General features: G+C 72.7%; 53 protein-coding genes (1 of these 53 running past the window's edge). 32 read left to right on the forward strand and 21 right to left on the reverse strand.

The genetic code is table 11. The features are described from left to right. The 10 genes from E9998_RS05595 to E9998_RS05640 all read left to right on the forward strand — a co-directional run. A protein-coding gene (locus tag E9998_RS05595; RefSeq protein WP_136528714.1) for a signal peptidase I crosses the window boundary here: on the forward strand, positions 1-488 show its final stretch. The gene continues 616 nt to the left of window position 1, outside the view; only the last 488 of its 1,104 coding nucleotides appear in the window; its start codon lies off the left edge, out of view; the stop codon is at positions 486-488. Positions 489-554: 66 nt separating this feature from the next. Next, positions 555-1,508, forward strand: a complete 954-nt coding sequence (locus E9998_RS05600; RefSeq protein WP_136528715.1) for a formylglycine-generating enzyme family protein — start codon at positions 555-557, stop codon at positions 1,506-1,508. Further along, positions 1,505-3,136: a SulP family inorganic anion transporter gene (locus E9998_RS05605; protein ID WP_136528716.1), complete on the forward strand. Its 1,632-nt coding sequence runs from the start codon at positions 1,505-1,507 to the stop codon at positions 3,134-3,136. Before E9998_RS05600 ends, E9998_RS05605 begins: the two co-directional genes overlap by 4 nt. Positions 3,137-3,250: 114 nt before the next feature. Continuing rightward, a complete protein-coding gene (locus E9998_RS05610) occupies positions 3,251-4,708 on the forward strand; it encodes a glycoside hydrolase (RefSeq protein ID WP_136528717.1) in 1,458 nt (485 codons plus the stop codon). A 91-nt stretch (positions 4,709-4,799) separates the two neighbouring features. Further along, positions 4,800-5,240, forward strand: coding sequence for an Asp23/Gls24 family envelope stress response protein (locus E9998_RS05615; protein ID WP_136528718.1), 441 nt, complete (start codon positions 4,800-4,802; stop codon positions 5,238-5,240). Between the two features lie 5 nt (positions 5,241-5,245). Next, entirely contained in the window at positions 5,246-5,548 is a 303-nt protein-coding gene (locus E9998_RS05620) for a hypothetical protein (RefSeq protein ID WP_204745263.1), read from the forward strand. Further along, positions 5,545-5,721, forward strand: a complete 177-nt coding sequence (locus E9998_RS05625) for a DUF2273 domain-containing protein (RefSeq protein ID WP_136528720.1) — start codon at positions 5,545-5,547, stop codon at positions 5,719-5,721. The genes E9998_RS05620 and E9998_RS05625 overlap by 4 nt, the downstream gene beginning before the upstream one ends. Beyond that, complete coding sequence (locus E9998_RS05630) at positions 5,714-6,097, forward strand: hypothetical protein (protein WP_136528721.1); 384 nt, start codon at positions 5,714-5,716, stop codon at positions 6,095-6,097. Before E9998_RS05625 ends, E9998_RS05630 begins: the two co-directional genes overlap by 8 nt. Then, entirely contained in the window at positions 6,094-6,615 is a 522-nt protein-coding gene (locus tag E9998_RS05635; RefSeq protein WP_136528722.1) for a DUF6286 domain-containing protein, read from the forward strand. The genes E9998_RS05630 and E9998_RS05635 overlap by 4 nt, the downstream gene beginning before the upstream one ends. Beyond that, entirely contained in the window at positions 6,612-7,175 is a 564-nt protein-coding gene (locus tag E9998_RS05640) for a hypothetical protein (RefSeq protein WP_136528723.1), read from the forward strand. The genes E9998_RS05635 and E9998_RS05640 overlap by 4 nt, the downstream gene beginning before the upstream one ends. A gap of 19 nt (positions 7,176-7,194) precedes the next feature. Here E9998_RS05640 and E9998_RS05645 read toward each other — a convergent pair whose 3' ends face one another. Next, positions 7,195-7,551, reverse strand: coding sequence for a VOC family protein (locus tag E9998_RS05645; RefSeq protein ID WP_136528724.1), 357 nt, complete (start codon positions 7,549-7,551; stop codon positions 7,195-7,197). A gap of 119 nt (positions 7,552-7,670) precedes the next feature. Here E9998_RS05645 and E9998_RS05650 point away from each other — a divergent pair, with 119 nt between their 5' ends. Further along, entirely contained in the window at positions 7,671-8,480 is an 810-nt protein-coding gene (locus E9998_RS05650; protein WP_136528725.1) for an AraC family transcriptional regulator, read from the forward strand. 4 nt (positions 8,481-8,484) lie between these two features. Here the strand turns inward: E9998_RS05650 and E9998_RS05655 are convergent, their stop codons facing one another. Then, positions 8,485-9,123 (reverse strand): hypothetical protein, encoded by a 639-nt coding sequence (locus tag E9998_RS05655; protein WP_136528726.1) that lies wholly within the window; start codon positions 9,121-9,123, stop codon positions 8,485-8,487. Between the two features lie 82 nt (positions 9,124-9,205). Between E9998_RS05655 and E9998_RS05660 the strand changes: the two genes are divergently transcribed. Together E9998_RS05660 and E9998_RS05665 are read left to right on the forward strand one after the other, a co-directional pair. Further along, a complete protein-coding gene (locus E9998_RS05660) occupies positions 9,206-9,412 on the forward strand; it encodes a hypothetical protein (protein ID WP_204745264.1) in 207 nt (68 codons plus the stop codon). 90 nt (positions 9,413-9,502) lie between these two features. Next, positions 9,503-10,504, forward strand: coding sequence for an SDR family oxidoreductase (locus E9998_RS05665; RefSeq protein WP_136528727.1), 1,002 nt, complete (start codon positions 9,503-9,505; stop codon positions 10,502-10,504). A gap of 21 nt (positions 10,505-10,525) precedes the next feature. On the opposite strand, the gene E9998_RS05670 is transcribed toward E9998_RS05665, so the two are convergent. From E9998_RS05670 to E9998_RS05725, 12 genes are all read right to left on the reverse strand, one after another. Then, positions 10,526-12,034, reverse strand: coding sequence for a serine hydrolase domain-containing protein (locus E9998_RS05670; protein WP_158299700.1), 1,509 nt, complete (start codon positions 12,032-12,034; stop codon positions 10,526-10,528). 263 nt (positions 12,035-12,297) lie between these two features. After that, positions 12,298-13,548 (reverse strand): exo-beta-N-acetylmuramidase NamZ family protein, encoded by a 1,251-nt coding sequence (locus tag E9998_RS05675; protein ID WP_136528729.1) that lies wholly within the window; start codon positions 13,546-13,548, stop codon positions 12,298-12,300. A gap of 8 nt (positions 13,549-13,556) precedes the next feature. Next, positions 13,557-15,332, reverse strand: a complete 1,776-nt coding sequence (locus E9998_RS05680; protein WP_136528730.1) for a glycoside hydrolase family 3 protein — start codon at positions 15,330-15,332, stop codon at positions 13,557-13,559. A 238-nt stretch (positions 15,333-15,570) separates the two neighbouring features. Beyond that, positions 15,571-16,503, reverse strand: a complete 933-nt coding sequence (locus E9998_RS05685) for a S66 peptidase family protein (protein WP_240037513.1) — start codon at positions 16,501-16,503, stop codon at positions 15,571-15,573. Then, a complete protein-coding gene (locus E9998_RS05690) occupies positions 16,500-18,434 on the reverse strand; it encodes a prolyl oligopeptidase family serine peptidase (protein ID WP_136528825.1) in 1,935 nt (644 codons plus the stop codon). Before E9998_RS05690 ends, E9998_RS05685 begins: the two co-directional genes overlap by 4 nt. 62 nt (positions 18,435-18,496) lie before the next feature. Further along, on the reverse strand, positions 18,497-19,789 hold the full coding sequence (locus tag E9998_RS05695) for a M20/M25/M40 family metallo-hydrolase (protein ID WP_136528731.1): 1,293 nt from the start codon (positions 19,787-19,789) through the stop codon (positions 18,497-18,499). Then, positions 19,782-20,624 carry a M55 family metallopeptidase gene (locus E9998_RS05700; protein ID WP_136528732.1) on the reverse strand — a complete coding sequence of 281 codons (843 nt, stop codon included), beginning with the start codon at positions 20,622-20,624 and terminating at the stop codon, positions 19,782-19,784. The genes E9998_RS05695 and E9998_RS05700 overlap by 8 nt, the downstream gene beginning before the upstream one ends. Further along, a complete protein-coding gene (locus E9998_RS05705; protein WP_136528733.1) occupies positions 20,621-21,613 on the reverse strand; it encodes an ABC transporter ATP-binding protein in 993 nt (330 codons plus the stop codon). Before E9998_RS05705 ends, E9998_RS05700 begins: the two co-directional genes overlap by 4 nt. Next, positions 21,603-22,583, reverse strand: a complete 981-nt coding sequence (locus E9998_RS05710) for an ABC transporter ATP-binding protein (protein ID WP_136528734.1) — start codon at positions 22,581-22,583, stop codon at positions 21,603-21,605. Before E9998_RS05710 ends, E9998_RS05705 begins: the two co-directional genes overlap by 11 nt. Continuing rightward, entirely contained in the window at positions 22,580-23,494 is a 915-nt protein-coding gene (locus E9998_RS05715) for an ABC transporter permease (RefSeq protein WP_420842413.1), read from the reverse strand. Before E9998_RS05715 ends, E9998_RS05710 begins: the two co-directional genes overlap by 4 nt. Further along, a complete protein-coding gene (locus E9998_RS05720; RefSeq protein ID WP_136528735.1) occupies positions 23,491-24,588 on the reverse strand; it encodes an ABC transporter permease in 1,098 nt (365 codons plus the stop codon). Before E9998_RS05720 ends, E9998_RS05715 begins: the two co-directional genes overlap by 4 nt. Next, the gene (locus tag E9998_RS05725) at positions 24,585-26,417 is read right to left on the reverse strand and encodes an ABC transporter substrate-binding protein (RefSeq protein WP_158299701.1); all 1,833 of its coding nucleotides are present in this window, start codon (positions 26,415-26,417) and stop codon (positions 24,585-24,587) included. Before E9998_RS05725 ends, E9998_RS05720 begins: the two co-directional genes overlap by 4 nt. A gap of 222 nt (positions 26,418-26,639) precedes the next feature. Here E9998_RS05725 and aspT (E9998_RS05730) point away from each other — a divergent pair, with 222 nt between their 5' ends. The 11 genes from aspT (E9998_RS05730) to E9998_RS26675 all read left to right on the forward strand — a co-directional run bounded on the left by aspT (E9998_RS05730) (position 26,640) and on the right by E9998_RS26675 (position 39,872). Continuing rightward, positions 26,640-28,349: an aspartate-alanine antiporter gene (aspT, locus tag E9998_RS05730; RefSeq protein ID WP_192907043.1), complete on the forward strand. Its 1,710-nt coding sequence runs from the start codon at positions 26,640-26,642 to the stop codon at positions 28,347-28,349. 24 nt (positions 28,350-28,373) lie between these two features. Continuing rightward, positions 28,374-29,990, forward strand: a complete 1,617-nt coding sequence (aspD, locus tag E9998_RS05735) for an aspartate 4-decarboxylase (RefSeq protein ID WP_136528737.1) — start codon at positions 28,374-28,376, stop codon at positions 29,988-29,990. 24 nt (positions 29,991-30,014) lie between these two features. Beyond that, positions 30,015-31,700, forward strand: coding sequence for an aspartate-alanine antiporter (aspT, locus tag E9998_RS05740; protein WP_136528738.1), 1,686 nt, complete (start codon positions 30,015-30,017; stop codon positions 31,698-31,700). Positions 31,701-31,849: 149 nt separating this feature from the next. After that, a complete protein-coding gene (locus E9998_RS05745) occupies positions 31,850-32,605 on the forward strand; it encodes an IclR family transcriptional regulator (RefSeq protein WP_136528739.1) in 756 nt (251 codons plus the stop codon). A 101-nt stretch (positions 32,606-32,706) separates the two neighbouring features. Beyond that, positions 32,707-33,321, forward strand: coding sequence for an AfsA-related hotdog domain-containing protein (locus tag E9998_RS05750; protein ID WP_136528740.1), 615 nt, complete (start codon positions 32,707-32,709; stop codon positions 33,319-33,321). Then, complete coding sequence (locus E9998_RS05755; protein WP_136528741.1) at positions 33,318-34,130, forward strand: SDR family NAD(P)-dependent oxidoreductase; 813 nt, start codon at positions 33,318-33,320, stop codon at positions 34,128-34,130. The genes E9998_RS05750 and E9998_RS05755 overlap by 4 nt, the downstream gene beginning before the upstream one ends. 625 nt (positions 34,131-34,755) lie before the next feature. Next, positions 34,756-35,034, forward strand: coding sequence for an acyl carrier protein (locus E9998_RS05760; RefSeq protein ID WP_136528742.1), 279 nt, complete (start codon positions 34,756-34,758; stop codon positions 35,032-35,034). Continuing rightward, positions 35,031-36,239 carry a beta-ketoacyl-[acyl-carrier-protein] synthase family protein gene (locus tag E9998_RS05765; RefSeq protein WP_136528743.1) on the forward strand — a complete coding sequence of 403 codons (1,209 nt, stop codon included), beginning with the start codon at positions 35,031-35,033 and terminating at the stop codon, positions 36,237-36,239. The genes E9998_RS05760 and E9998_RS05765 overlap by 4 nt, the downstream gene beginning before the upstream one ends. Beyond that, positions 36,230-37,198, forward strand: a complete 969-nt coding sequence (locus tag E9998_RS05770; RefSeq protein WP_158299702.1) for a beta-ketoacyl synthase chain length factor — start codon at positions 36,230-36,232, stop codon at positions 37,196-37,198. Before E9998_RS05765 ends, E9998_RS05770 begins: the two co-directional genes overlap by 10 nt. After that, a complete protein-coding gene (locus tag E9998_RS05775; protein ID WP_136528745.1) occupies positions 37,195-38,184 on the forward strand; it encodes a 3-oxoacyl-ACP synthase III family protein in 990 nt (329 codons plus the stop codon). Before E9998_RS05770 ends, E9998_RS05775 begins: the two co-directional genes overlap by 4 nt. After that, positions 38,181-39,872 (forward strand): acyl-CoA dehydrogenase family protein, encoded by a 1,692-nt coding sequence (locus E9998_RS26675; protein ID WP_136528746.1) that lies wholly within the window; start codon positions 38,181-38,183, stop codon positions 39,870-39,872. Before E9998_RS05775 ends, E9998_RS26675 begins: the two co-directional genes overlap by 4 nt. On the opposite strand, the gene E9998_RS05785 is transcribed toward E9998_RS26675, so the two are convergent. Beyond that, the gene (locus E9998_RS05785) at positions 39,869-40,756 is read right to left on the reverse strand and encodes an SMP-30/gluconolactonase/LRE family protein (RefSeq protein ID WP_136528747.1); all 888 of its coding nucleotides are present in this window, start codon (positions 40,754-40,756) and stop codon (positions 39,869-39,871) included. The genes E9998_RS26675 and E9998_RS05785 overlap by 4 nt on opposite strands. 225 nt (positions 40,757-40,981) lie before the next feature. On the opposite strand from E9998_RS05785, the gene E9998_RS05790 reads away from it, so the two are divergent. After that, positions 40,982-42,259, forward strand: coding sequence for a cellulose-binding domain-containing protein (locus tag E9998_RS05790; RefSeq protein WP_136528748.1), 1,278 nt, complete (start codon positions 40,982-40,984; stop codon positions 42,257-42,259). Between the two features lie 112 nt (positions 42,260-42,371). Here the strand turns inward: E9998_RS05790 and E9998_RS05795 are convergent, their stop codons facing one another. Beyond that, positions 42,372-43,229, reverse strand: a complete 858-nt coding sequence (locus tag E9998_RS05795) for an alpha/beta fold hydrolase (RefSeq protein WP_136528749.1) — start codon at positions 43,227-43,229, stop codon at positions 42,372-42,374. A 266-nt stretch (positions 43,230-43,495) separates the two neighbouring features. Here E9998_RS05795 and glpK point away from each other — a divergent pair, with 266 nt between their 5' ends. Beyond that, positions 43,496-45,025, forward strand: coding sequence for a glycerol kinase GlpK (gene glpK, locus E9998_RS05800; protein WP_136528750.1), 1,530 nt, complete (start codon positions 43,496-43,498; stop codon positions 45,023-45,025). Positions 45,026-45,051: 26 nt separating this feature from the next. After that, on the forward strand, positions 45,052-46,665 hold the full coding sequence (locus tag E9998_RS05805; protein WP_136528751.1) for a glycerol-3-phosphate dehydrogenase/oxidase: 1,614 nt from the start codon (positions 45,052-45,054) through the stop codon (positions 46,663-46,665). Between the two features lie 128 nt (positions 46,666-46,793). Here E9998_RS05805 and E9998_RS05810 read toward each other — a convergent pair whose 3' ends face one another. Continuing rightward, positions 46,794-47,339, reverse strand: a complete 546-nt coding sequence (locus E9998_RS05810) for an ArsR/SmtB family transcription factor (RefSeq protein ID WP_204745266.1) — start codon at positions 47,337-47,339, stop codon at positions 46,794-46,796. A gap of 91 nt (positions 47,340-47,430) precedes the next feature. Here E9998_RS05810 and E9998_RS05815 point away from each other — a divergent pair, with 91 nt between their 5' ends. Next, complete coding sequence (locus tag E9998_RS05815) at positions 47,431-48,729, forward strand: MFS transporter (RefSeq protein ID WP_136528752.1); 1,299 nt, start codon at positions 47,431-47,433, stop codon at positions 48,727-48,729. Positions 48,730-48,805: 76 nt separating this feature from the next. Here E9998_RS05815 and E9998_RS05820 read toward each other — a convergent pair whose 3' ends face one another. Further along, the gene (locus E9998_RS05820; protein WP_192907044.1) at positions 48,806-49,210 is read right to left on the reverse strand and encodes a DUF4267 domain-containing protein; all 405 of its coding nucleotides are present in this window, start codon (positions 49,208-49,210) and stop codon (positions 48,806-48,808) included. A gap of 102 nt (positions 49,211-49,312) precedes the next feature. Here E9998_RS05820 and E9998_RS05825 point away from each other — a divergent pair, with 102 nt between their 5' ends. Further along, complete coding sequence (locus E9998_RS05825; RefSeq protein ID WP_136528754.1) at positions 49,313-49,882, forward strand: TetR/AcrR family transcriptional regulator; 570 nt, start codon at positions 49,313-49,315, stop codon at positions 49,880-49,882. Between the two features lie 61 nt (positions 49,883-49,943). Continuing rightward, positions 49,944-50,801, forward strand: a complete 858-nt coding sequence (locus E9998_RS05830; protein ID WP_136528755.1) for a sigma-70 family RNA polymerase sigma factor — start codon at positions 49,944-49,946, stop codon at positions 50,799-50,801. A gap of 19 nt (positions 50,802-50,820) precedes the next feature. Here the strand turns inward: E9998_RS05830 and E9998_RS05835 are convergent, their stop codons facing one another. Then, positions 50,821-51,156: a hypothetical protein gene (locus E9998_RS05835; protein WP_136528756.1), complete on the reverse strand. Its 336-nt coding sequence runs from the start codon at positions 51,154-51,156 to the stop codon at positions 50,821-50,823. A 105-nt stretch (positions 51,157-51,261) separates the two neighbouring features. On the opposite strand from E9998_RS05835, the gene E9998_RS05840 reads away from it, so the two are divergent. Continuing rightward, positions 51,262-51,888: a GNAT family N-acetyltransferase gene (locus tag E9998_RS05840; RefSeq protein ID WP_136528757.1), complete on the forward strand. Its 627-nt coding sequence runs from the start codon at positions 51,262-51,264 to the stop codon at positions 51,886-51,888. A 30-nt stretch (positions 51,889-51,918) separates the two neighbouring features. After that, positions 51,919-52,362 carry a hypothetical protein gene (locus E9998_RS05845; RefSeq protein WP_136528758.1) on the forward strand — a complete coding sequence of 148 codons (444 nt, stop codon included), beginning with the start codon at positions 51,919-51,921 and terminating at the stop codon, positions 52,360-52,362. Between the two features lie 252 nt (positions 52,363-52,614). On the opposite strand, the gene E9998_RS05850 is transcribed toward E9998_RS05845, so the two are convergent. Both E9998_RS05850 and E9998_RS05855 read right to left on the reverse strand, forming a co-directional pair. Further along, positions 52,615-53,367, reverse strand: coding sequence for a GNAT family N-acetyltransferase (locus tag E9998_RS05850; protein WP_136528759.1), 753 nt, complete (start codon positions 53,365-53,367; stop codon positions 52,615-52,617). Further along, positions 53,364-55,280: an elongation factor G gene (locus E9998_RS05855; RefSeq protein WP_136528760.1), complete on the reverse strand. Its 1,917-nt coding sequence runs from the start codon at positions 55,278-55,280 to the stop codon at positions 53,364-53,366. Before E9998_RS05855 ends, E9998_RS05850 begins: the two co-directional genes overlap by 4 nt. Positions 55,281-55,418 lie beyond the last annotated feature (138 nt).

Raw genomic sequence — 55,418 nt, forward strand, 5'->3', positions numbered from 1 at the left:
TCCTCGTCGGCGGCTACCTCGTGTTCTTCCGCGGTACCGGCTCGGGCAACGCCGACTTCACCGCCGCCACCGACACCGGCGCCGAGTTCGCCGCGGGCACCTGGGACGACGGCGACGACGGCGCTTGCCGCGTCCACTGGAGCATGTGGGGTCCCACGCAGGCGGGCGGCACCATCACCGTCTACAACGACGGCGAAGCGGCCGTCGAACCGCTCTGGGAGGTCGACTGGACCTTCAACGAGGACCAGACGGTGACCGTGAGCCCCAACGGCGGCCTCGTGTCACAGAGCGGCCAGGACGTGCACTACGCGGCCGCCGACTGGATGGGCGGCATCAACCCCGGCGCCTCCAACACCATCCAGACGATCACGGTCCGCTCCGTCGGCGGCTTCGCCGCCGAACCGCCCGGCGCCTTCTCCCTCAACGGCACGCCCTGCGACTTCGTTTTACCGCCATGTTTTACAGGTTCATGCAACCGGCTCGCGTAGCCGGAAATCCCCGGGCGCGGTCCGGATCGCGCCTACATTGAGGACGGCGCGAGCGGAGGACGGGCGATGACGGACACGGAGACGGCCACGGACGGCATGGCGGCCCTGGCGGGCGGGACGTTCACGATGGGCTCGGACCGCCACTACCCCGAGGAGGCCCCCGCGCACCGCGTCGAGGTCGGCCCCTTCCAGATCGACCTGCGGCCCGTCACCAACGACGACTACGCGGCCTTCTGCGCCGCCACCGGGCACGTCACCGCCGCCGAGACCGCCCCCGACCCCGCCGACTACCCCGGCGCCGACCCCGACCTGCTCGTCCCCGCCTCCGCGGTGTTCACCCCGCCCGACCGGCCCGTGCCCCTCGACGACGCCTACCGCTGGTGGTCCCACTTGCCCGGCGCCGACTGGCGCCACCCGCAAGGCCCCGGCTCCGACCTCGACGGCCTCGGCGACCACCCCGTGGTCCACCTCGCCTTCGCCGACGCCGAGGCGTACGCCGCCTGGGCCGGGAAGCGCCTGCCCACCGAGGCCGAATGGGAGTTCGCCGCCCGCGGCGGCCGCGACGGCGCCGAGTACGCCTGGGGCGCCGAACTCGTCCCCGGCGGCGAGCACCGCGCCAACGTCTGGCAGGGCGACTTCCCGCTCCGCAACGACGAAGCCGACGGCTGGTACTGGACCTCACCCGCAGACACTTACGCCCCCAACGACTTCGGCCTCCACGACATGATCGGCAACGTGTGGGAGTGGACCGCCGACTGGTGGTCCGCCCACCGTCCTGACCCCCCCCCCGCCTGCTGCGCGCCCGCACCACGCCGCGACCCGACCGGCGGGAAGCGCCTGCTCAGCGTCGATCCCGCCGCGCCGCTCGCCGAACGGCGCCCGCGCAAGGTCATGAAGGGCGGCTCCTACCTGTGCGCCCCGAACTACTGCCGCCGCTACCGGCCCGCCGCGCGCCTGCCGCAGACCGTCGACACCTCCACCGGGCACCTCGGCTTCCGCTGCGCCCGCTCGGCGCCGTGACCCTCTTCCCGACCCTCCGCGGCTACCGCGCGCGGTGGCTGCGCGCCGACCTCCTCGCCGGGCTCGCCGCCGGCGCCGTCGTCGTCCCCCAGGCCATGGCCTACGCGACCGTCGCCGGGATGCCCGTCCAGGTCGGCCTGTACACCTGCATGGTCCCGATGCTCGTCTACGCCGCCCTCGGCGGCGCGAAGGCCATGAGCACCAGCACCACCTCCACGGTCGCCACCCTCACCGCCTCGACCCTCCTGGCCGCCGGGGTCGCGGCCGGATCGCTCGGCGCCCTCGCCGCGCTCACCCTCGAAGTCGGCCTCATCCTCGTCGCCCTGCGCCTGCTGCGCCTCGGCTCCCTCGTGGAGAACCTCAACACGCCCGTGCTCGTCGGCGTCAAGACCGGCGTCGGCCTCGTCGTCGCGATCGGCCAGGTCCCGGCCCTCCTCGGCTACGACGCCGGGACCGGCGGGTTCTTCGCCCAGGCCGCCACGGCGATCGAGCGACTGCCGCAGACCGTCCCGGCCACCGCCGTCCTCGCCGCCGCGCTGCTCACCGTCCTCGTCGTCCTGCCCCGCCTCCTCCCGGCCGTGCCCGCGCCGCTCGTCGCCGTCGCGCTCGCGATCGGCGCGACCGCCCTCCTCGGCCTGGACGACCACGGCGTCGCCCTCATCGACCCCGTCCCCACCGGCCTGCCCGAACTCCGCCTCCCCGATCTCGAAGCGGCCGCCGGTCTCCTGCCCGGCGCCCTCGCCATCGCCTTCATGGTCTTCATGGAGTCCCTCGCCGTCGCCCGCGCCATGCGCCGCCCCTCCGACCCCGCCCTCGACAACGACCGCGAACTCGTCGCCGCCGGGGCCGCGAACCTCGCCGGCGCCTGGTTCGGCGCCCTGCCCTCCGCCGGGGGCTTCTCCCAGACGGCCGTCAACGACCGCGCCGGGGCCCGCACCCAGGCCGCCCAGCTCGTCACCGTCGGCCTCGCCGTCGCCGTCGCGCTGTGGATCGCACCCGTCCTCGACCTGTTGCCGCGCGCGGCCCTCGCCGCCGTCGTCGTGACCGCCGTCCTCGGACTCGTCACGCCGGGGGAGTTCCGGCGCCTCGCCCGCATCGACCGGGTCGACTGCGCGCTGGCGGTCGCGACCGCCGCGGTCGGCTTGACCGCCGGGCTCCTCGCCGCCGTCGCCGTCGGCGTGGGCACCACGCTGATCCTGGTGCTGCGCGAGGCGAACCACGTGGGCGTGGCCGAGGTGCGCCGCGCCCCGGACGGGAGCCTGCGCGCTGCCCTCCCGGGCGACGCGCCCGCGCCCGGGGTCCTCGTGCTCATCCCCACCGCGGGCGTGTACACCGCCAGCGTCCGGTCTGTTCAGAACCGCGTCCTCGACCTCGTTTCGGCGCAGGACCCGCTGCCGCGCATCGTGGTCCTCGACCTCGCCCCGCAGGCCACGATGTCGGTGACCGTGCTCGACGCGGTCGCCGAGCTCGACCGGCAGCTGGCCCGCGACGGGATCGAACTCCAGCTCGCACGCCTTCCCCAGCGCGCCTTGACGATCGCGCGCCGCGCCTCCTGGTGGCCGGACTGGGAGGCGGCCGGGCGGGTCCACCCGGACGTCGAGCACGCCCTCGACGCGGCGCGGGGCTGACCGCCGCTCCACAGGGGCCACTGCCGTCACTTCGTACAGCCCTTTATCGAAGCATTTGACTTTGTCTCTCGGGAGTGCCAGGATGATATCGATCATCATCGATAGGAGGCTCCCATGCGACGCCGTACACTCCTCACCGCCGCCGGAGCGGGCACCGTGGGCGCCACCCTGGCGCCCGCCGCCGCCCAAGCCGACTACACGACCACACCGAACCCCGCATCCGCCTGGGGCACATGGGAAGGCTGGGGCACCTCCCTGTGCTGGTGGGGCAAGCGCTGGGGCGACCGCGACGACCTCGCCGACCTCATGTTCACCCGCAACAACGTCTCCCTCGGCGGCGCCTCCCGCCCCGGCCTGGGCCTCAACATCGTCCGCTACAACGCCGGCGCCTGCTCCTGGAACTCGATCAACGGCGAGAGCATGGTCGTCTCGCCCAACATGATGCCCTCGCGGCAGATGGAGGGCTACTGGCTCGACTGGAACTCCTCCGACCCCTCCTCCTCCAGCTGGAACTGGTACGTCGACAGCGCCCAGCGCAACCTCATGTGGAAGGCCCGCGACCGCGGCGCGAACCTCTTCGAGCTGTTCTCCAACTCGCCCATGTGGTGGATGTGCGCCAACCACAACCCCTCCGGCGGCGCCGACGGCAACGCCGACAACCTCCAGTCCTGGAACCGGCAGCAGCACGCCGTCTACATGGCCACGGTCGCCAAGTACTCCCATGACCACTGGGGCGTCGACTTCGACTACGTCGACCCGTTCAACGAGCCGATCGCGAACTGGTGGACCGCCACCGGCACCCAGGAGGGCTGCCACTTCAACGTCGCCACCCAGTCAACCGTCATCGACCACCTCCGCACCGAGCTCGACGCCCGCGGCCTCAACTCCACCCCCATCACCGCCTCCGACGAGTCCCTCTACGACCAGGCCGTGAGCACCTGGAACGGCCTCACCTCCAGCGCCAAGGGCAAGGTCGCCAAGGTCAACGTCCACGGCTACCAGTACGAGGGCGGGCGCCGCGACTCCGTCTACAGCGCCGTCCACGCCGCCGGGAAGACCCTCTGGAACTCCGAGTACGGCGAGAACGACGGCAGCGGCCTGCGCCTGGCCCGCAACCTCAACCTCGACTTCCGCTGGCTCCACCCCACCGCCTGGTGCTACTGGCAGGTCCTCGACGGCGGCGGCTGGGGCCTCGTCCAGGCGCACAACGAGGCCGGGACCCTCGGCGCCGTCAACCCCAAGTACTACGTGTTCGCCCAGTACGCCAGGCACATCAGGCCCGGCATGACCATCATCGACGGCGGCGAGGGCAACACGATCGCCGCCTACGACGCCGCCGCCCGCAAGCTCGTCCTCGTCACCACCAACTACGGCACCGCCCAGACCGTCACCTACGACCTGTCCGCCTTCGGCACCGTCCCCAACGGGACCGTCGCGCGCTGGTCGACGAGGACCGACGGCTCCGAGCTCTACCGCTCCTACACCGACACCTCCGTCGCGAACAAGCGCTTCTCCCGCGCCTTCCCCGCCAACACCGTCCAGACGTTCGAGATCAGCGGCGTCCAGCGCTGAGGCGCCGGCCCTTCCGCCCCTTTCCCCGGCGCGGGGCCCGCATCTGTGTGATCGTGGAACCCCGTGACCGGCGAGGCAGAGGGGACCTGCGATGACGGAGAAGACCACCGCGGCCAAAGCGCAGAGCGACAGCGCGCTCGCGAGCGACCAGGGCAAGACCACGATCGCCGACCAGGTGGTCGCCAAGATCGCCGGGATCGCCACCCGCGAGGTCGCGGGCGTCTACAGCCTCGGCGGCGGCGTCAGCCGCACCGTCGGCGCGCTCCGCGAGCGCATACCCGGCTCGCGCACCAACTTCGGCCAGGGCGTCTCCGTCGAGGTCGGCGAACGCCAGGCCGCCGTCGACCTCGACCTGGTCGCCGACTACGGCATCGCCATCGCCGACCTCGCCGCGGGCGTGCGCCGCAACGTCGTCGACGCCGTCGAGCGCATGACCGGGCTGGAGGTCACCGAGGTCAACATCGTCGTCCACGACGTCCACCTCGAAGGGGACTCCGAGGACGAGGGCGACGCCGACCCGCGGGTCGAGTGACCGCCGTGGCCGCCGACTTCGCCGCCACCGCCGACGCGATCGCCGCGGCGGCCCTGGCGGTCCCGGGCGTCGAGGGCCTGCACGGCGGACCCGGCGACGCGATCGCCACCGCCCTGCCCGGACGGCGCATACCCGGACTGCGCATCGACGCCGACACCTGCGCCGTCCACGTGGCCGTCGCCTGGGACGCCGACATGCGCGCCACCGCCGAGGCCCTCCGGGCCGCGCTGCTCCCGCTGACCGGCGCCCGCACCGTCGCCGTCACCGTCGAGGACGTCGGCGAACCCAGAGACGAGGACCGAACATGAAAGCATCCTTCGCCGGCCTCGCGGTCGGCCTGCTCCTGGCGATCGCCGTCATCACCGGCGGCTTCACCGGGTTCCTGCTCGCCGTCGTCCTCGGCGCGGTCGGCTTCGCCGTCGCCGGCAGGATCAGCGGCGAGTTCGACGTCTTCGACCGGTTCCGAGGCCGCCGTGACTGAGGAGGCCTTCGCGATAGCCGACCTCCCCGGCGGACCCGAGCGGGCCGCCGAGGAGCGCGGCTCCCTGCGCGTCACCGGCACCGCCGTGACCCGCGTGTTCGAAGGCGCCGCCCGCGGGGCGCCCGGCTCGGCCGAGCGGTCGGGCCTGCTCGTGCGCGGCTACCCTCGCGCCCGCGCCACCGTCAAGCACGGCCGCGTGTGGGCCAGCCTCGACGTCGGCGTCCGCTGGCCCGGCCCGACGGCCGCCACCGCGCGGGGCCTCGCCGCCCGCGTCCGCGAGGAGGCCACCAGGATCACCGGCCTCGACGTGGTCGCCCTCGACGTCACCGTGCACCTCGTGGACGCCGCCGACGGCGCGGAACGGAGGGTCCAGTGAAGGCCCGCGACCCGCGGCGACTGCCCGCCGCCACCTGGTTCGGCCTCGTCGGCGCCCTGCTCCTGGCCGCCCTCGCGCTCGTGCTCGGCCAGCACGCCGCCGCCGCGCGCGGCTGGACCGGCGCCGACTCCTGGCTCAGCGCGGCCGTCGCCGCGCTCGACGACCCGGCCCCCTCCGCCCTCGTGCTCGCCTGCGGCATCGCCGCGGCCCTCCTCGGCCTGTGGCTGCTCGTCGCCGCGTGCCTGCCCGCCCGCCGCAGCCATGCGCGCGCGACGGGCCGCTCCGACCTGTGGATCGCGCCGCGCGCGATCGAGGCGCTGGCCGCCGACGCCGCCGAGCGGGCCCCGGGCGTGCTCCACGGCAGCGGCGAGGTCCGGCGCCGGCGCCTGCGGGTGGAGGCGCTGCTGTCGCCGGGCACTGAGGCGGGCGTCGCCGGGATCGTGGACCGCGTGGGGGACCGGCTCTCCGGGCTCGCCGACCTCGAAGTGTCGGTGCAGGCGAAGGAGGCGAGCCGATGAGGAGGCTCGCGGTCGACCGCCCGGCGGTGATCATGCTGGGACTGCTCCTCGTGGTCCTCGGCGGCGCGGTCCTGGAGTGGCGCTTCGACTTCTTCGGCGGCTGGGACCGCCTGGAGACCGACCGGATCGCCGACGCGGTCGGCGCCGACTGGTTCGCCTGGGCCGCCGCCGGCGCCGCGCTGGTGCTCGCCGTCCTGGCCGTGTGGTGGCTGCTCGCGCGCATCCCGCGCGGTGTCGAGGGCCGGGTGCCGCTCGCCGCGGACGGCGCCGACCGCATCGAGGTCGACGTGCGCTCGATCGTGCCGAAGCTGCGGGCCGACTTCGAGCGCGCCGCGCCGGTCGACCACGTCACCGGCAGGCGCCGCCGCACCGGGTCAGGTCAGCTCATAGAACTGCGCGCGAACGTCGACCCGCGCGCCGACGGCGCCTCGCTGCTCAGGGCCGCCGAATCGCTCACCGACTCGGTCGCCGAGGCCTTCCCGGACGGCGAGGTGGCCGTGCGCCTCCTCATCGACCCGCCACGCAGGCCGGGCGCCCGCAAGACGCCCCGCGTGCACTGAGCGCCCTGCGGGCGGACCGCTATGCGGCGCTGAGGCAGAGCAGGTGGCCCTCGGGGTCGGCGAGGACGGTCCAGTCCCCACCGCCGGGCTGGAACTCCGGCCGGGTCGCCCCGGCCGCCAGCAGCGACTCGACGGCCTGCCCGACGTCGGCGACGGCGAAGTCGAGGTGGCAGTGCTTGGCGTCGTCGGGCCAGCCGGGGCCCCGGTACCCTGCGACGCGCTGGAAGCCCAGGCTCAGGGCCCCGCCACCGAGCTGTACGGTGTCCTCGTCGCGGTAGGCGACCGGCCAGCCGGTGACCTTCCCGTAGAACGCGGCGAGGGCCTCGGGGTCGGCGGCGTCGAGGACGACGGTGGTGAGTGCGGCGATCGCGGGCATGATTCGGTACTCCTGTGACTCGGTGGTCGTTGACGACGACGAGTCTGCACGCAGCGCCCGGGTCCCGGCTTGAACATCCTTGCGGCCCGCTGTCGGACCCGGCAGGTAGCGTGCGCCCCATGCTCACCGCACGCACCCTGGCCCGACGGTCGGACTTCGACGTCTCGGCCGTGACCTGCGTCGACGAGCACCGCGGTTGGACCGAGGAGTCGGAGCAGGACGGCCACCGGATCGTGTTGGTTCGCAGGGGCCGGTTCCGCAGGCGCGCCGACGGCGTCGCCTCCTACGTGGACCCGGCGACGGGCTACATAGGCGCACCGGGGGAGTGCGAGGAGTTCGCGCATCCCTGCGGCGGCGACCGGTGCACCTCGATCAGGATCGGCGAAGCGCTCTGGGCGGACGCGGCCGGTGAAGGGCCAGCGCCCGTACGCGGCGCCTTCTACGTGGACGCCGCGGTCGACCTCGCCCACCGGCGCGTGCTCGCCTCCGGCGCCGACGTCGACTTCGCCCTGACCGAACACCTGCTCGCCCTGCTGACCGGCGCGCTGCGGCAGCTCGCGGACGGACCGCCGCCCTGGCGCGGCGGCGCGGGCGCCGACCGCGGGCTCGTCGCCGTCGCCTGCGAGGCCATCGGTGCCGACCACCCGCGCTCGGCCGACCTGATGTCCCTCGCGTCCCTGCTCGACGTCTCGCCCTTCCGGCTCAGCCGGGCGTTCAGCCGCCGTCTCGGCGTCTCACTCACCCACTACCGCAACCGGGTCCGCGTCGGCCGGGCCCTCGACCTGATCGAAGAGGGCGCAACCGGCCTGGCCGAGATCGCGGCCGAACTGGGCTTCGCCGACCAGGCCCACCTGGGGCGCACGGTGAAGCGCCACTACGGGCACACGCCGACGGCCCTGCGGCGCCTCCTGGGCGACCGGCCCCGCTGAGCCGTCAGCCTTCGGCGAGGTACTCCTCGCGTTCGCCGCGCCAGTTCTCCAGGTACCGGTACGACGTGTCGTGCGCGTGGGCGCCGCGCACCGCGCGGGCGCCTTCGGCCAGTGCCGCCGCGTCGGCGGGGTCGACGCGCCAGCCGTACGGATAGGAGAAGCGGCTGGAGTAGTCCTCCGCCCACAGGAGCACCAGGTCGCGGTCGTGTTCGAGGTCCTGGTAGCTCTTGGAGCCGCGCTCGTGCCGCTCGATCGTCCAGCCGCCGCCCTCGCGCGGGGTCGCGGTGAAGTCCGGGTCGAAGCCCCAGCCCCAGCGTCCGTCCGGGAGCTCCCGGGGCGCGTCGCGGCCTCCGCCGAGGGCGTCCGCGAGCGCGGCCGGGGTCCACGGGGCGGGGAACCCGGTCGCGAGGGCGGTGTGCAGTTCGAGGTCGGTGAGCCGCTCGGACCGGGGCCCGCGCGGATCGAGCGCCGAGCCGAGGGTCTTCGCCGCCAGCGACGGCCCGCCGTCGTCCACGAGCGCCACGTGCAGTTGCAGGAGCCGCGTGAACCGGTCGTGGTCGGCCGGGCTCGCGAACGGCGGCAGCGGGACGGTGTCGGCGGCGGGAGAGCCCCACGGCACGCCCGAGGGGAGGAAGTTGCGCATGGCGCCATTGTGCCGGGCCGGGTCCACCGATCCGGTCCCGGCGCGGTTGGCGCAGGCCCGAAGGGGTACCCATAGTGGAGCAATGTTCGCCTCACGGATCGGAGTCGCCATGCGCGCCTCGCACATCGGACTGATCGCCGGGCTGCTGCTCGCCCTGGCCTTCCTCGCCGGAGGAGCGGAGGGCCTCGTGATCGCCGCGCTGTTCGGCCTCATAGGGCTCGTCCTCGGCGCCCTGCTCGGCGGCGAGACCCGCTCGTTCCGCCGCTTCACGCGCCGCCGCAGGCGCTGACGGCCGGCTCCGGCGACCCGCTCGGCAAGCGCCTCCCGGCGAGTAGGGTGGGCCTGTCTCCGGGAACGAAAAACTGAAAGTAGGTCGCTCATGAGTGTCAGCGTGCTGTTCATCGGCGGTACCGGCCGGATCTCCACCTCGTGCGTCCACGAGGCCGTCCGCCAGGGCATGGAGGTCACCGTCCTCAACCGCGGCCGCACCGGCGAGCGCCTGCTCCCGCCCGAGGTCGCCCTCCTGACCGCCGACGCGAACGACGCGGACTCCGTGCGCGAGGCGCTCGGTGACCGGACCTTCGACGCGGTCGTCAACTGGGTCAACTTCACCCCCGAGCAGGTTCGGCGCGACATCGAGCTGTTCACCGGCCGCTGCGGCCAGTACCTGTTCATCAGCTCCGCCTCGGCCTACCAGACCCCGCCCACCCACATGCCGGTCACCGAGTCGACGCCGCTGAAGAACCCCTTCTGGCAGTACTCGCGCGACAAGATCGCCTGCGAGGAGCTCCTCACCGCCGCCTACCGCGACGACGACTTCCCGATGACGATCATCCGGCCCTCGCACACCTACGACGAGACCCTCCTGCCCTTCGACGGCGGCTGGACCGTCGTGGAGCGGATGCGCGCCGGTAAGCCCGTCATCGTCCACGGCGACGGCACCTCGCTGTGGACCATCACCCACAGCCGCGACTTCGCGGTCGGTTTCGTGGGGCTCCTCGCCAAGGAGGCCGCGATCGGCGAGGCCTTCCACATCACCGGCGACGAGGCCCCCACCTGGAACCAGATCTTCGGTCACATCGCCGAGGCCGCCGGCGTGGAGCCGCACCTGGTGCACGTCGCCTCCGACGCCATCGCCGCCGCCGACCCGAACTGGGGCGCCGGTCTCCTCGGCGACAAGTCCAACACGATGGTCTTCGACAACACGAAGGTCAAGCGCCTCGTGCCCGAGTTCGGCATCGACGCGACCCCGTACAGGCTCGGCGCCCGCGAGGTCGTTGCCTGGCATGACGCGAACCCCGCGTTCCAGACCGTCGACCCGAAGACCGACGCCCTCATGGACTGGCTCGCCGACCGCTACGCCCCCCGCCCGATGGACTAGGAACGCCCGCCGGCGTTCCCCTCAGTCCCGCACCCGCTCCCAGCCGTCCGCCTCGAGCCCGCCGCCGTCGCACAGCACGGTCCGGCCCGAGCGGACCTCGATCGCGTCGACGTACACGCCGCGGCCCTGGTACAGCGGATCGCTCGTGTAGACCCAGCGCAGCGTGGTCGTGCCGTCCGGCACGTCCGCGCGCGCGGCGATCCACCGCCGCCCCGAGTAGCCCGAGAACGCGCCCTCGGTGCGCCAGTGGTGGTCCTCGGTGCGCAGGTCCAGCGGCAGCGCCGTCCACGTGACGCCGTCGGCGCTCGCCTCGAACGCGCCCGCGTCGGTCGTCTCGGTGTCGTACCAGAGCGCGAACTCGGCCTTCGCCCGCGCGGCCGGCTTCGCCAGCGCCGCAGTGAGCGTCGCCCGGGTCGCGTCCGCCTGCCCGGCGAACCAGGCCCGCCCGCCCGAGCGCGGCTCGACCGGCACCGCCCGGCCCAACGGTCGGCTCGCCGCGCGCCGGTACGCCGAGGCCGTGCCCCGCTCCCGCGTCGGGTGCACGCGGTTGGTGAGCAGCACCAGCAGCGTCCCGGCCAGCGGGTCGAGCACGATCGAGGTGCCGGTGTACCCGGTGTGGCCCACCGTGACCGGTGAGCTCATCGCGTCCATGTACCAGCGCTGGCCGAGCTGCCAGCCGAGGCCGCGCGCGGCGCTCTCGCCGAGCCCGGCGTTCTGGTCGGTGAAGATCAGCCGCGCGGTGGCCTCGGAGAGGATCACCGCGTCCCGGTACCGGCCGCCGTTGAGGATCATCTGGCCGAACACCGCGAGGTCCCACGCGGTCGCGAACACGCCCGCGTGCCCGGCGACCCCGCCGAAGCCCCAGGCGTTCTCGTCGTGCACCTCGCCGCGCACCATGCCCCGGCCGGTCCACGGCTGGTACTCGGTGGCGGCGGTCCGCGAGGGGTCGGGCGGGTTGTAGCCGGTGTCGCGCAGGCCCAGCGGTTCGCAGATCAGCTCGGCCACGAGGTCGTCGAGCGTGCGGCCGGTGACCTGTTCGAGGATCTTGCCCAGGACGATGAGGTTGAGGTCGGAGTACTCGTAGCCGGAGCCCGGCGGGCGCCGCAGCGGGTGCGCGTAGATCGCCTCCATGCGCGCCTGTTCGTCGGGCAGGTCGTAGAGCTTGACGAACGCGATCATCCCCGAGGTGTGGGACAGCAGCTGTCCCAGCGTGATCGGCGACTTCGCGGCGTCGAACGCGTCGAAGCCCGGCAGGTGCTCCACGACTGCGGCCTTGAGGTCGATGAGCCCCTCGTCGATGAGGACGCCGGTGACGGTGGCGGTGAACAGCTTCGAGATCGAGGCGAGGTCGTAGACCGTGTCGGTCTCGGCCGCCTCCCACTGCTCGGGAGGCAGCTCGACCGGCGTGCCGGCCGCCTCGTCCCAGCCGGAGTATCGCAGCCGGTGGCCGCCCGCCTCGTGGACCACCACGACCCCGTCGCGGGCCGCCAGCAGCGCGTACCCGGGGAACGAGGGCTCAAGACCCTCCATATGGGACTGTAGTTCGGGGACTATCCGACTCACGTGCGCACCGGTCAGACCCGCACTCGCGCACGAGCCGTAGTGCAGTCGACGGGGGGTCGCCGGAAAGGTCACGTCGTAGGGTCCGGCTGTCGGCGGGCCGGTCAGTTCGGGCATTGAGGGATGCTCCTCGGCATTGGCACGGGTCGCGAACGCGAGCGCGGAACAGGCCGCCCCCGCCACGCCCCCCAGTACGGTTCGGCGCTGCATGGTGTCTCCTCGTCATCGTGCCATCACTGTGCGGTGCGGCGATAGAGCAAATACGACTCTCTTTGCTCGGAAAACGCATCCAATTCCTCGGCCCACAGTCCCGGCAGGTCCTCGGCGTCCGCGCCCGCCTCGATCGCCAGCCGCACCGCCTGGTTCCCGGTGAGCTTGTCCAGCCAGAACGAGGTCTGGTCCTGCGAGCGCCACCCGTACTCCGGGAAGGCCCGCCGCTGCGCCACGATCATCGCCAGCGCCGTCCTGATTGGATCGAACTCGGACCTATCGGTCACCTGGAGCTCCACCCCGCCGCACACCGAGCCCTGCCATTTCGAGAACCACGGCGAGAAGTACGCCTCCCGCACCCGCGCCCCCGCCAGGCCCCCGATCGACTCCGCCCAGACGTGGTCGATCCCCGGCGCGCCCAGCAGCTCGAACGGCTTCGTCGTGCCCCGCCCCTCCGACAGCGCCGTCGCCTCGAACAGGCACGTCCCCGGGTACGCCACGGCCGTGTCCACCGTCGGCATGTTCGGCGACGGTGCGATCCACGGCAGCCCCGTCTCCTCGAAGTACGACCGCGGCTTCCAGCCCTCCATCCGCACCACCGTCAGATCCGCCGGCTCAGCCGTGAACTCCCCGTTGAACAGCGACGCGAGTTCGCCCACCGTCATCCCGTGCCGCTGCGCGATCGGCTTGAGCCCCACGAACGTCGCGTGCTCGGGATGGAGCACCGGCCCGCTCGCCGCCGCCCCCGACACCGGGTTCGGCCGGTCGAGCACCACGAACCGCAGCCCCAGCCGCCCCGCCGCCTCCAGCGCCAGGTACATCGTCCAGATGTACGTGTAGAACCGCGACCCCACGTCCTGGATGTCGAACACGACCGTCTCGATCCCGGTCTCGGCGAACACCTCCGCCATCCGGTCCATGTCGTTGTACGCGTTGTACACCGGCAGCCCGGTCTTCGCGTCGAGGAAGAAGTCCTCGCCCTCGCCCGCCTGCGAGACCCCGCGGAAGCCGTGCTCGGGGCCGAACACCGCCGCCACGTCGACCTTCCCGCTGCCGTGCATGAGGTCCACCTCGTGCGTGAGGTCGGGGAGGACACCCGTGGGGTTCGAGATGACGCCGACGCGCTGGCCGGCGAGTTCGGCGAAGCCGTCCTCGGCGAGCACTTCGACGCCGGTCTTGACGCGGCGTTTCGGCTTGGCGTGGGCGGGCGCGGCGGTGGCCGCGGCCAGGGCGGCCCCGGCGACGGCGCCGCCGAGGAGTCTCCTGCGCTGCATGGTGTCTCCTAGTATTCGAGGCCGTGGCCGAAGGGGAACAGGACCGCCTCGGGATCGTCGGCGTGGGGGATGTCGACCGGCAGGCGCCCCTGCGGGGCGAGCGCGCCGGTGATCGCGCGGACGGCCGATTCGAGCCCGTCGGCGGCGTACGAGTAGGTCGCCAGGTAGGCGTGGACCGAGTCGGCGACGTACGCGATGTCGTAGGGGTTCCTGACGCCGAGCGCGACGAGCGGGACGCCGGTGGCCGCGAGCGCGTCCACGAGGTCGGCCTGGGCCGGGTTGTCGGCGATGCCGTTGGTGCACACGACGACGAGGCCCTTGCCGTCGGCGGCGGCCGCCGCCGCGGCGATCTGGGCCGCGGTGGGGGCGAGGCCGGTGACGACCCGCTCGGCGCTCCAGCCGCGCGCGCCGAACTCGGCGGCGACCACGTTCGTGGTGGTCTCGCCCCAGCCGGTGACGAGGACGAACCCGCCGTCGGTCGGCGTCGGGAGCGTCCCGTCGTTGACGACGAGGGTGGTGGTCCGGTCGCTGAGCGCCTGGGCCGCTTCGAGGTTCGCGGCGGTGCCGACGACCTGGCCGACCAGGTCGGGGTCGGCGTACGGGTCCTCGAAGAGCCCGAGACGGTACTTGAGGTCGAGGATGCGTGTCACCGAGGCGTCGATGCGCCGCTCGGTGAGCTCGCCTTCGGCGACGGCGGCGAGGACCGCGTTGTAGGCGAGGTCGATGTCCATCGGCATGAGCAGCACGTCGGCCCCGGCCTGGAGCGCGAGCACCGGGACGCGGTCGTCGCCGTAGCCCTCGCGCACGCCGTCCATCTGGAGCGAGTCGGTCACCACGAGCCCGTCGTAGCCCAGTTCCTCGCGCAGCAGTCCGGTGAGGACGGGTTCGGACAGGGTCGCGGGCCGCAGCGACGCGTCGAGCGCGGGGAACTGGAGGTGGGCGGTCATGACGACGTCCACACCGGCGTCGATCGCGGCGGCGAACGGCGGGGCGTCGATCGCGCGCCACTCCTCGTAGGTGTGCTCGATGCGCGGCAGCTCGGCGTGGCTGTCGTCGGCGGTGTCCCCGTGCCCGGGGAAGTGCTTGACGGTGGAGGCGAGGTCCCCGCGTGCCTGGTAGCCCTCCACCTGCGCCGCGACCATCGCGGCGACGTGCTCGGGGTCGGACCCGAAGGAGCGCACGCCGATCACCGGGTTGGCCGGGTTGACGTTGACGTCGGCGTCGGGGGCGAAGTTCTGGTTCAGGCCCATCGCGCGCAGCTCGGTGCCGCTGAGGACGGCGGCGGCGCGGGCGGCCTCGGGGTCATGGGTCGCGCCGAGGGCCATGGCGCCCGGCAGCTGCGTGGCGGGAGGGCCGATGCGGGTGACGAGCCCGTGCTCCTGGTCGGTGGCGATGAACAGCGGCGTGCCGCAGCCCTCGAGGGCCGCGTCCTGGAGCCCGTTGGAGAGCGCGGTGATCTGGTCGGGGTTCGCGACGTTGTTCGACCAGGCGAAGTAGATGATCCCGCCGAGGTGGTAGGTCGCGATGAGCGCGGTGGCGTTGTCGACGCCGTGCGCCGCCTGATTGGCGGCGACGTCGGCGGCGGCCGTCGTGTCGGCGGTCTGGCCGTAGGCGTACGTGGTGAAGAGCTGGCCGACCTTCTCCTCCAGGCTCATCGCCCTGAGGCGCCGCTTGACGAAACTGCGGCGGCGCCCGCCATCGGCCTCGGCGGGGCCTGCGACGGCGGCCGCCGCGGCGGCTCCGAGTGCGGCGGCGAGCACGGTCCGGCGGGGATGCGTCTCCATGGGGCGGACTCCAGTCTGCGCGGGAACGGGGATGGGGCCCGGCCCCGGATGCGGCACTGCGAAATGCGGCACTGCGACCGGGTATGACCCGACCCGCTCATCCTGGCAGAAACTTTCATGTGAAGGCAAGACTACGGAGAGAATTTTCGTAGTCCGCGAACCGGCGCGCACCGCCGGCACCGGTCCGTCCGAACTGCACGGACCGGGATCGTGTTGCGCCGCAGGTGGATCGCGTGATTCAGTGCAGTGCGGGCTCGGCGAAGACCAGCGTCCCGGCGTCGGCGTCGAGCGTCGCGGTGAGCCCGAGCGGCACGGTCAGCGAAGGCGAGCAGTGCCCGAAGCCGAACTCCTCGACCACCGGGACGCCGAGGCCGCCGAGGCGGTCCTCCAGGACCGTCCGCACGCCCTCGTAGGGCCCGCAGTCGGTGAACGAACCGACCGCGATCCCGGCGATCCCCTCGAACCAGCCGGCGCGGCCGAGCTGCGTGAGCATCCGGTCGATCCGGTAGGGGCGCTCGTCGGTGTCCTCGATGAGGAGGATCGCGCCCTCCAGATCGGCGCGGTGCTCGGCGGTGCCGATCCCGCCGACCAGCAGCATGAGGCAGCCGCCGACGGTCACCCCGGTCGCCGTGCCGCCGGTGATCGCCCTCGACCCGGGCGCGTGGAGCTTCTGGACCCGCTCGGGCTCGAACAGGGTCAGCCGCAGGTGCTCGCGGTTCGCGGCGTCGGCGAGGAACGCCGACCAGGTGGTGAGCGGCCCGTGGACGGAGGCGGTGCCGAGGTGGAGCGCGACCGCCTCGTGCAGGGTCGTGATGTCGCTGAACCCTATGAGCGCCTTCGGCTCGCACTCCCGCAGCCTCTTCCAGTCGACCAGGTCGACCATGCGGTTGGCGCCGTAGCCGCCTCGGGCGGCGAACACCGCCGCGAACGACGGGTCGGCCCAGGCCGCGGTGAAGTCCGCGGCCCGGTCGGCGTCGGTCCCGGCGAGCTGGTCGTACCGCTCGTGCAGGTCCCGCGCGTGCGGCATGAGCACCGGTTCGAGGCCCCAGGAGCGCAGGACGTCGAGCCCGGCGTCCATGCGGTCGGCGGGGGAGGGGCTCGACGGCGAGACGACCGCGACCCGGTCCCCGGGGACGAGGCGGCGCGGTCGGCGCAGCGGCGCGAGACTCACGGCTCGAGCTCCAATGCGAAGTCGGGGCCTTCGAAGCCGAAGACCTGCGCGTACAGCGCGTGTTCGGCGAGCACCGCGTCCACGATGGTCGACGCCTGCCGGAACCCGTGCTGCTCGCCTTCGTACGCGCGGTAGGCGTGCGGGAGGCCCTTGCCCTCGATCCGCGCCAGCAGCATCTCTGACTGGGCGGGCGGGCAGATCGCGTCCTCCAGGCCTTGCAGGAGCAGGAACGGGGCCGCGATCCGGTCGGCGTTGACCACGGGTGAGCGCTCGCGATTGCGCTCCTCCAGCACCTCCGGCGGGCCGACCAGCCCGTAGATGTACTGCGACTCGAAGTCGTGCGTGTCGTCCCCGGTCCAGCCCGCGAGGTCCATGATCGGGTACTTGATCACCGCGCATGCGTAGACACCCTGCGCCGCAACCGACGTCAGCGAGGCGGCGGCCGTCCAGCCGCCCGCGCTGCCGCCCCTGATCGCGATCCGCGCCGGATCGGCGGTCCCCTCGGCCGCGAGCGCGCGGGCCACGGCCGCGCAGTCCTCGACGTCGACCACGCCCCACTGCCCGCGCAGCCGCTCCCGGTAGGCCCGGCCGTAGCCGGTGGACCCGCCGTAGTTCACCTCGACCACGCCGAACCCCCGCGACGTGAAGTACGCCAGCTCCAGGTCCAGGATCGCCTTCGCGTGCCCGGTCGGCCCGCCGTGCACCCACACCACGTACGGCGGCGCTTCGCCTTCGGGCCCTTCGTATCCGGGATTGCGCGGCGGGTACACGTGGGCGTGCACCTCGCGACCGCCCGGACCTTCGAACGTGCGGTGCTCGGGCACGGGGTAGTAGGCCGGGTCGACCTTGCCTTCGTGCGCGTGCGCGATCACCCGCGCCTCCCCGGACACCGAGTCCACTTCGACCAGCTCGTACCCGGTGGCGGGGCTCGCGGCGAAGCCGTAGACCTTGTCGCCGATCGCGGTCAGACTCGCGGCCCAGTCAGTCCAGGGGCCCTCGACCTGGCGCAGTTCCCCTGCCCGGCCCTCATACAGGCTCAGGCGGCTCTCGCCCTTGCCGTGGATCACGGCGATCCTGCCGTCGCGCAATGGATGGAACCAGCGCGAGCCCGGGCTCCACATCGGCCCGGCGAACTCCTCCTCCATCGGAAGGACCGGGCCGTTCGAGTGGTCGTAGGGGTCGTGCGAGTACAGGTTCCACCAGCCGGTGTGGTCGGAGGTGCACAGCAGCGTGTAGTAATCGGCGAACTCGACCTGTGCGATCGAACTCCCGAATCCGCCCCGTTCTCTCCACTGTGTGCTGATTGACCCGTCGTCGGACACGAAGCCCACCCGCAGTTCCGAGGAGTCCCAGGGCATGTGCGGATGGTTCCAGGCGATCCACGCGGCCGAGCCGGCCTCCGGGCTCACCTTCAGCCCGGCGACGAACCGGAACGTGTCGTCGGTCAGCTCCCGGATCGCGGCCCGGTCCCCGGCGGCCGAGCCGTCCAGCGGCACCGCCGCGATCACCCGCCGCACGTCGGTGGGCCGCTCGCCGGTGAACTCCTCCATGACCGCCCAGACCTCGCCGAAGCGCTCCACGATCACCGGCTCGCAGAAGCGCAGCCCGCTCGCGATGGCCGGTTCGGGCGTCAACGGCACCGGTTCGGACGCGCCGTCCGGCTCGAACCGGTACAGCCGCTGGTCGGCGAAGTTCGTGAACACCATCAGCGGGCCGTCCTCGCGCGCGAGGCCCGCCCACGGGCGTCCGCCGTACTCGTGCACCCGGTTGCGCGGGTTCCACGGCGGCGGCAGCACCGACTCGGTGGACCCGTCGGACCGGCGGCGCATCAGCGCCCGCCGCCCGCCTTCGGCCGGGCGCGGCTCGGTCCACCACAGCTCGTCGCCGACCGCGCCGAGCGCGCCCGGCCAGCCGTCGCCCTCGGCGACCATGTCGACCGTGATCGGGGATTCCCAAGTGCCGTACGGGGCTCGCTTCACCTTCAACTCCTCGCTCACGCGTTCCGCAGGAAGTCTTCCAGGACCCGCAGTCCGAACCGCAGGCCCTCGACCGGGACCCGCTCGTCCACGCCGTGCGCGAGCTTCCCGTAGCCGAACTCCGGCGGCAGCGCCAGCGGCGAGAACCCGTAGCCCGCGATCCCCAAGCGCGAGAACTGCTTCGCGTCGGTCCCGCCCGACATGCAGAACGGCACCGGATGGCCTTCAGGATCGAAGCGCTGGATCGCAGCCCGCATCGCCGCGAACGTCGGCGAGTCGACCGGCGCGGTGAGCGGGCGCTCCCGGTGGGCGTACCGCCACGCCACGTCGGGCCCGCACAGCTCGTCCATCGTGGCCTCGAACTCCGCCTCGCCGCCCGGTACGACCCGGCCGTCCACCTCGGCCCTCGCGTGCTCGGGGATGACGTTGACCTTGTAGCCCGCCTCCAGCACCGTGGGGTTCGCGCTGTTGCGCAGCGTCGACTCGACCAGCTGCGCCGCCTCCTGGAGCCCGCGCAGATCCGCGTAGTCCGGCTCGACGCCGTGCAGCGCCGCCAGCTCCGCGACCGCCGCCTCCACCACGGGAGTGACCCGCAGCGGCCACTCGTGCGCGCCGATCCGCGCGATCGCGCCCGCGAGCTTGCTCACCGCGTTGTCCGGGTTCGCCTTCGAGCCGTGCCCGGCCCTGCCTCGCGCCGTCAGCTCCAGCCAGGCCGTGCCCCGCTCGCCCGCCGCGATCGGGTAGAGCCGCATCCCGCCGCTGTGGAACGTGAACCCGCCAGACTCCGAGATCCCCTCGGTACAACCCTCGAACAGGCCCGCGTGCGCCTCGGCGAGGTAGCCCGAGCCGTACTCGGCCTCGGCCTCCTCATCGGCGGTGAACGCGAACACGATCGACCGCCGCGGCCGCACGCCCTCGCGCGCCCACTCGCGCACGGCCGCGAGCATCATCGCGTCCATGCCCTTCATGTCGATGGTGCCTCGGCCCCACAGCATCCCGTCGGCGTCGACCTCGCCCGAGAACGGGTCGACGCTCCAGTCCGCCGCCGCGGCCGGGACCACGTCCAGATGCCCGTGCACCAGCAACGCGGGCGCCTCGGGGTCCGTTCCCTCCAGCCTCGCGACCACATTGGAGCGGTTCGGCGCCTTCTCCAGGATCACCGGCTCCAGCCCCGCCTCGGCCAGCTTCTCAGCCGCGTACTCCGCGGCCTCGCGCTCGTTCCCGTCCCCGCCGCCCCGGTTCGTCGTGTCGAACCGGACCAGGTCGCGTGTGAACTCGACGACCTCTTCGAGCGCCCTCGCGTCAGCCATACTTCTCCTCCATCGCCGCGCTCGCGATCGTCGTGACCGCCTTGAAGCACCGGATCGCCTCGTACATCGTGGGCAGTTCGAAGGCGACCTGACGCACGGCGCTCTTCTCGACGCCCGGGATCACCGTCACCGCGTCGGCCAGGTGCGAGGCGTCGAACTCGACCTCGATCACATGGGAGGAGACGACCGGCTCGTGTCGGCCCACCAGGCGGCGGCCCGCGGCCTCGGCAACGGTGGCGATCTCCCTCCAAGCGAGATCAGGCGAATCGCAGATCGCCGCATACCGCGACACATGGTGTTTGACCACTGCGCCGAACGCCTTCGGCGCATAGTCTTCAGCGTCCCGGATCGTCGCGGAATCGCCGGTGACCATGATGACCGGTACGCCGTACTCGGCTGCGAGCGCCGCGTTCAGTCGGCCTTCGCTCGCCAGGGCCCCGTCGAGCCAGACTCCGGTGATCGTGTTCTCCAGATAGGTGTGCGCGAGCACGCCTTCCATTCCGGCCCCCGCGTGATAGCCGAGGAAGACCACGCCCTCGCAGGTCCGCTTGTCCAAGCCCTGCATCATGCCCAAGGGCTTGTGCCTGCCCGAGATCAAGTGCGCCCCGGGATTGAGCTCGTCCAGCAGCAGGTTCCGCATCGTCGAGTGCGCATCGTTCACATCGATGGACCAGCTGCCTGTGGGAAGTCCCTTGCCCAGTCCCCTCATCGCCGCGTTCACGTCGCCGGTGAACAGCCGCCGCATCCGCTCCCAACCCGGCGTGCCGGGGATGACGTCGCTCGGGCTCGTCACCCCGGTGACGCCTTCCATGTCCGCGCTGATCAAGATCCTCATGCGACCATCCTGGCATGCACCAGGTGGCACGCGACCCGGAGCGACTCAGGCCCCGCAAGGACCGGGTCCTCGCCCTCGCATCGCTCCCGCACCGCCGCCGCCTCACCCGAGGCGTACGCCGGGCAGCGCGGCCGGAACCGGCATCCGCCGGGAATCCGCGAGGCGTCCGGCAGTTCACCGGCCAGCACGATCGGCTCGGCCACAGGGGAGTCCGGAAGCACCGACACCAGCGCCCGCGTGTAAGGGTGGCGCGGCGCCGTCAGCACCTCCTCCACCGGGCCCTGCTCCACGACACGGCCGAGGTACATGATCGCGATCCGGTCGGCGATGCTCCACGCCAGACCCAGATCGTGCGTGATCACCAGCGCCCCCAGGCCCGCGTCCTCCTTGAACCGCAACAGCAGCGAGAGGATCTCGCCGCGCACCGAGGCGTCCAGCGACGCCACCGGCTCGTCCGCCACCAGCAGGTCCGGCTCCAGCACCAGCGCCCCCGCGATCACCACGCGCTGGCGCTGACCGCCCGACAGCTCGTGCGGATACGCCAGGAAGAACTGCTCCGGCGGCCGAAGCCCCGCCCGCGACAGCGCCTCGGCCACACGCCCCGGCTCGTCGTCGGCGATCCCGTGGATGCGCAGGCCCTCGGCCACCGCGTCGTACACCGTGTGCCGCGGGTTCAACGCCCCCGTCGGGTCCTGGAGCACCAACTGCACCCGCCGCCGGTACGCCTTCAGCGCCCGCGACGAGAACCGCAGGGGCTCACCACCGAACGACACCGAACCGCCCGTGGGCCGCTCAAGGCCCAGCAGCGCCCGCGCCAGCGTCGTCTTCCCGCAACCGGACTCGCCCGCCAGCGCCACGATCTCGCCCGGCGCCACGTCCAGGTCGACCCCGTCCACCGCGCGCGCGACGCGCCCGCCCGGCAGGCCGAACTCCACCCGCAGCCCCCGCGCCGACAGCACGCCCTCGGCCACCGCATCCTCAGAGGACAACGGGCCCACCTTCCTGCGCGACGAAGCACGCGCTCGACCGTTCCGCCCCCTGCACCGCCACCAGCTCCGGCGACTCCGAACCGCACCGCTCCACCGCCACAGCGCACCGCGGCCGGAACGAGCAGCCCTCCGGCAGCCGCGCCGGATCGGGCGGGTCGCCCGCCAGACCGCCCGGCCGGCCACGCGAGGCCGGGTCGCCGATCACCGGGAACGCCGCGCCGAGCGCCGCCGAGTACGGGTGCCGCGCCTGCGCGAACACCTCATGCGCCGGTCCACGTTCGACGATCCGCCCCGCGTACATGACCGCCGCCGTGCCGCACACCGCGGAGAGCACCGACAGGTCGTGGCTGATCATCACCATGCCCACGCCCCGCTCGGCCACCAGGCCCGTCAAGAGCTCCAGCACCTGCGCCTGCACCATCACGTCCAGCGCCGTCGTCGCCTCGTCGGCGATGATCAGATCCGGGTCGCACGCCAGCGCCATCGCGATCATCACCCGCTGGCGCTGGCCGCCCGACAGCTCGTGCGGGTAGCTCCGCGCCCGCGAGGGCGGCAGCCCGACGCGTTCCAGCAGCTCTTCGGCGCGCGCCGCGGCCTTCGCCGGGGACGCCTCGCCGTGCACCAGGATCGGCTCGGCGACCTGCCGGCCGACGCGGTGCACCGCGTTCAGCGAGTGCATCGCCCCCTGGAACACGATCGAGGCGCCCGTCCACCGCACGGCCCGAAGGCGGCCCCAGCCCATCGTGAGCAGGTCCTCGCCGTCGAGCAGGATTCGGCCCGTCACCTCCGCGGAGCGGGGGAGGAGCCGCAGCACCGCCATCGCGAGCGTCGACTTCCCGCAGCCGGACTCGCCCGCGATCCCGAGGATCTCCCCGGCATCGACCGCCAGGTCCACGCCCCGCACGGCCGGGATGCGCCCGCGCGAACCGGTGTAGGTGACCCGCAGGTCCTCGAACTCCAGGAGCGTCACGCCCCCTCACCTCGCAGCCTCGGGTTGAACACGGCCTCCAGCGCTCGGCCGCACATCATGAACGCCAGCACGACGAGCAGGATCGCCAGGCCCGGCGGCAGCAGGTACCACCACGCGTGCGCCGAGACCGCCCCGTTGTCGGAGGCCCGGTTGAGGATCGACCCCCACGACACCACGTTCGGGTCGCCCAGGCCCAGCCACGCCAGCGAGGACTCCATGAGGATCGCCGAGGGCACCAGCAGCGTCGCGCTCGCGAGCACCAGCGGCAGCACGTTCGGCAGCACGTGCCGGGTCATCTGGTGCCAGTGCCCGGCCCCGAGCGCGCGGGCGCGCTCCAGGTACGGCCGCGCCTGCACCGTCAGCGTCTGGGCCCGCACCAGCCGGGTCGTGCCCGACCACGAGACCAGGGCGATCACGAGGATCGTCGTCCCCATGCTGCGGCCGAGCACCGCCAGGAGCGCGATCGCCACGACCAGGCTCGGCAGCACCATGAACCAGTCGGATACGCGCAGCGCCACCCACCCGTACCAGCCGCCCACGTGCCCGGCGGTGACGCCCACGGCCGTGCCGACGAGGATCGCCGCGAGCGTCGCGGTCAGTCCGATGATGAGCGACAGGCGCGAGCCCCAGAGCGTCAGCGCCAGGATCGACCGGCCCACCTCGTCGGTGCCGAGCGGGAACTCGGCCGACGGGGGCTCCATGCGCCCGCCGGTCGCCTGCGTGACGCTCAGCTGCGACTGGTCGACCAGGAGCGGCGCGGCCACGGCCAGCACCACGATGGCGCTCAGCAGGACCAGGCCGACCATGCCGGCGCGCTGGCTGCGGTAGGCGGCCCAGGAGCGGGCGAGGGACTGCCTGGTGCGGGCGCGTCTGAGGGCGCGCGGGGAGGTCGGTACGGCGGTCACGGTCAGCCCGTCCTTCGGATGCGCGGGTCGATGAACCAGTAGAGGATCTCGGCGCACAGCACCGCCAGGATGGTGGAGGCGGAGAACAGCACGAAGAGGGCCTGGAGCACCGGGCGGTCGGGGTAGAAGATCGACTGGACGAACAGGCTGCCGAGGCCGGGCCAGCTGAAGACGGTCTCGGTGACGATGGAGCCGTTGACGACCGACCCGAGGGCCAGGAACACGAGTGTCACGGTGGGCAGCAGCGCGTTGGGGACGGCGTGCCTGCGGCGGACCTCGTCGTCGCGCAGGCCCTTGGCTCGCGCGGTGGTGAGGTAGTCGCCGCCCAGTTCGTCCAGCACCGAGGACCGCATGATCATGAGGTAGCCCGCGTACACCACGGCCGTGTAGGTGAGGACGGGGAGCACGAGGTGGTGGCCGATGTCGACCGCCTGGGACCAGAAGTCCGGCGGGGTGCTCGGCGAGCGCATCCCGTTGACGGGGAACAGCCCGAGGTAGCGGGCGAAGACGAGGATGACGATCATCCCGAGCCAGAACGTGGGGGCCGAGTACAGCAGGAGCCCGGTGGCGACCTGGCCGCGGTCGAATCTGGAGCCCTGGCGCCACCCGGCGCGGGCGCCGATCCAGAAGCCGAGGAGCACCGCCAGGACCATGCCGGTGCCCGAGAGCAGGAGCGTCGCGGGGAGGCGTTCGACGATGAGGTCGAAGATCGGCCTGCGGTACTGGAAGGAGTCGCCGAGGTCCATGGTGAGCGTCCCGGTGATGTAGTCCCAGAACTGCTTCCACATGGGCTGGTCGAGGCCGAGTTCGGCGCGCATCGCGGCGCGCTGCTCGGGGGAGACGGGCCGTTCGCGGGTGAGCTGGTCGATCGGGTCTCCGGCGATGAGCCGGAAGATGAAGAACGAGGAGAACAGGACCAGCAGGAGCGAGACGGCCGCGCCGGCGACGTGTTTGAGCAGGTAGCGCCCGAAGCCGCCGCTGACGCGTGTGCGGGCCCCCGCGGCGGGTGCCGCGGGGGCCCCGGGGGCGCCGCGATCGGCGGCGTCCCCGGCCGGACCGCTCGCGCGGTCCGGCTCGGACGGTGGTGTGCCGTCGGTCATTCGCGCTCGTCCGCGGTCTTCTTGCGGCGCAGCGTGAGCACGAAGCCCGCGCCCGCCACGACGATCACGGCGGCCGCCACCGCGATCCAGACCCACGCGGACGGGCCGCCTTCGTCGCCGTCGCCGCCGACCGGCTGCGCCGACCAGTAGGACCAGGTGAAGCCCTGCTGGCCGGTGACCATGCCGTTCTCGGTCGGCTGCGTGGTCATGCCGGTGACGCTGTCGTGGTCGTACGCCTCCATGACGTTCTGGTAGTACAGGTAGATGACGGGGGTGTCCTCGTAGAGGAGGCGCTGCTCCTCTTTGACGAGTTCGGCGCGCGCGTCGGGGTCGGACTCGACCTTCTGCTGCTCGTGGAGCGCGTCGAAGTCGGGGTTGCAGTAGGAGTTCTCGCTGGAGCGCTCGGTGCCGTCGGTGAGGGTCGGCAGGACCGCGCAGGTGTGCATGCCGAGCTGCTCGGTCGGGTTGGGGCCCACGCCCCAGCCGGAGAACGCGATGTCGAACTCGCCCAGGTAGGCGAGGTTGTTGAGTTCGCCCTGCTCGATCGCCTCGGGGACGACCTCGATGCCGAGCTCGGCCCACCACTCGACGGCGAACTGCGCGATCGTGGCGTACGCGGTGTTGTCGGCGTGCTGGTAGAACCGGAAGCTCAGCCGCTGGCCGCCGCCGGGCATGGTCCGCACGCCGTCCTCGCCGCGCTCGTACCCGGCCTCGTCGAGGAGCGCGTTGGCGCCCTCGATGTCGAACTGCACGAGCGAGTCCCCGCCGTCCCAGTGGTACTGGGCGAAGATCGCGGGGATGATCGAGGTCGCCGGGGAGCCGGAGCCGTCGAGGACGGTGTCCACGAGGGCCTGCTTGTCGATCGCCATGTGCATGGCCTTGCGCACGACCGGGTCCTTGAGCGCGGGGTGGCCGTCGCCGAACTCGGTGCCGTCCTGCGTGACGGTGCCGTGGTTGAGCGTGATGGACACGTACCGGCGGCCCTGGACGTCGTTGACGGTGACGTGGTCCTGCTTGGCGAGCGCCTCGATCTGGGCGGGGTTGAGCCCGCCCTGCATGCCCGATCCGACCACGTCGACCTCGCCGGCCTCCAGTGCGGCCACGGCCGCGTCGGTCTCGGCGTAGTAGTCGTAGACGATCTCGTCGAACCCGGGCGCGCCGTCCCAGTAGTCGGGGTTGGCCTTCAGGCGGATCAACTCGTCGGTCTTGTACTCGGTGACCTGGAACGGGCCCGAACCGACCAGCGGCAGCTGGTTCGCGTCGTCCGCCGACGGGTCGGGGAACTGCGACCACACGTGCTCGGGGACGATGTAGACCTCGCGCGTGAGCACGTCCCACGGGGCGGGCTGGGCGAGGGTGAGCACGAAGGTCGCGTCGTCGGGAGCCTCGGCCGACACCAGGTTCCCCGCGAAGTCGACGTTCCAGTCGTGGATCGCCTGGTTCTCGATGAGCAGCCCGTACGTGTAGGCCACGTCGTTCGCCGTGAGCGCCTCGCCGTCGGACCAGGTCACGCCCTCGCGGATCGTGAACGTCCAGGTGAGGCCGTCCTCGGACTCGACCCATTCGGTCGCCAGGCCGGGCACGGGCTCGTACTCGGTGCCCATCTTCACCAGCGTGTCGTACGTCATCATGCTGGTCTCGTAGGTGATGACGTTGCGCCGCTTGAACGGGTTGAAGGTGTCGACCTCCTGGTTCGTGGCGATGAGGAGGGTGTCGACGTCGTCCTCCTGGGCCGCGGCGCCGGGCGCGGCGACCGCGAGCGCGCCGGCGGTGAGCGCCAGCACGGCCAGGGCGGACAGGAACCGCCGTGTCAGGGCATGGGGATTCATGGGGTGCTGGTCCTCGCATTCGGCTCCGGGCACGAGGCGCCCGAGCGGCTCGCGAGCGCGCCGCCGGTCCTCGGTGTACCGAACAGAATGACGGAACACTTCTTGAGTTGTCAACGATGTGAAGAAAGTTTTCATCGCCGAAATATGCGGCCCCCGCGAAAGGGCGAACCGACCAGGCGCGACCCCCGATTCCGCTAAATTCAATCCACTACCGACGGTGACATGGGGGTTGCGGTGTGGAACTGGCTGACTGACTCGCTCGTCGCACACCCCGAGATCGCGATCTTCCTCGCCCTGGGCCTCGGCTTCCTCATCGGCAAGCTCAAGATCAAGGGCATCGTGCTCGGCCCGGTCACCGGCACCCTCCTCGCCGGCGTCCTCGTCGGCATCGTCTTCGACGGCATCGACATCCCCGACCTGGTCAAGACGGTCGCCTTCGTCGCCTTCCTCTTCGCCCTCGGCTACAACGTGGGCCCCCAGTTCTTCGCGGGGCTCAAAGGCGACGGCGTCAAGCAGGTGATCCTCGCCGTCATCAACTGCGCCTTCGGCCTCGGCGTCGTCATCGTCCTCGCCAAGCTCCTCGGCTACGGCCCCGGCTGGGGCGCGGGTCTGCTCGCGGGCGGCCTCACCCAGTCCGCCGTCATCGGCGTCGCCGACTCCGCCATCGCCGCCCTGCCCGGCCTCAGCGCCGAGGAGGTCAAGGAGATGGAGTCGCAAGTGGCCGTCGGCTACGCCGTCTGCTACCTCTTCGGCACCGCCGCCGCCGCGTTCTTCCTCTCCACCATCGCGCCCCGGATGCTCGGCTCCAAGAGCCTCGCCGCCGACGCCCACGAGATGGAGAAGGACCTCGGCGTCGCCAAGGAGCCCGGCATCAGCCCCGCCTATTACTCCGTGGTCCGCCGCGCCTTCCGCATCGACGGGGGCACCGTCGTCGGCGCCACCGTCGCCGACCTCGAAGCCCGCGCCCTCACCCTGGGCCACCGCGTCATGTTCCACGACCTGCGCCGCGGCGGCGCCGTCGCGCCCGTCCGCCCCGACACCGCGCTCCAGGCCGGCGACGTGGTCACCCTCGCCGCCCGCCGCCCCGACCTCGTCGCCCTCGACGTCGACCGCTGGGGCGAGGAGGTCGACGACGAGGAGCTGCTCGACTACCAGGTCGAGACCCTCGCCATCGTCATCACCAAGAAGTCGCTCGCCGGGGCGAAGATCGGCCCGGCCTTCGCCGAGCACGCCCCGCGCCTGTTCGTCACCAAGGTGGTCCGCGGCGGCCAGGAGATCCCCTGGAGCGACGACACCGTCATCCACCGCGGCGACGAGATCACCGTCCAGGGCGGCAAGGACGAGGTCGAGGCCGTCATCGGCGACCTCGGCTACCCGAATCGCGCCAAGGACTCCACCGACATGAGCTACGTCGGCTTCGGCATCGTCGTCGGCGCCCTCATCGGCGTCCCCACGATCGCCGTGGCCGGCGCCGACATCGGCCTCACCACCTCCGGCGGCGCCCTCATCATGGGCCTCGTCTTCGGCTGGCTGCGCGCCAAGTCCCCGACCTTCGGGCAGTTCCCGCCCGCCGCGAACTGGATGCTCTCCACCGGCGGCCTGTGCATGTTCGTCGGCATCGTCGGCATCATGGCCGGACCCGACTTCGTCTCCGGCGTCAAGTCCGAGGGCCTCAGCCTCGTCTTCGCCGGACTCGTCGTGACCCTCCTGCCGATGCTCCTGACCATGTACCTCGGCAAGTGGCTGTTCAAGATCCCCGTGCCGATCAACCTCGGCATCGTGGCCGGCGCCAACACCACCACCGCCTCCATCGGCGCCATCACCGACAGCGCCAAGAGCCAGGTGCCGGTCCTCGGCTACACGATCCCGTACGCCATCGGCAACGTCCTGCTCACCATCTGGGGCGCGGTCATCGTGGCCGTGCTCGCCTGATCCACCGCCTAGGAAGGAACCGCCATGACCGTCGACCGCGACGAGGAACGCCGCCTCGAAGGGCTCAGCCCCTTCGAGTTGAAGAACCGTCTCATCGACCTGGCCGGGGAGAACGAGCGCGCCAACGCGCTCGCCATGGTCAACGCAGGGCGCGGCAATCCGAACTGGACGGCCACCGCGCCCCGCGAGGCGTTCTTCCTCTTCGGGCAGTTCGCGGTCACCGAGACCCGGCGCGACTGGGACGAGTTCGAGAACCTCGGCGGGATGCCGCAGAGCGAGGGCATCGCCCAGCGCCTCGACGACTTCCTCAAGGCCAACGCCTCCGCCCCCGGCGCGGCCGCGCTCGGCTCGTACGTGGCCCACGGCGTCGAGACCCTAGGGTTCGACGCGGACGCGTGGGTCGGCGAACTCGCGGACGCGGTCATCGGCGACCACTACCCGGTGCCCGACCGGATGCTCGTCCACGCAGAGCAGGTCGTGCACGCCTACCTCGACGCCGAGATGGGCGGGGCCCCGCAGGGCGGCTGGGACCTCTACGCGGTCGAGGGCGGCACCGCCGCCATGTGCTACCTCTTCGACTCCGCGCAGGTCAACGGCCTCTTGAACAAGGGCGACCGGATCGCGATCATGGTCCCGATCTTCACGCCCTACCTGGAGATCCCTCACCTGGAGCGCTACGACTTCGACATCGTCGAACTCCAGGCCTCCAAGGACACCGAGGACGGCATCCACACCTGGCAGTACCCCGACGACGAGATCGACAAGCTCAAGGACCCGTCGATCAAGGCGCTGTTCCTCGTCAACCCCTCCAACCCGCCGTCGGTCAAGCTCGCCGAGGCCACCCTGGAGCGCATCCGCGGGATCGTCGCGAACGACAACCCGGGCCTGACGGTCATCACCGACGACGTGTACGGCACCTTCACGAACGGGTTCACCTCGCTCATGTCGAGCCAGGCGTCCAACACCATCGGCGTGTACTCGTTCTCGAAGTACTTCGGATGCACCGGCTGGCGCCTCGGCGTCATCGCCGTCGCCCGCGACAACGTCTTCGACAAGCGCATCGCGGCCCTCGACGAGTCGCGCACCGCCGTCCTCAGGGAGCGGTACTCCTCGATCACGCTGGAGCCCGAGAAGCTCAAGTTCATCGACCGGATCGTTGCCGACTCGCGCGACGTGGCGCTCAACCACACCGCGGGGCTCTCGACCCCGCAGCAGGTCCAGATGACCTTCTTCGCGCTCCACACCCTCACCGACGCCGAGGGCGCCTACAAGCGCGACTGCCAGGCGATCATCGCCCGGCGCCTCAAGGCCCTCGTCGAAGGGCTCGACGTGCCCTACCCCGAGGACCCGGAGGCCGCGAACTACTACGTGGAGCTCGACCTCCTCAGCTGGGCCGAGCGCAACTGGGGCGCCGAGTTCGCCGACTGGATGCAGGCGAACTTCGAACCGGTCGACCCGATCTTCCGCCTCGCGCAGGAGGAGTCGGTCGTCCTGCTCAACGGCGGCGGCTTCGACGGCCCCCAGTGGTCGGTGCGGGTGAGCATGGCGAACCTGCGCATGGACGCCTACAAGCGGATCGGCGCCGCCCTGCGGGCCATCGGCGACGAGTACCACGCCGAGTTCCAGCGGCAGCAGCGGTAGCGGCACGAGCACGGGAGCGGGAAGATGAACTGGATCGAGGAGACGCTGTCGGGCACGCCCGAGATAGCGCTGTTCGTGTGCCTGGCACTGGGATTCGCGGTCGGCAAGGTGCGGATCTGGAAGATCTCGCTGGGCGGCGTGGCCGGGACGCTGGTCGTGGCGATCGTCATCGGCATGTTCGCCGACATCGAGCTGAACGACCAGGTCAAGACGATCGCCTTCGCCCTGTTCATCTTCACGCTCGGCTACATCTCGGGGCCGACCTTCTTTGCCAGCCTCAACCGCAGGAGCCTGCGGTACGCGACCTTCACCGGCATCGAGGTCGTGTCGGTCCTGGCGATCACGGCCGCTGCGGTCCTCATCATGGACCTCGACGTGGGCACCGCGGCCGGGCTGCTCGCGGGCGGCGCGACCGAGTCGGCGGCGGTCGGCACCGCCACCGACGCGATCGGGCGGCTCGACCTCTCGGACGCCGAGATCGCGACGCTCCAGGCCAACGTCGGCACCGCGTACTCGATCTCCTACATCTGCGGCCTCATCACGATCGTGCTCCTGTCGAGCCAGTTCTTCCCGCTCATGATGCGGGTGAACCTGCGCGACGAGGCCGCGAAGCTGTGGAAGAAGCTCGGCGGCGCCGCCGACGACGCCACGGCCGCGCCCGCGGCCCCCGCGATCGTCGGCCGCGAGTACAAGGTCACGGCCGCCTCCGGCCGCACCGTCGGCGAGCTCCAGGCCGACCTCGGCGAGGCCACCGTCGAGGAGGTCTTCCGCGAGGGCAAGGCCCTCAATATCGAACCGGGCCTCGTGCTCGCCGAAGGGGACCGGGTGCTCGTGGTGGCCCGCCGCGAGGCCATCGTGGGCTCGGCCGAGCGCATCGGCGAGGAGGTCGCGCTCGACGAGTCGATGGCGATGAACCTCGACCTGGCCGACGTCGTGGTCACCCGCAAGGGCTATCAGGCCACGACCCTCGCCGAGATCCGCCGCCAGTTCGCCGACGAGCGCCAGGGCATCTACCTCCAGCGGATCACCCGCGGCGACCACGAGCTGCCGGTGCAGCCGGAGACGATGATCCAGCGCGGCGACACCGTCCGCATCTCCGGTGCGGCGCGGGACATGAAGCGCGCCATCCCGAGCATCGGCTTCCGGGTCGATCCGAAGGTCACCTTCGACATGGTGTTCATCGCCGTCGGCGTGGTCCTCGGCTTCCTCATCGGCATGCTGGTGTGGACGGTCGGGACGATCCCGCTGACGCTCGGCACCGGCGGCGGCTGCCTCCTCGCGGGCCTGCTGTTCGGCTGGATCCGCTCCAAGCGGCCCACGTTCGGCCAGTACGACTCCGGCGCCGCCGACGTCATCAAGACCCTCGGCCTGGCGACCTTCATCTGCGCGGTCGGGCTCTCCTCGGGTCCGCAGGCGGTGGAGCTGGTCGAGCAGTTCGGCGTCGGCCTGCCGATCGCGGGCGTCGCGATGACGGCCATCCCGGCGTTCATCTCGCTGTTCGTCGCCTGGAAGATCATGAAGCTGCCCGCGCCGCTGGTGCTCGGATCGGTGACCGGGCAGCAGTGCTCGACGCCGGGCGTGACGGCCGTCCAGGCCGCCGCGGGCAACGCGACGCCGCTCATGGCCTACACGATCGTCTACGCGTTCTCCAACGTCGTGCTGCCGCTCCTGGGCCCGATCGTCGTCGCGATGGCCCACGCCATCGGATAGCCGCGAGACCCCTCCGAACATGGTCCCGAACGGGTGAAACCCCGTTCGGGACTGTCGGATATCGGGCAGAGATCCGCCCCCGCCCCGGGCGGCGCGGAAAATGATGCTGGCATCGTCCACATCGTCTGCACTCCGCGTGAGGTACCGCCTTGAGCGCTTCCGATCCGACCCCGCGCGGTGTCGCGGCCAAGCTCATCCTCGTGCTCCACGAGCTTGCCGCGCACCGCGAACCGACGGGCGTCACCCACCTGTCGCGGCGCACGAGGCTCCCCAAGACGACCGTCCACCGCCTGCTGGCGGACCTGGAGGCCGCAGGGGTGGTCCACCGCGCCGGGCGCCGCTACGCCCTCGCCCAGGCCCCCGCCTGGCAGGACCCGGCGCCGGTGCGCGAGTCGCGCCTGCGCAAGGTCCTCAAGCCGTACCTGCTGGAGCTGTACGAGCGCTCGGGCCACGTGGTGAGCCTGGCGACCGCGAACGGCGACACCGCCCGCTTCCTCGACCTGCTCTACCCGCACCGGTTCACCGAGGCGATCCTGCGGACCGCGGCCTCGGTGCCCCTGCACTGCACCGCGACCGGCAAGGCCCTGCTCGCCTTCGACCCCGACGCCGCCGAGCGGTACCTCCGCGAGGCCGACCTGACCCCGCTGACGCGCAACGGCATCGCCACCCGCGACGACCTCGACCAGGCCATCGTGGAGGTCCGCCTGCGCGGGGTGGCGCTCGACCGCGAGGAGCACCTCCTCGGCTTCTGGGGCGTCGCCGCGCCGGTCACCGGCCGCCGCGGCACCGCCCTGGCGGCCGTGGGCCTCGCCGGACCGGTCCGCAGCTTCCAGCCCGCCGAGCACGTCGCGCACCTGCGGTCGGTCGCCCGCGCGGCCTCGGCGGCGGTGCGGGGACTCGACTGACCGACCGCTTCGGTCCGCGTGGCGGAACAATCACGTTCCGTGCACCGGAACGATCCGCGCGAGCGGTTCCACGGCGCGGGCATCCTTCCTAGCCTCGATCCATGCCACCACGACCCGCACCGTCCCGAGGGGCCCCGTTCGACCGGTTCGCCGACCACGTCGGCGGGGCCGCTGCCGAGGCGGGGCGCTCGGCGCTCGGTGCCGGCGTCCCCGCCGAAGAGGGCCTGCACAAGCGCGACCGGCGGAACGTCCTCGTGGCGGACCTGCGCCGGACCGGCAGGGACTCGTGGACGGCGGCGCTCGTCCTCGACCCCGGGAACGCGGTGCTCGCCGACCGCGACAACGGCACCGGGCACGTGCCCGGCATGGTCGAGGTCGAGGCCTGCGTCCAGATGGCGATGGGCGTCGTCGGCCGCGACCTGGCCCCCGGTCCCGCCCTCCACGTGTTCACCACCAGCGAGCTGCACGCGGAGTTCGCGTCGTTCCTGTTCCCGCTCCCGGCCGCGATCGCGCTGCGCGCCGACGCGGTGCAGCGGCCCCGGCCCGAGGTCCTCGCCGCGGACCTCACCGCCACCATCCTCCAATCCGGACGCGCGGTCGCGACCATGCGGTTCACCGTCCGGGCCTTCGAACGCGGCCACTTCGACCGCGTCGAACGCGAACGCGCCCGCGCCGCGGCGCGCGGATTCCGACCCGACCTCCTGGAGCAGCCATGAGCCTCGCACACCCCCTCGCCGGCAAGCGCGCCCTCGTCACCGGCGCCTCACGCGGCATCGGCCGCGCCATCGCCCTCGCCTATGCCGAGGCGGGCGCCGACGTGGCCGTCCTCGCCCGCGACGGCGCCGCCCTCGACGCCGTGGCCGCCGACGTGAAGAACCTGGGGCGCAACGCGGTCCCGGTCGTCTGCGACGTCACCGACCCCGACCGCCTCGCGGCGGCCTTCGACGAGGCCGCCGACGGACTCGGCGGGCTCGACACCGTCGTCAACAACGCCGGGGGCTTCCAGCACTCCGGCGCCTTCCTCGACCTCACCGACGGCGACTGGACCCGCACCCGCGGCCTCAACCTCGACCCCGCGGTCGGGCTCCTGCGCCTCGCCGGGCGCCACCTCGCCGCCAACGGCGGCGGCTCGGTCCTCAGCGTCGTCTCCATCGCGGGCCTCGGCGGCGCGCCCCGCCTCTCCCTCTACGCCGCTTCGAAGGCCGCGATCATCTCGCTCACGCAGACCCTCGCCGTCGAGTGGGCCGAGGCGGGCATCCGCGTCAACGCGGTCGCCCCCGGCTGGATCGACACGAAGCTCACCAGCGGTTTCACCGGCCACCCGCCGGTCAAGGAGGCCCTCGCCGCCGAAGTGCCCCAGCAGCGCTGGGGCGCACCGGAGGACGTCACCGCCGCCGCGGTCTTCCTCGCCTCCGACGGCGCGAGCCTCGCCACCGGCTCGGTCCTCGTCCTCGACGGCGGCCTCTCCACGCAGCTCTCGGCGGTCGCCCGGGGCTTGTTGGGCATCGGCCGCGCCGCCGCCTGAACGCCGCAGGACCGATCGACCCGGAGAGACCGGGCCGGACCTGTCGGGTGCGGTCTCGCCGGACGGCGCTCGGCGGTTCCGGTCCGTTCCGCCAGCGGGCCCGGCACGACCGGTTTCCGGGTCGGGACGGGCCCGGACTCGGGCCGCTCGGCGGCGATCGGTTTCGGCGCCGACGACTCGCGGGCCCGTCCATCACCGAGACCCGGACCGGGGCTCCCTCCCACGACGGAGCCGGGTCCGAATCCGGTGCCGAAGCTTCCGGGTGCGCGGGAGACGGACTCGCGCAGCGCCGATCGAAGAGGGCGACAGGGGGTTTCGCTCAGACCTGGTCGACCGCCGCCCAAGACCCTCCGGCCCGACCGACCCGCTACGCGGATCGCACCGCGACATGAACCATGCGGCCCTCAGCGGCCGCCCCGAACTCGGCACAGCACCGATCGAACACGGCCACAGGAGGTTTCGTTCAGGCCCGGTCGACGGCCATCCAAGCCCAGCGGACCCGACCGACCCGCTACGCGGAACGGGTCGCACCGCGACATGAACCGTGCGGCATTCACCGGCCGCCCCGAACTCGACACCGAACGCCGTTCTAGACCCGGCCTCCGCCGAACCGAAGGGAACTCCCATGACCGACGCCCCCGCCGACAGCATCGCCGACGACGCCGTGGCCGACGCCGATCCCGTCGAACGCGCCCGCGCGCTCGTCGCGCGGGTGCTGGAGACCGAGCCCGAAGCGGTCGGCGACGACGCCGACTTCCGGGAGGAACTGGAGGCCGACTCGCTCCAGCTCGCCGAGATCGCCGCCGTCCTCGAAGACGAACTCGGGCTCGACACCGACGCGGGCGACCCGCCCACGCGCTTCTCGCAGATCCGGGACCTGGTCGCCGCCAAGGCCGCCCGGTGAACGCGCGCAGCGCCGCCGTCACCGGCGTCGGGCCCGTCAGCGCCATAGGCACCGGCCGGGAGGCGTTCACCGCCGCGCTCCTGGCCGGAGCCTCCGGCCTCCAGGACGTCACCGCGTTCGACACCGCCGGGTACCGCATCCGCCACGCCTGCCAGGTCCCCGACTTCGCGCCCGAGGACTGGCTCGCCGAACCGGCCTCGGCCGGGCGCACCGCGGCGATGGCCGTCGCCGCCGCCCGGCTCGCCCTCGCCGACGCCGGACTCGACCCCGAGGCGCTGCGCGGCGAACGGGTCCTCATCGCCCTCGGCGTCAGCGACTGCGAAGCGGCCGAAGAGGACCGGCTCGCCGCCGCCGTCGCCGCCGAAGGACCCGCCGGATTCGACCCCGCGGTCGCCGCCCGCTACACCGCCTCCTGCGCCGGCCGCGTCGCCGCCGAACTCGGCCTGCCCGGAGCCGAGACCGTCGACATCGCCGCGGCCTGCGCCGCCGGGAACCACGCCATCGTCCAAGGGCTCGACGCGATCCGCCTCGGCGAGGCCGACGTGGTCCTGTGCGGCGGCGCGGACGCGTTCGGCCGCCGCATGTTCACCGGCTTCCACCGCGTCGGCACCCTCGCGCCCGACGCCTGCCGCCCCTTCGACGCCGACCGCGCCGGGACCGTGCCGGGGGAGGGCGCGGGCGTCCTCGTCCTCGAAACCGCCGAGCACGCGACCGCCCGCGGCGCCCGCGTCCGCGCCGAGATCCGCGGCGGGGCCGTCAACTGCGACGCCGTCCACCCCGTCGCCCCCGACCGCGACTCCGTCGCCGCCTGCATCCGCCTCGCCCTCCGCGACGCCGGTGCCGATCCATCCGGAGTGGACGCCATCAGCGCCCACGGCACCGGCACCCCCGTCAACGACGTCAACGAGGCCCGCGCCGTCCGCGCCGTCTTCGGCGACCGGCCCCCGCCCCTCACCGCCGTCAAATCCATGCTCGGCCACGCCATGGGCGCCTCCGCCGCGCTCGGGGCCATCGCCGCGATCGCCGCCATCGAGACCCAGACCCTCCCGCCCACGATCAACCACCGCCGCACCGACGCCGAATGCGCCGTCGACTGCGTCCCCAACACCGCCCGTCCGGCCCGCCTCGACCTCGTCGAGAACCACGGCTTCGGCTTCGGCGGCACCAACGCCGTCGTCCTGATCGGCAGGGCCCCATGCGCATAGCCGGCCGCACCGCGCTCCCCGCCCGACCCGACGGCGGCCCCGCCGAACACGGGCCCCACCTGCCGCCGCCCGGCGTCCTCCGCGTTCCCGGCCTCGACATCGCCGCCGCCGCGGGGCCCAAGGGCATCCGGTCCATGGACCGCGCCACCGCGCTCGCGGTCGCCGCGACCGGCCGCCTCCTCGCCGCCGCCCCCGGCACCGACCGCGCCCGCACCGCGATCCTCCTCGCCTCCGCCTCCGGCAGCTTCGCCACCGCCATGCGCCTCGGCGCCGACTCCGTCACCAAACCCCGGCCCTACCAGATCGACCCCGGCGCCTTCCCCGTCGCCGTCATGAACTACGGCTCCGGCCAGTGCGCCATCCGCCACCGCGTCACCGGCCCCAACACCGCCCTCCGCGGCGGCCGCATCGCCTTCGCCCAGGCCCTGCGCCACGCCCGCCGCCTCCTCGCCGCCGGACGCGCCGACCAGGTCCTGTGCGGCGCCGCCGAAGAGGCCACCCCCGAACGGGCCTGGCTCGAACACGCCGCCCGCCCCGCCGACGCCGAACCCGTCCCCGTCGGCGAAGGCTGCGCCCTGTTCCGCCTCGTCCTCGACGACGCGCCCGGCCCCCGCGTCACCGGCGTCGCCACCGCCCGCGGCCACGACCCAGCCGCCGCCCTCACCACCGCCATACGCAACGCCCTCAACGAATCCGGCCTCCCGCGCGCCGCCGTCACCGCCGTCGCGGCCACCGCCGGACCCGACGGCAACGGCCCCGCCGAACGCGACGCGATCCGCACCGCCCTCGGCGACCCCGCGAAACTCCGGCACGCCCACCGCACCGGCGACACCGGCGCCGCCACCCTCGGATTCGCCCTCGCCGCCGCCCTCGACGCCACCGCGCCCGGCACCTGCTTCGCACTCACCGCCATCGACCGCACCGGCACCGCCGCCTGCGTCATCGGGAGGAACGCATGACCGACTGGGGCATCGTCGCCACCGGCACCTACGCACCCGACACCGTCGTCGGCAACGACGAGGTCGCCGCCGCCCTCGGCGTCCCCGCCCGCTGGGTCCACGACGCCACCGGCATCCGCGAACGCCGCAGGGCCGCACCGGGACAGGCCGCCTCCGACCTCGCCGCCCACGCCGCCCGCGCCGCCCTCCGCAACGCCGGACTCACCCCCGCCGACATCGGCCTCATCGTCCTCGGCACCTCCACACCCGACGAACTCGGACCCTCCACCGCCTGCCGCGTCCAAGCCCTCCTCGGCGCCGCCCAGGCCGTCCCCCTCGACGTCGGCGCCGCCTGCGCCGGATACCTCTACGGCCTCGCCGTCGCCCGCGACTGGCTCGCCGCCCGCCCCGGCGCCCCGCCCGCCCTCGTCATCGGCGTCGAGACCTACTCCCGCTTCCTCGACCCCGCCGACCGCGCCACCGCCGCGATCTTCGGCGACGGCGCCGGCGCCAGCGTCATCGCACCCGTCCCCGACGGACAAGGCCTCCGATCCATCCGCCTCGGCGCCGACGGCACCCTCGCCGACACCGTCCTCATCCCCGCCGGCGGCAGCCGCCACCCCGAACACCCCGGCGCCCACCGCATCCGCATGGACGCCGCCGCCATCCGCAAGGCCCTCCCCGAACGCTTCGACGCCATGCTCGCCGACACCGTCGCCGAACACGGCCTCACCCTCGACGACCTCGACCTCCTCGTACCCCACCAGCCCAACCCCCGCACCCTCCGCATGTACGCCGCCGCCGCCGGCATCCCCGAGGACAAACTCGTCGTCATCGGCGAACGCCTCGGCAACATCGGCGCCGGCTCCATCCCCACCGCCCTCACCCACGCCGCCGACCGGCTCACCCCCGGCGCCACCGTCCTCCTCATGGCCGTCGGCGCCGGACTCACCTGGGGCGCCGCACTCCTGCGCTGGCCCGACACGACCACAGGGGAACCGACATGACCGACCTGCGACGCCTCCTCGCCGACCCCGCCTTCGACCGGCCCCCGAACGCCGACCCCGCCGCACTCCACGCCCACGCCTACGCCGCCCTCGCCCGCATCCGCGCCGTAGCCGGACCCGCCCCCGACCTCCTCGCCGACCGCGACCGCCTCCGCGACCTCGCCACCTGGACCACCGTCCGCGACCCCCTCCTGTTCCACCTCTCCGTCCTCCACTACTGCCTGTGCCTCAACGGCATCGCCCGCTTCGCACCCGACCCCGCCGCCGCCCTCGCCCGCGTCGGCGACGACACCGGCATCCTCCTCATGACCGAGGCCGGACGCTCCAACAGCCACGGCGCCATCGCCACCGAAGCCCACTACGACACCGCCACCCGCGAATTCACCCTCCGCACCCCCACACCCGCGGCCGTCAAGTTCCCCACCAACGCCGCGCCCTCCGACGTCCCCAAGACCGCACTCGTCTACGCCCGCCTCGTCACCGGCGGCACCGCCCACGGCGTCTTCACCTTCGCCCTGCGCATCGGCGGCCCCCACGGCACCCCGCCCGGTCTGCGCCTGAGCCCGGTCGACGGCTCCACCGCCCTCCCCGTCGACTTCGCCGCCGTCGCCTTCGACGGCCTCCGCCTCCCCTTCGACGCCTGGCACAGCGACGGCGCCGCCATCGACGACCGCGGCCGCCTCACCGACCCCCTCGGCACCCCCGACGCCCGCCTCCGCCGCTCCATGTCCGTCGGCGTCGCCACCTGGCACGCCATCACAGCCGCGGCCGCGGCAGCCGCCCGAGCCGCCGCGACCATCGCGATCCGCTACTCCCGCACCAGGCTCACCGCCGACCGCCTCAGCGGACCCCGCCCGCTCCTCGACTACCGCAACCAGCACATCGCGCTCCTCACCGCCCTCGCCGACGCCTGCGCGATCACCAGCCTCACCGAACCCGGCGACCCCGCGCCCGAACCCGCCGGCGCCTCCACCGCCTGGGTCCCCTGGTCCGCCGTCGACCCGCTCCTGCCCCTCTACAAGGCCGTCGCCGTCGACACCGCCTGGCGCGCCGTCACCGAATGCCGCGAGCACTGCGGCGCCCTCGGCTACGCCGCCACCCCGAAACTCCTCGCCTACCAGTCCCTCATGGACGCCTACCGCACCGCAGGCGGCGACAACACCCTCATCCGCCTCGACACCGCCCGCAGCCTCGCCGCCGGATACGAAGCCCCCGAGGACGACCCGCCCGACGAGCCCCGCACCGCCGCCGACTTCCTCGCGCTGGCGCGCTCCTGCGAGCGGCGCCTCGTCGCGACCCTCCGCGAGCGCCTCGCGCAGTCCCGCGCGGTCGCCGAGGACGAGTTCGGGGTCTGGAACGGGCAGCTGGAACTCGCGATCGAGACCGCCGCCGTGCACGCCGAACGCCTGCTCATGGAGCGCTTCGCGCCCGAGGGCGGCGACCTGGCGGCACTCCACGGCGCGGCCTGGGCCCGCCGCCGGGCCGCGAGCCTCCAGCGCTGCGGGCTCGCGGTCCCGGCGAGCGCCCTCGAACGCCGCGCCCATGAGCTGTGCGACCGGCTCCTGCCGAAGGTTTCGTCCATCGTGGACGGGTTCGGTTTCGAGCCCGCCCACCTCGGCACGTTCCTGGGCGAGCCCGACCACCTGGCGGCCTTCGCCGACCGGTACGGGTTCGCCGACCTCGGCTAGAGGCGCCAGGTCCCGTTGGTGTTCAGCATCATCGAGTACACCGAGTCGGTGGCGGTGATGAACAGCCGGTTGCGCTTGGGCCCGCCGAAGACGAGGTTGGAGACGGCGGGCTGGGGGACCGGGAGCGTCGCGAGGTGCGTGCCGTCGGGGTCGAAGCAGTGGACGTCGGAGGCGGCGGCCCAGACGCGGCCCTCGACGTCGACGCGGAGGCCGTCGAAGCCGCCCGAGGGCGACTCGGCGAAGACCTCGCCGCCGGAGAGGCCGTCGCCCTCGACGGTGAAGCGGCGCAGGTGCTTGCGCCTGGTGTCGGCGATGTAGAGCACCGAACCGTCGGGGGAGAAGGCCAGGCCGTTGGGCCGGTCGAAGTCGTCCGCGACGCGGTCGACGCGGCCCGAGGGGTCGGCGCGGTAGACGTGGCAGCCGTCGATCTCCGGCTCGGCCCGGTGGCCCTCGTAGTCGCTGGTGATCCCGTACGGCGGGTCGGTGAACCAGACCGCGCCGTCGTCGGCGACCACGGCGTCGTTGGGGCTGTTGAACCGCAGGCCGTTCCAGCGGTCGGCGATCGTGGTGACCGAGCCGTCGAGCTCGGTCCGGGTCACGCTGCGCGAACCCTGCTCGCACGAGACGAGGCGGCCCTGCCGGTCGAGCGTGTGCCCGTTGGCGTAGCGGGCGGGGGAGCGGAAGACGCTCACCGAGCCGTCGGTCTCGTCCCAGCGCATGACCCGGTCGTTGGGGATGTCGCTGAACAGCAGGTACCGGCCCGAAGGCACGTAGACCGGGCCCTCGGTCCAGCGCCCGTCCGAGTACAGGCACTCCAGCGAGTCGTCGCCCGCCACGTTCCAGCGCTCGTCGAACACCTCGAAGCGCACGGCGCTCTTGCCCATCGGTCACTCCTCCGTCGTCCTGGTGGGAGGAATCTAGCGCCGCCGCGCGCCGCCGACCGCCCGGCCCCGACGAGTGCGATTTCGGAAACCCCCACGGGCCTCCGAGCCCTTGTCCGCCCGTGCCTCCGGGCATAACCTATCGAATGTGATCGATATCAATGTCGATCCGCGCACGTCACGACCGGCCGGGAAGGGCCCGGCCGCACCGACAGACGGGACTACTGCATGGGACCGGCACTCCCCGACACGCCATCACCCGCACCACCGGGCCGCGCCCGCAGGCGCCTGCGCGCCGTGGTCGCCGCCTCCGCCGCCGTGGCCGCGTGCGGCGCCGGCGCGTTCACCATCGCGAACGCCTCGGCCGCCGAGGCCGGATGCGCCGTGGACTACCAGGTGACCGCCCAGTGGCCCGGCGGCTTCAACGCCGACGTGGCCATCACCAACCTCGGCGACGCCCCGATCGACACCTGGCGCCTGGAGTGGAACTTCACCGACGGCCAGCGCGTCCAGAACGCCTGGAACGCCAAGACCGCCCAGTCGGGCACCCGCGTGAGCGCCGACGCCGAGGCCTACAACGGGCGCGTGCCCGCCGCGGGCAGCGTCTCCTTCGGATTCTCCGGCACCTTCTCGGGCGACGAGACCTCCGCTCCGGAGACGTTCTGGCTCAACGGCGACGAATGCACCGGCGACACCGAGCCGGTGCCGACCGACCCGCCCACGAACGTCACCGAGGAGCCCACCGAGGAGCCGACCGGCGGCACCGGGCAGGACGAGTGGAACCCGCCCTCGAACCTGGTCCAGCCGCTCGACGAGGTCTGGGCGCACGTCGAGGACACCTACAACCTGAACTTCCGCAACTTCGGGTGGGACCAGATCATGGCCACCGGCGGCACGATCGACTACTGCGTCCGCTGGGACTCGCAGAACACCGTGAACGCCCAGACCCGCGACGCGATCGAGGCGAAACTCCAGGACCAGTACGACCTGTGGTTCGACCAGATGGCCGGATGGAGCGAGTTCCCGTTCGACCAGATCGAGGTGAACGTGGTCGGCTGGGCCGCCCGCGACCGCAACCTCCTCCAGTGGTCGGACGACTCGGTCGACGTCTACATCGGCGACATCCGCGAGAACGCGCCGCAGTGCTCAGAGGACTGCGGCCGGTTCTTCCACCAGGACGGGAACTACTCCCAGTGCCCCGGCGGCGAGACGCACCACTACGACCAGAGCCTGTGGCTCACCCAGGGCATGGGCGGCGGCGCGGGCGGCGACTGGGGCCAGCGCATGGGCCAGGAATACTTCGTGAACTCGTTGAACTCCAGCCAGATCACGATCTACCTGCATGAACTCGGGCACACGTTCGGTCTGGACGACTTCTACGACTGGACGCCCTCGGGCCAGTGCTGCTTCATCATGCTGGCGGGCTCGTCCTCGACCATCACCGAGTTCGACCAGTGGATGCTCCGCGACTGGTGGCGCCACTTGAAGAGCCGCTACGGCTACTGACCCGCGACCGGCGGGCCCGGGCCCGTCCGCAGTCCCCGGACCGGAAGGCGGGGGCTGAGGCCGGACCGGTCCGGGACCGTCCCAGGTCCCGGACCGGTCCGGCCGTCGCGTCTTACAGGAGCGCGCGCAGTGCGGCCGCGAACTCGTCGGGCTTGCCGGTCTGGCCGTACTCGCCGCCGAGGAAGCCGCCGTGGTCGCCGGGGAGGACGACGGCCTCGCCGCCGAGCGCTTCGGCGTCGGCGCGGGCCGCTCGGGCCGCCATCGTCTGCCCCGAGTCCTCGCCGACGGCGATCACGACGCGCGTGGCGGCGGCGCGGATCGCGTCCCAGTCCTGGCGGTAGGCGTTGCAGGTGACCATGTTCTGGCCCAGCAGCGGGTCGTCGCGGGAGCCGTCGTCCTCGGACGGGAGGCCGAACGCGGCCGGGTCGGGCGCGGGCGCCTCCAGGTAGTCGGCGGGCACCGGGCCGTCGTAGGAGACGAGCGCGATGAACTTCGCCATCGCCGGGCCGAAGCCCGACTTCAGGTAGGTCTCGCGGATGTCGCGGCACACCGCCAGCACGGCCTCGCGGTCGTCGAGCTCCTGCGGCGCGGGCGGCTCGTGCGCCACGAGGACCCGGACCTGCCCGGGGTGCTTCGCGACGAGCGCGAGCGCGTTCACGGCGCCGCCGCTGCTGGCGAACACGTCGACCGGCTCGGAGCCGATCGCGGCGATGACGCGGTGGAGGTCGTCGGCGTGCTCCTCGGGCGTGGTCTCCTCGGCGCCGTCGGTGCGCGGGCTGCGTTCGGACCCGCGCGGGTCGTAGGTGACCACGCGCCGGTCGGCGAAGTGCCCGGCGAGGGTCGCGAATCCCGCGGCGGCCATCGGCGAGCCGACGACGAGCAGCGTCGGCCCCGCGTCGCCGCCCTCGCGGACGTCGTAGTGCAGGACGGCGCCGGGCGCCTCGATGGTGCGGGTCTGCGGTTCGGTCATGGTGGTCTCCTCGTTCTTTCGGGTGTCTCCTGTACAGACGAGACTGGACCGCCGGATTCAGCGGCGCACCGGAATCGGCGGGTCCGGCGAGACTCGAGCCGCTGAAAACCAAGCCGCTGAAAACCAAGCCGTCGAACACCGAGTCCTCGAAGACCGAGTCCGCGAAGACCGGGACGCCGAAAGGTCCCGGTCCGGCTCGCGCCCGCCGCCCGGTGGCGACACAATCGACCCGACCCGCTTTTCGCGACCCGCCTCTGGAGCGCACCATGACCGACACGCACGCCGGACCGTACATCGCCGCGATCGACCAGGGCACCACGTCCTCGCGCTGCATCCTCTTCGACCACGCGGGGCGCGCGGTCGCCGTCGACCAGAAGGAGCACGCCCAGATCCTGCCCCGGCCCGGCTGGGTCGAGCACGACGCCGCCGAGATCTGGCGGAACGTCCAGGAGGTCGTCGCGGGCGCGATGGTCAAGGCCGGGGCCGGGCACGACGACGTCCTCGCCGTCGGCATCACCAACCAGCGCGAGACCACCCTCCTGTGGGACCGGCGCACCGGCAGGCCCGTCCACAACGCGATCGTCTGGCAGGACACCCGCACCGACGCCCTCTGCGAGCGCCTCGGCGGCGACGCCGGCCAGGACCGGTTCCGCCGCGAGACCGGCCTGCCGCTCGCCGCCTACTTCGCCGGGCCCAAGATCGCCTGGCTCCTCGACAACGTCGCGGGCCTGCGCGAACGCGCCGAAGCGGGCGACCTCCTGTTCGGCACCATGGACTCCTGGATCGTCTGGAACCTCACCGGCGGCGTCAACGGCGGCGTCCACGTCACCGACGTCACCAACGCCTCCCGCACCCTCCTCATGAACCTCGACGACCTGGCGTGGAACGAGGACATCGCCGCCGCGATCGGCGTCCCGACCCGCGTCCTCCCCGAGATCCGCTCCTCCTCGGAGGTCTACGGCCACGTCGCCGGAGGCCCCCTCGGCGACCTCCTCGCCGGCGTCCCCGTCGCCGCCGCCCTCGGCGACCAGCAGGCCGCCCTGTTCGGACAGACCTGCTTCGACGTCGGCGAGGCCAAGTCCACGTACGGCACCGGCACCTTCATGCTCATGAACACCGGCGAAGCGCCCATCCGCTCCGAATCGGGCCTCCTCACCACCGTCGGCTACCGCATCGGCCGCGCCGACCCCGTCTACGCCCTCGAAGGCTCCATCGCCGTCACCGGCTCCCTCGTCCAGTGGATGCGCGACCAGATGGGCCTCATCGCCGACGCCGCCGAGATCGAGACCCTCGCCGCCACCGTCGCCGACAACGGCGGCGCCTACATCGTCCCGGCCTTCTCCGGCCTCTTCGCCCCCTACTGGCGCTCCGACGCCCGCGGCGTCATCGCCGGACTCACCCGCTACGTCACCAAGGCCCACCTCGCCCGCGCCGTCCTCGAAGCGACCGCCTGGCAGACCCGCGAGATCACCGACGCCATGACCGCCGACTCCGGCGCCGAACTCACCGCGCTTAAAGTGGACGGCGGCATGACCGCCAACGGCCTCCTCATGCAGATCCTCGCCGACGTCCTCGACGCCCCCGTCGTGCGCCCCGTCGTCGCCGAGACCACCTGCCTCGGCGCCGCCTACGCCGCCGGACTCGCCGTCGGCTTCTGGAACGGCACCGAGGACCTGCGCGCCAACTGGCGCCGCGACGCCGAATGGACACCCCGCATGGACCCCGAGACCCGCGCGGGCGAATACCGCAACTGGCTCAAAGCCGTTGAGCGGACCAAAGGCTGGCTGAGCGAATAGCATCAGGTGACGAAAGGAGGCCGGCCATGGGCGCAGCGCGGCACGACCCCCTCGCGGCGACCCGACCGGCCGCCTACAGCGGCGAACGGCCCGACCGGGCCGCCGAACGCGCCGAACTCACACGGTCCACCTTCGACCTCCTCGTCATCGGCGGCGGCATCCTCGGCATCTCCACCGCCTGGCACGCCGCCCAGTCCGGCCTGCGCGTCGCCCTCGTCGACGCCGGCGACTTCGCCGGCGCCACCTCCTCGGCCTCCACCAAACTCCTCCACGGCGGCCTGCGCTACCTCCAGACCGGCGCCGTGCGCCTCGTCGCCGAGAACCACTTCGAACGCCGCGCCGTCACCCGCCAGGTCGCCCCCCACCTCGCCCGCCCGCTCACCTTCTACCTCCCCGTCTACCGCGGCGGCCCCCACGGCGCCGCCAAACTCGGCGCCGGCGTCTTCGCCTACTCCGCGCTCTCCGGCTTCGGTGACGGCGTCGGCCACCTCCTCAACCCCGCCAAGGCCCGCATGGCCGTGCCCGAACTGCGCACCGAGCACCTCAAAGCGGTCGCCGTCTACGGCGACAGCCAGATGAACGACTCCCGGATGGCCCTCATGACCGTCCGCGCCGCCGTCGAATCCGGTGCGGCCGTGCTCAACCACGCCGAGGTCACCGCCCTGCGCACCGTCCGCGGCCGCGTCTGCGGCGCCGACCTGCGCGACCGGCTCGACGGCACCGAGTTCGGCGTGGCCGCCCACGTCGTCCTCAACGCCACCGGGCCCTGGGTCGACCACCTCCGCCGCATGGAGCACCCCGGCGCGAACCCCTCCATCCGCCTCTCCAAAGGCGCCCACCTCGTCCTCAAGCGCACCGCGCACTGGCGGGCCGCGCTGGCGACGCCGATCGACCGGTACCGCATCACCTTCGCGGTGCCCTGGGAGGACATGCTGCTGCTGGGCACCACCGACGAGGCCTACGAGGGCGACCCCGGCGAGGTCGCCGCGAACCGCCGGGACATCACGCAGATCCTCGACGAGGCGGGCGTGTCCGTCCGCTCCGACCAGCTGCGGCCCGAACTCATCACCTACGCCTTCGCCGGGCTCCGGGTCCTGCCCGGCGGTCCCGGCGACACCGCGAAGGCCCGGCGCGAGACGGTGCTCTCCGAGGGCCGCGGCGGGATGCTCTCGGTGGCGGGCGGCAAGTGGACCACGTTCCGCCACATCGGACGGACGGTCATGGCGAAGCTCGCGCGCCTGCCCGGGTACTCGCTCGGCGCCGAGAGGGAGCCGCTGGCGAACCTGCCGCGCCGCCTGCCCCTGCCCGGCATCGCGAACCCGCACGCCGTCGCCCACCGGCTCCTGTCCGACGGCGGCTCGCCGCTCACCGACCTCGGCGCGGACACCGCCGTGCACCTCGCGACCCACTACGGCTCCATCGCCTTCGACATCGCCCGACTCGCGGGGGAGCACCCCGAACTCGCCGAGCGCCTCCACCCCGACGCGCCCGAGATCTGGGCCCAGGTCGTCTACGCCCGCGACATGGAATGGGCCGCCACCCCCGACGACGTCCTCCGCCGCCGCACCACCCTCAAGATCCGAGGCCTCGACACCCCGGAGATCAGAGCCGAAGTCCAGGCCCTCCTCGACCGCAGGTGAACCCGCCGCACCAGACCACCGAACACGTGAAGCCGGCCCGCATTCCCGCCCGCACCACCGCTGTCACACCCCCGAGCGATCGTTGAAGCCGGGGGCGCCTGCGCTCCGAGCCCTCCTCGCGTTCCCTCTCAGTCGCGGGTCGCGTCGGGGTGGATCGCCAGGAACAGCGAGTACGGCTTCGCGCCCGGACCCGGCTGCATCTCCGCGAGGTCGTTCAAGAGCATCTTGAAGCGCTTGTTCACCGCCTCGTACTGCTCCTCGTTCATGCGCAGGCCGAGCCGGGCGGCGTTCACCTTCGACGGGTCGCCCAGCTGCGCGACCTCGGTCTGGAACACGTCCATCATCGCCGTCGACATGTCCGACCAGAACTCCTCGCCCAGCCGCAGCGCCCAGGACTTGCGCGTCGCCAGGTACGGGATCTCGCGCGCCCCGCGCGCGCCGGTCCGCTCCTCCTGCGGCGCCAGGAACCCCGTGTCGACGAGCTTGCGCACATGGTGCAGCACCGTCGCCGGGTTCGACCCGAGCCGCTGGGCGATCTCCTTGTTCGTGAGCGCCTGGTCGAGGCACATGCGAAGAATCCGCAGCCGGACCGCCGAGGCCACCGCCTTCGCCTCGGCCTCCGAGGCCAGCCGCCGGTGATCCTTGTACCGCTCGGGTCCGCGCTCCTCTGCCACGCCACCATCCTAGGGGGTCCAGAGTCGATCGCACACCACGTCGCGACATGACCGATTGACAATTCCCAATCGATTGGGAATACTCAATCGCATGACGACCATCGGCGACCCGGAGGCGGCGCTGACCGCCGAACCCGACCGGCTCGGCCTCCTCCGCGACCACGACTTCCGCGACCTCTTCCTCTCCACGACCGTCGCGCAGTTCGGCTACCAGATCACCTCCCTCGCCCTGCCCCTCGCGGCCGTCATCGCACTCGACGTCTCAGAGCTCGAAGTCGGCGTGCTCTCCTCCATGACGATGATCGCCTTCCTGCTCATCGGCCTCCCCGCCGGCGCGTGGGTCGACCGGATGCGCCGCCGCAGGGTCCTCATCGTCAGCGACGTCGTGCGCGCCGCCGTCCTCTTCACCGTCCCCCTCGCCTGGTGGGCCGACGCCCTCACCATCTGGCACCTCTACGCCGTCGCCCTGGTCATCGGCATCTTCACCGTCTTCTTCGACGTCTCGTACCAGAGCTACCTGCCCCACCTCGTGGGCCGCAAGCACCTCGTCGAGGGCAACGCCAAACTCGAGACCGTGCGCTCGACCGCCCAGCTCGGCGGGCCCGTCCTCGCCGGGCAGCTCATCGAATGGCTCACCGCGCCCGTCGCGCTGGCCTTCGACGCCGCCGCGATGGGCGCCTCGGCCCTGCTCCTGCTGCGCATCCGCCGCCGCGAACCCCGGCCGGTCGTGGCCCACGGCTCGCGGATCGGCGCCGAGATCAAGGACGGCCTGAGGTTCGTCTTCGGGAACCGCATCCTCGCCTCGATCGTGGCGTGCACGGGCACCTGGAACTTCTGGATGGGCGCGTTCATGGCGATGATCGTCGTGTTCCTGCCCCGCGACATCGGCTTGAGCCCCGGCGAGATCGGCCTGTTCTTCGCCCTGTTCGGCGTCGGCGGCGTGTTCGGCGCGTTCACCGTCGGCGCCGCCACCCGCCTGCTGGGGGAGGGGCGCGTCGTCTGGGTCTCGGTCGCCGTGACCTCGCCGTGGGTGCTCCTCACCCCGGCCGCCGAACCCGGCTGGCGGATCTGGATCGCGGCGGCCGCGATGGCGTTCGTCGGCCTCGGCGCCGTGGTCTACAACGTGACGCAGGTGAGCTTCCGCCAGCGCCTGACCCCCGACGGGATGCTCGGCCGCATGAACGCGACCGTGCGCTTCATCGTGTACGGCACCTACGCCGTCGGCGCGCTGGTGGGCGGCGCCCTCGGCCAGGCGCTCGGGGCGCGGAACACGCTGTGGATCGCCGCGGCAGGGTTCTGCCTGTCGGTCCTGCCGGTGTTCCTCTCGCCGCTGCGGAACATGCGGACCCTGCCCGATCCCGAGCACGAGCCCGTGGGAGCGGCCGCCTGAACCGTCTCCCACGTCCGGGTCCGCCCGGTGGCGGCGCGCCGAGCCTCGTCGGCGCCCGCCGCCGGGCGGACCCATGTCAGGCCGCGACGGCCTTGGCGCGCTTGGCGACCGAGAGCTGGAGCAGGCCGGTGACGATGACCGCGACCGCGGTCGCGTAGTGGATGCCGAACGCGGCGGCGGTGCTGCCGTCGTGGACGAGGATGAGCGAGCCGTCGCCGATCGGGATGAGCGCGATGGCGAGCAGGACCCAGCCGAGCGCGCGGCGCTCGCGGATCGCCAGCAGGACCAGGATCACGATTGCGGAGGCGAGGTCGCGCACGCCCTTGACGCTGAGGAATTCGGCGGCCTCCCCGGTGGGCCAGTGGGCGAAGCCCATGCTGGGGGCGACCTCGGCGGGGGTGAAGAGGTACTGGAGGCCGAAGGAGAAGACGAAGAGGACGCTGATGACGGTGAGGGCGTCGGCGATGATGCGGCGGGTCATGGGGGACTCCTTGATTGCGGCTAGGAAATCTAGCGTTGCTAGGAACATGAATGACGCTAGCATAGCCTCGCTCGAATGTCTAGCGGTGCTAGTATCGTGATCATGGCTACACAACAGCGCCGCGAACGCGAACGCGCTCAACGCGAAACGCTCATCGTCAACGCCGCCCGCGAGATGGCCGAGGCCGACGGCTGGCCCTCGGTGACCGTCCGCAAACTCGCCGAGCGGATCGAGTACAGCCAGCCCGTCCTCTACAGCCACTTCGCCGGCCGCGGCGCGATCGTCGACGCCGTGGCCCTCCAGGGCATCGCCGAACTCACCGAGGTCTTCAAGAAGGCCAGGGCCGCCGCCGAACCGGGCGGGGAGGTCGCGGCCGTCGCCCAGGCCTACCTCGACTTCGCGTCCGCCAACCCCGCCCTGTTCGAGGCGATCTTCACCCTCGCCGAAGGCCTGCCCTTCGGCGCCGACGCCCCCGAGGTCCTCAAGGCCGCCTTCGCGGAGCTGTACGCGGTGTTCGCGCCGCTCGCGGGCGACCGCGACCCCGACGCGTTCACCGAGGTCGGCTGGGCGGCGATCCACGGCCTGGCCGCCCTGGGCCGCGACGGTCGACTGCGCCCCGACCTCCTCGAAAAGCGCCTGCCGATCCTGCTCGACCTCTTCACGAGGCCCTGAGGCGGTCACGTCCGAGCCGCCCGGCGGGTCAGTAGAGTCGACCGACGTGAAAGGCGGACCGATGAACCGAGACTTCCAGGTGCAGCGCTTCGAGGAGCACCGCGACCACCTGAGGGCCGTGGCCTACCGGATGCTCGGCAGCACCGGCGAGGCCGACGACGCCCTCCAGGAGACCTGGATCCGCTTCGCCCGCACCGACACCGGCGAAGTCGAGAACCTCCGCGGCTGGCTCACCACCGTCCTGTCGCGGGTGTGCCTCAACCTGCTGCGCTCGCGCCGGACCCGCCGCGAGGACGCCTTGGACGCCGACCTGCCCGTCGCCGCCGACCCCGGGCCCGAAGGCGGCCCCGAGGACCGCGCGGTCCTGACCGACGCCGTCGGCCACGCCCTCCAAGTGGTCCTCGACTCGCTCAACCCGCCCGAGCGGATCGCCTTCGTCCTCCACGACCTGTTCGGCGTGCCCTTCGACCGCGTCGCCGCCGTCCTCGACCGCACCCCCGAGGCCGCCAGGCAGCTCGCCAGCCGCGCCCGCCGCCGGGTCCGCGGCGGCGCCGTCCCCGACGCGCCCTTGCAGCGCGCCGTGGTCGAGGCCTTCCTCGCCGCCGCCAGGGACGGGCGCTTCGAGGACCTCCTGGAGGTCCTCGACCCCGGCATCACGGTCGTCGCCGACGAGGCCGCCGTCGCCACCGGCTTCGCCGGACGCGAGGTCATCGGCGCGAAGGCCGTCGCGGCGATCTTCAACGGCAAGGCCCGCGCGGCGTTCCCGGTCCTGGTAGACGGCGCCGTCGGCGCGATGTGGGCCCCCGGCGGCACCCCGCGCTCGGTCCTGGCCTTCACCGTGGCCGAAGGCCGCGTGACCGCCATCGCGATCGTCAACGACCCCGACGCCATCGCCGCACTCGAACTGACCGAGCTGTGACCGCCCGGGCCGCAACCGGTCAGTACAGGAAGCGTTCGACCGGTACGACCCGGCTGTTGAGGACCCGCTTCAACTCGTAGGACCCCTCGCCGGTGTACCGCTCCGCGAGCAGGTCGATCACGTCCGCGCCCGGCTCGCCGCCGAGCGCCTCGACCAGCGCGGGGAGGTGCTCGGCCCGCACCTTGTAGGACCACTCGACCTCGCCCTTCCCCACGAACGAGTCGAGCAGGGGGTCCACGTCCTCGCCTTCGACGTGCAGCGTGCCCTCGTCGTCCACATGGGCCCGCATGGAGTGGTACTGACCGGGCGAACGCTCGGAACGGAGCACGACACCCGGCCGCTTCGGTGCTGCCATGCCTCCCATGCAAGCACGGCGGTCCGACAGGCGGGAAACCCGGCGGCCGCCGCCGCCCGCGCGTCGTACGCTGTCGCGGCCCCGACCCGCCGACAGGAGCCCGCCATGACACCGTTCGACGCACCGCAGCTGGAAGGCGACCTCGTGCGCCTCGAACCCCTCGACCGCCGCCACGCGGCCGGCCTCGCCGCCGCGGCCGAGGAGGACCGGTCCCCGTACGCCTTCACCTGGGTCCCTTCGGCATCCGAAGTGGACGACTACATCGGCCAGCAGCTCGAACGGCGCGACGCCGGACTGCTCGGCCCGTACGCCCAGATCGACCGCGCCACCGGCGCTCCGGTCGGCGCGACCGCGCTGTGGGACCCGCGCCGCCTCCCCGACCGCGGCCTCTACGCGATCGAGATCGGCTTCACCTGGCTCGCCGCCTCCGCCCAGGGCACCGGCCTCAACGCCGAGGCGAAGCTCCTGCTCCTCACCCACGCCTTCACCGCCCTCGGCGTCGACCGGGTCGACCTCAAGACCGACGCCCGCAACGCCCGCTCCCGCGCCGCCATCGCCGCCACCGGCGCGCGATTCGAAGGCGTCCTCCGCAACTGGTCCCGCTCCTGGGCGCAGGGTGAGGACGGCCGCCTCCGCGACTCGGCGATGTACTCGGTCGTCCGCGACGAATGGCCCGCCACCGAAGCGGCCCTCCGCGAACGCGTCGCCCGCCGCCGCGCGCGTCCCGAATGAGGGAGGGTCCCTCCCGTACCGTTCCGCCCTATGACGACGAGTCCCACCGAAAAGGACACCAGGCCGCTGCTCGCACGCGGCGGCATGTCGCTGCTGGTCACCATTGCGCAACTGGCGGCACTGGTGGCGCTCTTCTTCGCCATCGCACATCTCGCCGGGCTGCTCCCCGAACCGGAGGACAGCTACGGCTGGGGCCCTGTCATCCTCGGCGCCGAGGGCTCCCTGCTGCTCACCGTCTTCGTCGGCCCGGCCGCCGCGGCGCTGGCGCGCCTCCCACGGCCCTGGCTCTACGCGCTCTCGACCCCGATCGCGGTGCTCGCGGGGTACGCCACCGTGACGCTGACCGGCCTCTGGCCGGAGTACACCGGCCCGGCCGCGCTCGCCGCCTGCAACCTCGCCGTCGCGGTCGCCACTGCGAGTCGGCCGCTCCGCAGGCGCAGGCCGGCCCCGGTCGAAGCGTTCGACGCGAGCTGACGACCCGACGCCTCGGCTTGTTCGACGCGTTGACCCAGGTCGATCGGCATTCGGGTGCGGCCGTTCAAGTCTCATACGGCGGTCGTGCAGTTCGACCGCCTGACGACCGGACCCGTTCCGACGCCGCCGCGGCGTCGGAACGGGTCCGGTTGCAGCCGTTGTGGTCTCATGCAGCACTACCGTGTAGTACGCGACCGCCCGTGCGGTGCGCCGCCTGCGGTCTCGGTCGGGCCGAGGCGGCGCCTCTTCGACTCAGGCGGGCCGGGCCACCAGCTCCACCTCGCCGCCGACGATCCGGCCGCCCGCCTTCGCGAGCAGCGCGTGCGAGGCCGTGTTCGCCGCGTCGCACTCGGTCGCCACTTCGGTCTCGCCGCGCTCGCGCAGCTCCCGGAACAACCGCGCGAGCAGGGCCGCGCCGAGGCCGCGGCGCCGGTACGGGCGGGTGACCGCCACGAGACCGAGGCGCGGGCCGCCCGGATTGGACCAGACGCGCGCCATGCCCGCGAACCGCTGCCCGTCGCGCAGGACCGGGTACAGGGCCGGATCGTAAGCGGGCGAGGCGTGTTCGGCCTCCCACGCCTCGCGGCTCCACCGCCAGCCCCGCAGGCCCGGGATGTCCGCGCGCAGCTCGTCGTCGAGGACCCGCAGCGCGGACGCGTCCGAGTCCTCGGGGGAGCGGACCTCGAACGGCGCCAGCGCGGCGTCGTCCCAGTCCGCGGCGACCGTGACGGGCACCGTCCAGCGGTGCTCGTAGCGCTCGCCCACGAACCCGGCCTCGGCCAGGCGCCGCAGCGCGTCCGCGTCGGCGACGTCGGCGGTCGTGTGGAGCGCGCGCCCGTCCTCGGTGACCGCGGCGCTGAGCGCGGCGATCACCGCGGCGTCCTCGGACACGAAGTCCGCGAAGCGCTTCCCGTCCGGGCGCGTCCAGCAGTGCGCCCGACCGGCCAGCGCCCCCGCTGACCTGGCCTCCCACCGGCCGCCGGTCTTGGCCACCCGCAGCGTCATCGCGCACCTCCCGCGCCGCGGTGCGGCGGCGGGCCGAACACCGGTCGGTACTCGGCGAACTCGGTGGTGAACAGCGCGAGGCCCTCGGTGAGGCCCGGCAGCCGCCGCTCGACGCCGTGCACCGCCTCGGTCGGCATGAACCCCGAGACGTACCCGGTGGTCTCGGTCGAGAACTGGCCCTTGATGTCCGAGCGGGCCTCGCCGAGGGTCTTGAGCACGGCGTTGCCCGTCCCGGCCGGGAACTCGACGTCGAAGCGGTTGACCGGCTCGCACACGACTGTGCCCGCTTCGGCGAGCATCTCGCCGAGCAGGAACCGCGTCGTGTCGCGGAAGTGCCCGGCCGTGCTCGCCCGTCCGATGTAGCCGGTCGCGGTGAGCCGCACCCGGCAGTCGGTGACGGCCCAGCCGTACGGGCCGCGGCGCAGGTACTCGAACACCGCCTCCTCCACGGCGTTGCGCAGCGCCCGCGTCAGCGAGCCGCGCTCGACTTCGAGCCCGTAGTCCACGCCCGAACCGGGCTCGCCCGGCTCCATGCGCAGCCCCACGGTCGCGAGGTTCGGCGTCTGCTGCCACGGGCCCATCTCGTGCAGCGCCTCCGCGGTCGTGACGGGCCGCTCGACGTGGATCGCGCGGGTCTCCTCGAACTCGACGCCGATGCCGAACTCCTGGTCGAGGAGCGAGGCCACGACCTCTTTCTGCACCTCCCCGTACAGGCGCACCGCCGTCTCCTCGGACAGTTCGTCCAGGTGCGGGTCGACCAGCGGGTCGCGTTCGGCGAGGCTGAGCAGGGCCCGGTTGAGCCGGATGCGGTCCTCGGGGTCGGCCGGGCGCACCACGGTCTCCAGGGTCGGCGGCGTGAACAGGCCGCCGCTCGCCAGGCCCTCGGGGGACCCGATCGCGTCCCCGATGCGGATGTCGGTGAGGCCCTTCACCTTCGCGATCGAACCCGGTCCGGCGTCGCCGGGGACGGTGCCCGTGCCGTGGTCGAAGACCTCCACGGCCGTCACCTTGCCCTCGTGGGACTCGACCGCGCCGAACTCGCCGCGGCGGTACGCCGTCAGCACGTCGCGCGGCGCGATCCGGCCCGCGCGCAGGCGCACGTACGCGACCTTCTGCCCACGATGCTCCACTTTGAACACCGACCCGCGCGCTTCGGCGTCCGGATCGCCGTGGGGGACCGGCAGGAACCGCCGCACCCCCTCGGCCAGCGCCGCCGCACCCGCGCCGGTCACCGCCGACCCGAAGTACACCGGGTGCACGCGGCCCGAGCGCACCTGCGCAGCCAGCTCGGCCCCGTAGTCGAGCGACCCGGGCCGGTCGAGGTAGGCCTCCAGGAACGCGTCCGAACTCGCCGACAGCAGGTCCGCGGCCCGGTCGGCGAAGGCGCGCTCGCCGAAGTCGAACGGCACCGGCGCGGCGCCGGGGGTGCCGATCGCCTCGACCGTCCCCATCGGGAGCAGCCGCGGGCTCAGCATCGCGGCGAGGTCGTCGAGCAGGTCGGCCTCGCGGGCGCCGCGACGGTCGATCTTGTTGACGAACAGGAGCGTCGGCACGCCGAGGCGCTCCAGGGTGCGGAACAGGACGCGCGTCTGCGCCTGGACGCCCTCCACGGCGGAGACGACCAGGACCGCGCCGTCGAGCACGCGCAGGGCCCGCTCCACCTCGGCGATGAAGTCGGTGTGGCCGGGCGTGTCGATGAGATTGACGGTGGTGGCGCCCAGGCGGAACGCGACGACCGCCGACTGGATGGTGATGCCGCGGCGGCGCTCCAGCTCCATCGAGTCGGTCTGCGTGCTGCCGGAGTCGACGCTGCCGACGCGGTCGATGATCCCCGCGTCGAACAGGAGCCGCTCGGTCAGGCTCGTCTTACCGGCGTCGACATGGGCGAGAATCCCCAGATTGAGATACGACAAGGACAGTCCTCGGAGTAGAGATCGGCTGGTTTCGGATGGCGTACTCCGAAGTTCGGCGCATGGTGATCCCCTTCGCTTCCAGGACTGACACGTCGATCCGACGATGCGCCCGACGCTAGAAGAACCCGCCGCGCCCGC

This window comes from Glycomyces paridis, from assembly GCF_004912155.1.
Taxonomy (GTDB): domain Bacteria; phylum Actinomycetota; class Actinomycetes; order Mycobacteriales; family Micromonosporaceae; genus Glycomyces; species Glycomyces paridis.

Bases quoted from the DNA above. Each gene is read 5' to 3' on its own strand.
- E9998_RS05650 (WP_136528725.1), top strand. From the start codon at position 7,671: ATGCTCACCGCACGCACCCTGGCCCGACGGTCGGACTTCGACGTCTCG.
- E9998_RS05645 (WP_136528724.1), bottom strand. From the start codon at position 7,551: ATGCCCGCGATCGCCGCACTCACCACCGTCGTCCTCGACGCCGCCGAC.
- E9998_RS05760 (WP_136528742.1), top strand. From the start codon at position 34,756: ATGACCGACGCCCCCGCCGACAGCATCGCCGACGACGCCGTGGCCGAC.
- E9998_RS05610 (WP_136528717.1), top strand. From the start codon at position 3,251: ATGCGACGCCGTACACTCCTCACCGCCGCCGGAGCGGGCACCGTGGGC.
- E9998_RS05670 (WP_158299700.1), bottom strand. From the start codon at position 12,034: ATGGAGGGTCTTGAGCCCTCGTTCCCCGGGTACGCGCTGCTGGCGGCC.
- E9998_RS05850 (WP_136528759.1), bottom strand. From the start codon at position 53,367: ATGACGCTGCGGGTGGCCAAGACCGGCGGCCGGTGGGAGGCCAGGTCA.
- E9998_RS05845 (WP_136528758.1), top strand. From the start codon at position 51,919: ATGACGACGAGTCCCACCGAAAAGGACACCAGGCCGCTGCTCGCACGC.
- E9998_RS05785 (WP_136528747.1), bottom strand. From the start codon at position 40,756: ATGGGCAAGAGCGCCGTGCGCTTCGAGGTGTTCGACGAGCGCTGGAAC.
- E9998_RS05815 (WP_136528752.1), top strand. From the start codon at position 47,431: ATGACGACCATCGGCGACCCGGAGGCGGCGCTGACCGCCGAACCCGAC.
- E9998_RS05755 (WP_136528741.1), top strand. From the start codon at position 33,318: ATGAGCCTCGCACACCCCCTCGCCGGCAAGCGCGCCCTCGTCACCGGC.
- E9998_RS05820 (WP_192907044.1), bottom strand. From the start codon at position 49,210: ATGACCCGCCGCATCATCGCCGACGCCCTCACCGTCATCAGCGTCCTC.
- E9998_RS05840 (WP_136528757.1), top strand. From the start codon at position 51,262: ATGACACCGTTCGACGCACCGCAGCTGGAAGGCGACCTCGTGCGCCTC.
- E9998_RS05600 (WP_136528715.1), top strand. From the start codon at position 555: ATGACGGACACGGAGACGGCCACGGACGGCATGGCGGCCCTGGCGGGC.
- E9998_RS05700 (WP_136528732.1), bottom strand. From the start codon at position 20,624: ATGAGGATCTTGATCAGCGCGGACATGGAAGGCGTCACCGGGGTGACG.
- E9998_RS05625 (WP_136528720.1), top strand. From the start codon at position 5,545: ATGAAAGCATCCTTCGCCGGCCTCGCGGTCGGCCTGCTCCTGGCGATC.
- aspD (WP_136528737.1), top strand. From the start codon at position 28,374: ATGACCGTCGACCGCGACGAGGAACGCCGCCTCGAAGGGCTCAGCCCC.
- E9998_RS05835 (WP_136528756.1), bottom strand. From the start codon at position 51,156: ATGGCAGCACCGAAGCGGCCGGGTGTCGTGCTCCGTTCCGAGCGTTCG.
- aspT (WP_192907043.1), top strand. From the start codon at position 26,640: ATGGGGGTTGCGGTGTGGAACTGGCTGACTGACTCGCTCGTCGCACAC.
- E9998_RS05825 (WP_136528754.1), top strand. From the start codon at position 49,313: ATGGCTACACAACAGCGCCGCGAACGCGAACGCGCTCAACGCGAAACG.
- E9998_RS05675 (WP_136528729.1), bottom strand. From the start codon at position 13,548: ATGCAGCGCAGGAGACTCCTCGGCGGCGCCGTCGCCGGGGCCGCCCTG.
- E9998_RS05775 (WP_136528745.1), top strand. From the start codon at position 37,195: ATGACCGACTGGGGCATCGTCGCCACCGGCACCTACGCACCCGACACC.
- E9998_RS05725 (WP_158299701.1), bottom strand. From the start codon at position 26,417: ATGAATCCCCATGCCCTGACACGGCGGTTCCTGTCCGCCCTGGCCGTG.
- E9998_RS05720 (WP_136528735.1), bottom strand. From the start codon at position 24,588: ATGACCGACGGCACACCACCGTCCGAGCCGGACCGCGCGAGCGGTCCG.
- E9998_RS05750 (WP_136528740.1), top strand. From the start codon at position 32,707: ATGCCACCACGACCCGCACCGTCCCGAGGGGCCCCGTTCGACCGGTTC.
- E9998_RS05640 (WP_136528723.1), top strand. From the start codon at position 6,612: ATGAGGAGGCTCGCGGTCGACCGCCCGGCGGTGATCATGCTGGGACTG.
- E9998_RS05655 (WP_136528726.1), bottom strand. From the start codon at position 9,123: ATGCGCAACTTCCTCCCCTCGGGCGTGCCGTGGGGCTCTCCCGCCGCC.
- E9998_RS05830 (WP_136528755.1), top strand. From the start codon at position 49,944: ATGAACCGAGACTTCCAGGTGCAGCGCTTCGAGGAGCACCGCGACCAC.
- E9998_RS05790 (WP_136528748.1), top strand. From the start codon at position 40,982: ATGGGACCGGCACTCCCCGACACGCCATCACCCGCACCACCGGGCCGC.
- E9998_RS05795 (WP_136528749.1), bottom strand. From the start codon at position 43,229: ATGACCGAACCGCAGACCCGCACCATCGAGGCGCCCGGCGCCGTCCTG.
- E9998_RS05665 (WP_136528727.1), top strand. From the start codon at position 9,503: ATGAGTGTCAGCGTGCTGTTCATCGGCGGTACCGGCCGGATCTCCACC.
- E9998_RS05695 (WP_136528731.1), bottom strand. From the start codon at position 19,789: ATGGCTGACGCGAGGGCGCTCGAAGAGGTCGTCGAGTTCACACGCGAC.
- glpK (WP_136528750.1), top strand. From the start codon at position 43,496: ATGACCGACACGCACGCCGGACCGTACATCGCCGCGATCGACCAGGGC.
- E9998_RS05615 (WP_136528718.1), top strand. From the start codon at position 4,800: ATGACGGAGAAGACCACCGCGGCCAAAGCGCAGAGCGACAGCGCGCTC.
- aspT (WP_136528738.1), top strand. From the start codon at position 30,015: ATGAACTGGATCGAGGAGACGCTGTCGGGCACGCCCGAGATAGCGCTG.
- E9998_RS05680 (WP_136528730.1), bottom strand. From the start codon at position 15,332: ATGGAGACGCATCCCCGCCGGACCGTGCTCGCCGCCGCACTCGGAGCC.
- E9998_RS05660 (WP_204745264.1), top strand. From the start codon at position 9,206: ATGTTCGCCTCACGGATCGGAGTCGCCATGCGCGCCTCGCACATCGGA.
- E9998_RS05770 (WP_158299702.1), top strand. From the start codon at position 36,230: ATGCGCATAGCCGGCCGCACCGCGCTCCCCGCCCGACCCGACGGCGGC.
- E9998_RS05805 (WP_136528751.1), top strand. From the start codon at position 45,052: ATGGGCGCAGCGCGGCACGACCCCCTCGCGGCGACCCGACCGGCCGCC.
- E9998_RS26675 (WP_136528746.1), top strand. From the start codon at position 38,181: ATGACCGACCTGCGACGCCTCCTCGCCGACCCCGCCTTCGACCGGCCC.
- E9998_RS05690 (WP_136528825.1), bottom strand. From the start codon at position 18,434: ATGGTCGCCGAGGGCGACGGCTGGCCGGGCGCGCTCGGCGCGGTCGGC.